Below are 41,850 nucleotides of genomic sequence, written 5' to 3'. Positions count from 1 at the left end.
GGCCCGGCCCGGGGGGGGGGGGGCGCGGGGGGGGGGGGGGGGGGGCGCGCGGGGGGGGGGGGGGGCGGGCCCCCCCCCCCCCACCACGAGCACGCCGACGACGGCGGCGACGGCCACCGCGACGGCGGCGAGGGTGCCGAGCAGCAACCGCATCCGGCCGCCGCCGGCCGGGGGCGCGAGGCTGCGGGTCACGACGGGCCCGCTGCGGCGCGCACCTTGGCCCGCAGCGTCGCGGGGTCGTCGGGGCTGCCGCCCCGGCCCGCGATCCAGTCGTAGACCTCCTGCCGCTCGGCGTGGCACATCAGTCCCACCACGTCGCCCGGGTGCGCCTGCTCGACGAGCGCGGCCAGGGTCGCCACCTCGGTGTCGTACGCCGGCACCCGGCTCACGCCGACCCGGGCTGCCCCGCCGCGCACCAGTGCCTCGAGCTCCTCGGTGGAGCGACCGCGGAGGTAACGCTCCTTGTGCCCCAGCACCAGCAGGTCGGCGTCGCGCGCCGCGACCTCGGACATCGCGACGATCAGCTCGTCGGTGCGGTCGCCCACGACCCCGAGACCGAGCAGCAGCCGCCCGCCGGGGCGGCGCACGCCGGCCATGATCTCCAGCAGCGCCTCGAGACCCGCCTCGTTGTGGGCGAGGTCGACCACGACGGTGACCTCGCCGACGCTGAACACGTTCATCCGGCCGGGGTTGTGCTCGGCGTCGGGCTTGAAGTCGCGCAGGCCGGCGCGGACCACCTCCGGATCGAGACCGATCGCCAGCGCCGCCGAGGCGGCGGCGAGGGTGTTCTCGACGTTGAAGCGCGACAGCCCGGCCAGGGTCATCGGCACGTCGACCAGCTCGACCAACGGCAGCGGGTCGGCGCCGCCGTCGAGCACGGTGACCCAGCCGTCGATCACGGTGGTCGCGCGCCCGCCGTGGGTGAGCACCTCGCGCACGCCGGGCGACTCGGGGTCGCGGCTGAACACCCACGGTCGCGCCTTCAGCGTGGTGCGCATCGCCAGCACCCGCGGATCGTCGCCGTTGAGCACCGCCCAGCCGCCGGCGCGCGTGATCCGGGGCACCACGCCCTTGACCTCGGCGAGCTGGTCGACGGTGTCGATGCCGTGCAGGCCGAGGTGGTCGGCCGAGACGTTGGTGACCACCGAGACATCGTTGCGGGTGAGCCCGATGCCCCTGAGGAGGATGCCGCCCCGAGCGGTCTCGGTGACCGCGAGCTCGACCTCCGGGTGCGCCAGCACCCGGCCGGCGCCGCTGGGACCGGAGTAGTCGCCCGCCTCGACCAGTCGTCCGTCGACGTAGATGCCGTCGGTGTTGCTCCAGCCGACCAGCAGCCCGCCGGTCCGGGCGACGTGCGCGATCATCCGCGAGGTGGTGGTCTTGCCGTTGGTGCCGGTCACGGCGACGACCGGGATGCGCGGCGTGATCGTCCGGGGACCCGGCCCCGGCTCGCTCACTCGCACCCGCGTCCCGGCGGTCGCGATCGCCGCGTCGAGATCGTCGTCCGGGCCGGTGGCTGCCGCGTCGAGCACCGCGGCCACCCCGCGGCCCAGCTCCTCGGCGCGCAGCCGGTGCCGCCAGGGGTAGGCCGCGACGACCTGGCCCGGCTCCGGTCCGCTGCGCACCCGGACGGCGAGGCGCGTCGTGCCGGCCGATCGCGCGACGGCGCGCACCACCCGCTCGACCAAGCGCAGCACGAACCGCTCGCGGAACCCGCTGCCCGGCTCCCCCGGTCGGGCCGAGGTGAGCCCGACCGCGGCGGCCAGCGCCCTCGCCTCGGCCACCGGGGCCGTCAGCAGGTCGCCGACGTCGAGGGTGAGCTTGACGGCGGCGCGCGGGAAGTACAGGTTGGGGCCCTCGAGGACCCGCAGCTCCACGAGCGCGCCCGACGTCACCCGGGAGACGCTACCGACTCGGGGTCGGGCTCAGGCACCCATGGCGTGGAAACCGCCGTCGACGTGCACGATCTCACCGGTCGTCGCCGGGAACAGGTCCGAGAGCAGGGCGCAGACAGCCTTCGCGGTGGGCTCGTGGTCGGCGTTGTCCCAGCCGAGCGGCGCCCGCGTGGTCCACATGTCCTCCAGGTCGGAGAACCCGGGGATCGCCTTGGCCGCCAGCGTGCGCAGCGGCCCGGCCGAGACCAGGTTGACCCGGATGCCGTGCGGGCCGAGGTCGCGGGCGAGGTAGCGCGAGGACGACTCCAGCGCCGCCTTGGCCACCCCCATCCAGTCGTACGCCGGCCACGCGACCGTGGCGTCGAAGGTCAGCCCCACCACCGAGCCGCCCGGGCCCATCAGCGGGCGGCAGGCCTCGGTGAGCGAGGTCAGCGAGTACGCCGAGACCTGCACCGCCTGGGCCACGTCGGGCCAGGGACCCTCGAGGAACCGGCCGCCGAGCAAGGTCTCGGGGTTGCCGTAGGCGATCGAGTGGACCACGCCGTCCAGCCCGCCCCCCTCACCCAGGTGCTCGCGCACCTGGTCGGCGAGGCCGGCCAGGTGGTCGTCGTCGGTGACGTCGAGCTCGAGCACCGGCGGCTCCTGCGGCAGCCGCTTCGCGATCCGGCGGGTGATGCCGAGCGCCCGGCCGAAGTTGGAGATCAGCACGGTCGCGCCCTGCTCCTGGGCGTACTTCGCCACGGCGAAGCCGATCGAGGAGTCCATGGTCACGCCTGCGACCAGGATCCGCTTGCCGTCGAGGATGCCTGTCATGTCCGAGTCCTCTCAGTGACCCATGCCGAGTCCGCCGTCGACGGGGATCACCGCGCCGGTCACGTACGCCGCGCCGTCGCCGGCGAGCCAGGTGACCGCCGAGGCGACCTCGTCGGGCGTGGCGTAGCGCCCCAGCGGCACCTGCGCCTTGATCGCCGTGCGCTGCTCGTCGGTGAGCACGCCGGTCATGTCGGTCTCCACGAAGCCCGGGGCGACGACGTTCGCGGTGATGCCGCGCGAGCCGTACTCGCGGGCGATCGACCGCGCCATGCCGACCAGCCCGGACTTCGACGCCGCGTAGTTGACCTGGCCGGCCGAGCCGAGCAGCCCCACCACGGAGGAGACGAAGACGATCCGGCCGCGGCGCAGCCGCATCATCTTCGCCACCGCGCGGCGGGCGAGCCGGAACGAGCCGGTGAGGTTGGTGTCGAGCACGCCCTGCCAGTCGTCGTCGCTCATCCGGACCAGCAGCGTGTCGTGGGTGATGCCGGCGTTGGCGACCAGCACCTCGACCGGGCCGTGCGCCTCCTCGACGGTCGCGAACGCCGCCTCGATCGCCTCGGGGTCGGTCACGTCGCAGCGGACGTCGAGGGTGCCGTCGGGGGCGCCGCCGTTGCGGGTGGTCACCGCCACCTGGTCGCCGGCGGCGACGAACGCCTCCGCGATGGCGCGGCCGATGCCGCGGTTGCCTCCGGTCACGAGGACCGAGCGGCCGGTCTCGGGTGTCTGGTCGGTCACCCGGGCGACGCTAGTGATTACTGCCGCGTAGACCCAACCGGGCGCCCGCGGTGCGGGTCACTCGTCGTCCTCGAGGCGGAAGCCGACCTTCATGCCGACCTGGAAGTGCTCGACGGTGCCGTCCTTGACGTGGCCGCGCACCTGGGTGACCTCGAACCAGTCGAGGTGGCGCAGGGTCCTGCCCGCCCGCTCGACGCCGTTGCGGATGGCTGCGTCGATGCCCTCCGGGGACGTGCCGACGATCTCGGTGACGCGGTAGGTGCGGTTGGACATCGGTCCTCCTGGAGTGGTGGGAGACACAGACTAGTGCCGCCCCCCGCCCCGTACGCTGGAGGCATGGCCACCCGGGCGAGGCAGGACGAGGCAGTGCGCATCACCACCGTCGCCGCCAGCCGCAACGCCGACATCGCCCAGCGCCAGAAGCGCTACCTCCTCTCGATGAGCCTGCGCTCGGCGTGCTTCATCGGCGCGGTGATCGTCGGCCCCGGGCTGCTGTGCTGGTTCCTCATCGCCGGGGCGCTGGTGCTGCCCTACGTCGCCGTCGTGATGGCGAACGCCGCCGCCACGCGCACCGACGACCGGCTCGACCTCGTCTCCCCCGGCGACCTCCACCCGCAGCTCGGGGCGGGTCCGGACCGCGGTCCGGACCGGCGTTGACTTCCCCGACCGGCGTGCGAGACTTTCCCGGCAGCCGAGGCCCCGGCCCCGGTCGCAGCGTGGTGCCGGACAGCTGTCCCCGTGGTTGCCCGGCACCACCCACGCTCCCCTCCCTCGCCGTTCGGAGCCCCCGGTGACCGCGGACCACGCCGAGCCCGAGGGCCCCGCCACCTGCTCGGCCAAGGGCTGCCAGCAGCCGGCCACCTGGCAGCTGCTCTGGAACAACCCCCGGCTGCACACGCCCGACCGCCGCAAGGTGTGGCTGGCGTGCGACGACCACCGCGAGTCGCTCTCCGACTTCCTCGGCGCCCGGTCGTTCCTCACGGACGTCGTCCCCCCCCCCTCCTGACCCCCGCGGAGTCGTCGTTACTCGTGCCGAGTAACGACGACTCGGCGCAGCGTGGTCAGCCCCCGATGGCGGACATCGGGCGGTCGGGCTGGAGGAAGGTGGGGTCGTCGATGCCGTGGCCGGGGAGCTTGCCGGCCATCGCGGTGACCCACCGGGCGGCGAGCTCGGCGTCGCTGGCGCCCGAGCGGAGCGCCGCGCGGAGGTCGGACTCCTCGCGGGCGAAGAGGCAGTTGCGCACCTGGCCGTCGGCGGTGAGCCGCACCCGGTCGCAGTCGCCGCAGAACGGCCGGCTGACCGAGGCGATGATGCCGACCGTGCCGGGGCCGCCGTCGACGGTGAACAGCTCGGCCGGGGCGCTGCCGCGCGGCTCCACCGCAGGCGTGAGCGTGTACGCCGCCTCGAGCGCGGCCTGGATCTGGTCGGCGGTGACCATCGCGCCGCGGTCCCAGCCGTGCTGGGCGTCGAGCGGCATCTGCTCGATGAAGCGCAGCTCGTAGCCGCGGTCGAGGCACCAGCGCAGCAGCTCGGGCGCCTGGTCGTCGTTGACGCCGCGCATCAGCACGGCGTTGACCTTGACCGGCCCCAGCCCCGCGGCGCGAGCCGCCTCGAGGCCGGCCACCACGTCGTCGAGCCGGGCCCGGCGGGTGATCGCCGCGAACGTCTCGGGGCGCACGGTGTCGAGGCTGACGTTGACCCGGTCGAGGCCCGCGGCGGCGAGGGCCGCGGCGGTGCGGGCCAGGCCGAGCGCGTTGGTGGTGAGCGAGACCTCGGGCGCGGGCGCCAGCCGCTTGACCCGGGCCACGATGTCGACCAGGCCGCGGCGCAGCAGCGGCTCGCCGCCGGTGAAGCGCACCTCGCGGACGCCGAGCCGCTCGACCGCGACGCCGACCAGGCGCACCACCTCGTCGTCGGTGAGCACCTCCTCGCCGGGCAGCCAGTCGAGGCCCTCGGCGGGCATGCAGTAGGTGCAGCGCAGGTTGCAGCGGTCGGTGAGCGAGACCCGGAGGTCGGTGGCCACCCGGCCGTACCTGTCCGCCAACGGCTGCATGGGGACCACTCTACGAGGGGGTGCCGCCCCGGCGGATAGCGTGAGACCCGTGGCATCCAACCGCGTCGCCCTGGTCCGCCGGTGGGGCCTGTTCGCGATCGCGGTGGCGCTGCTCGCGACGGGCGCCTGGTGGCTGGGCCAGTGGCAGTTCGACCGGCTCGAGGACCGCAAGGCCGACAACGCCGTGGTCCGCGCCAACGAGGACCGGCCACCCGCCCCGGTCGGCGACGTGCTCACCGTCGGCGGCGAGGTCGCCGACGACGCCGAGTGGAGGCTGGTCTCGGCCACCGGCAGCTACGACGCCGAGCGCACCGTGGTGGTCCGCTACCGCACCCGCGACGGCGCCTCGGGGGTCGACGTGGTGGTGCCGCTGGTGACCGCCGACGGCACAGCGCTGCTGGTCGACCGGGGCTGGGTCGAGACCGATCCGCGCGGCACCGAGCGCGACGACGTGCCGCCCCCGCCGAGCGGCGAGGTCGAGGTCGTCGGCTGGGTGCGCGCCGATGGCTCGGGCGACAGCACCGCTGTCGACGACCTGTCCACGCGGGCGGTCGACAGCGACCGGATCGGTGAGGCCGTCGGCCTGCCGGTGTACGGCGGCTGGGTGGAGCTGAAGTCGGAGGACGGCGAGCCGGCCGAGGGGCTCGAGCCCGTCGAGCTGCCCGAGCTCGACAACGGCCCGCACTTCTTCTACGGCCTGCAGTGGTGGTTCTTCGGCGTGCTGGCCGTCTTCGGCTTCCTCTACCTGCTCTGGGACGAGTGGCGGCACGGGCCGCGCTCCGACCGGCCGCGCCGCCGCTCCCCCGCGCGCGACCGCACGGGGGCCGGGTCGGCGTAGCGGGCCCGGGTCGGCGCGTGTGAGTCAGCCGGTGGTCGGCGCGGTCAGGTCGTCGAGGTCGTCGAGGAACTGGGTGCGGTGCAGGTCGGCGTAGAGGCCGCCCTGCGCGAGCAGCTCGGAGTGGGTGCCGGACTGGACGATCCGGCCGCCGTCGACGACGAGGATCTGGTCGGCGTTGCGCACGGTGGAGAGCCGGTGGGCGATCACCAGCGAGGTGCGCCCCTGCAGCGCCGCGTCGAGCGCGAACTGCACCGCCGCCTCCGACTCGCTGTCGAGGTGGGCGGTCGCCTCGTCGAGCACCACGACCGACGGCGCCTTGAGCAGCAGCCGGGCGATGGCCAGCCGCTGCCGCTCGCCGCCGGAGAGCCGGTAGCCGCGGTCGCCCACCACCGTGTCGAGCCCGTCGGGGAGGCTGCGCACCAGGTCGGCGACCTGGGCCGCCTCGAGCGCCGCCCAGATCTGCTGGTCGTCGGCGCCGCGACGGGCGTAGAGCAGGTTGGCCCGGATCGTGTCGTGGAACATGTGCGCGTCCTGGGTGACGTAGCCGACGACGTCCTCGAGCGACTGGAGCGTCACGTCGCGCACGTCGTGGCCGTCGATGCGCACCGCGCCCTCGCGCACGTCGTAGAGCCGGGCGACCAGGTGGGTGATCGTGGTCTTGCCGGCTCCCGAGGGACCGACCAGGGCCACCATCTGGCCGGGCTCGGCGGTGAAGGAGATGTCGGAGAGCACCAGCCCGTGGTCGGACGACGGCGCGCGCGCCACCGTCTCGAGCGAGGCCAGCGAGACGTCGTCGGCGCGGGGGTAGCCGAACGAGACCCGGTCGAACTCCAGCCGGCCGGCCGAGGGTGGCAGCGCGACGGCGTCGGGTCGCTCCGCGATCAGCGAGGGCAGGTCGAGCACCTCGAAGACCCGGTCGAAGCTGACCAGCGCGGTCATCACGTCGACCCGGATGTTGGACAGCCCCTGCAGCGGCCCGAGCAGCCGCAGCAGCAGGGTGGCCAGCGCGCCCAGGGTGCCGATGGTCAGGCCGCCGTCGAGGGCGAGGTGCCCGCCGACGCCCCAGACCAGTGCGGTCGCGAGCGCGGGCACCGCCATCATCGCGGTGCCGAAGATCCGGGTGGTCAACGAGATCCGCACACCCAGGTCGCGGACCCGCGCGGCCTTCACCGCGAACTGGGCGTCCTCCTCGTCGCGGCGGCCGAAGAGCTTAAGCAGCATCGCGCCGCCGACGTTGAACCGCTCGGTCATGGTGTTGCCGAGGTCGGCGTTGCCGTCCATCTGGTCGCGGGTCAGCCCCTGCAGCCGCTTGCCGACCCAGCGCGAGGCGAGCAGCAGCAGCGGGAAGGTGCCGAGGCAGAGCAGGGTCACCTCCCAGCTCAGGGCGAGCATGGTGATGCCGACGACCAGGACCGCGATCGTGTTGGAGACGCTCTCGCCGAGGGTCGAGGTGAACGCGCGCTGCGCGCCGATGACGTCGTTGTTGAGCCGCGAGACCAGCGCCCCGGTCTGGGTGCGGGTGAAGAACGCCAGCGACTGACGCTGCACGTGGGCGAAGACGCGGGTGCGCAGGTCGAAGATCAGGCCCTCGCCGATCCGCGAGGAGAGCCAGCCGCCGAGGATCGACAGCACGCCGCTGACCACGGTGGCGCCGACCATGGCCAGGGCCAGCACCGTGATCAGGCCGCCGTCGCCGCCGAGGATGCCGTCGTCGATGATCCGCTGCACCAGCAGCGGGGTCACCACGACCATGCCGGAGTTGAGCACTGTGACGGCCAGGAAGACCGCGATCAGGCGGCGGTGGGGGCCGGCGAAGCCGAGGACCCGGCGCAGGATCCGCCGGTCGAGGCGCGCGTCGACCACGCTGCGGTCGGAGCGGATGCTCCGCCACGCCGACTGGGCGCCGTACATCCCCGACACTGCTGGCCTCCTCGTCTCCGTCGTGGGTGGGTCAGCCGCCCAGCACCGCCGCCACCTCGCGGAAGCGGCGCACCTGCGCCTCCCGCTCCAGGCGACGCTGCTCGTCGTCGCTGCGTCCCGCCGCGCCCCTGAGCAGCGCCGTGATCTCGCGCACCGCCCCCGGGAGCGGCGCGGTCAGCGCGGCCACGAGGTCGGCCACCGCGCCCGGGAGCGCGTCGACCGGCACGGAGGCCAGCGCCAGCCCGATCTCCACGGCCTCGGCGGCGCCCACCGGGCGTGCCGTGGCGCAGATCTCGAGCGCCCGCATCGGGCCAACGCACTCGACCAGCGGCTTTGTTCCGGTCAGGTCGGGCACCAGGCCCAGCGCCGCCTCCTTCATGCAGAACGACGCGTCGTCGGCCACCACCCGCAGGTCGCAGGCGAGCGCGAGCTGGAAGCCGGCACCGACGGCGTGGCCGTGAACCTGGGCCACGGAGACCCAGCGCGGGTCGCGCAGCCAGGTGAAGCCCCGCTGGTAGTCGTCGATCGTGGCGGCCATCTCGTCGTCGCTCCTGGCGAACAGGTCGGCCACGGACTCCACCCCCGCGGGAGCGGTGCCCGGGCTCATCAGGGTGCGGTCGAGCCCGGCCGAGAACGACGCGCCGCTGCCGCGGACCACCACCACCCGGGTCTCGTCGCCGAGCCCCGCCCCCACGGCGGCGAGTGCCCGCCACATGGCCGGGGTCTGCGCGTTGCGGACCTCCGGCCGGTCGAGGGTGACGGTGGTGACCGGGCCGTCGGAGGTGACCTGCAGGCCGGCGGCGGCCAGGGCGTCGGGAGTCATGCCGCGAGTCTAGGAAGCGGCGGCGACACCCGAGCCACCGGCGCGACCGGTCAGGCCAGCGACACCAGGTCGGCGTAGTCGTCGTTCCAGAGGTCCTCGTCGCCGTCGGGCAGCAGCAGCACCCGGTCGGGCTCGAGGGCCCGTACGGCGCCCTCGTCGTGGGTGACGAGCACGATCGCGCCCTCGTAGGTGCGGATCGCGGCCAGCACCTCCTCGCGGGAAGCGGGATCGAGGTTGTTGGTGGGCTCGTCGAGCAGCAGCACGTTGGCGCTCGAGACCACCAGGCTGGCCAGGGCCAGCCGGGTCTTCTCGCCGCCGGAGAGCACCTTGGCGGGCTTGTGGGCGTCCTCGCCCGAGAACAGGAACGAGCCGAGCACCGCGCGGGCCTCGGTGTCGGTGAGCTGGGGCGCGGCGGCCTGCATGTTCTCCAGCACCGTGCGGTCGACGTCGAGGGTCTCGTGCTCCTGGGCGTAGTAGCCGATCTTGAGCCCGTGGCCCGGGACCACCTTGCCGGTGTCGGAGCGGTCGACGCCGGCCAGGATCCGCAGCAGCGTGGTCTTGCCCGCACCGTTGAGCCCGAGGATGACCACCCGCGAGCCCTTGTCGATCGCCAGGTCGACGTCGGTGAAGACCTCCAACGAACCGTAGGACTTCGACAGCTCGGCCGCGGTCAGCGGGGTACGGCCGCACGGCGCCGGGGCCGGGAACTTGATCCGGGCCACCTTGTCGGCCTGCCGCTCGGCCTCGACGCCGGCCATCATCTTCTCCGCGCGCTTGAGCATCGACTGCGCCGCCGAGGCCTTGCTGGCCTTGGCCCGCATCCGGTTGGCCTGGTCGGTGAGCGTCTTGGCCTTCGACTCGGCGTTCTGCCGCTCCCGCTTGCGACGCCGCTCGTCGGTCTCGCGCTGGGTGAGGTAGGCCCGCCAGCCCATGTTGTAGACGTCGATCACCGTGCGGTTGGCGTCGAGGTGGAGCACCTTGTTGACGGTGGTCTCGAGCAGGTCGTTGTCGTGGCTGATCACGATCAGCCCGCCAGGGTAGGACTTGAGGAAGTCGCGCAGCCACACGATGGAGTCGGCATCGAGGTGGTTGGTGGGCTCGTCGAGCAGCAGGGTGTCGGCTGCCGAGAACAGGATCCGGGCCAGCTCGACCCGGCGGCGCTGGCCGCCCGAGAGGGTCCGCAGCGGCTGGCCGAGGATCCGCTCGGCGATGCCGAGGCTGGCCGCGATCGTCGCGGCCTCCGACTCGGCCGCGTAGCCGCCGCCGGCGTGCAGCTCGGCGTCGGCGCGGGTGTAGCGGCGCATCGCCCGCTCGGCGACCGCCGGGTCGTCGCTGCCCATCTCGGCCTCGGCGCTGCGCAGCCGGCGTACGACGTCGTCGAGGCCGCGCGCGGACAGGATGCGTTCGCGCGCCAACATGTCCGGGTCGCCGGTGCGGGGATCCTGCGGGAGGTAGCCGACCTCGCCGGTGGTCGTGACCGCGCCGGCGGCCGGCAGCGCCTCGCCCGCGAGGATCTTCGTGAGCGTGGTCTTGCCGGCGCCGTTGCGACCGACGAGCCCGACCTTGTCGCCGGGCGCCACGCGGAAGCTGACGTTCTCCATGAGCAGTCTCGCCCCGGCCCGGACTTCCAGCTGGGAGGCGGTGATCATGACTGGGACTAGTGTATTGGCGGCGGCGCGGGTACCGACGCCCCGGTAGCCCCCCAGGTGACGGGAGTCTCGATGCGCTTCAACCCCAAGGCCCGGATCGACACCGGCCGCACCCGCGACGCCGGCCGCGGCTCGAGCGGCGGCGGGCTCGGCCGGGGGTTGCCGATCCCGAGCGGCATCGGGGGGCGGGGCGGCATCGGTAGCGTCGTGATCATCCTGCTCTTCCTCGTGCTCACCCAGTGCACGGGCGTGGGCGGCAACCTGCTCGGCAGCGACGACGGCGGCGGGTCGGTCGGCTCCGACGGCGCCGACCGCTACGCCGAGTGCCGCAGTGGCGCCGACGCCAACGAGAGCGCCGACTGCGCCCGCAAGGCGGTCGAGGTGTCGTTGCGGAGCTTCTGGAGCGCCACCCTCCCGCAGCAGTCCGGCACCGACTTCACGCCCACCGACGTCGTCACCTTCAGCAACGGCGTGCAGACCCGGGGCTGCGGGAGCGCGAGCTCGGCGGTGGGGCCGTTCTACTGCCCGGCCGACCGAACGATCTACCTCGACTCGACGTTCTTCGACGACGTCCTGGAGGGCCAGCTCGGCGGGCAGGGCGGCGACTTCGTCGAGCCCTACGTGCTCGCCCACGAGTACGGCCACCACGTCCAGAACCTGCTCGGGACCATGGGCAAGGTCCGCACCCAGCAGGGCCCGGAGAGCGACGCGGTGCGCCTCGAGCTCCAGGCCGACTGCTACGCCGGCATGTGGACCAAGGGGGCGGTCGACTCCACCGACGACTCCGGCACCCGCATCTTCGAGTCGATCGACGACGGCGACATCAGCGAGGCGCTCGACGCCGCCAAGACCGTCGGCGACGACCGCATCCAGGAGGCGTCCGGCGGCCGCGTCGACCCCGACGGCTGGACCCACGGCTCCTCGGCGCAGCGGATGCGCTGGTTCCGGATCGGGCTCGAGGGCGGCACCCTGCGCGACTGCGACACCTTCGCCGCCCGCGACCTGGGCTGACGGCTCAGGAGCGCTCGAGCAGCGCCTCGAGCTGGGGGAACTGGCGCTGCAGCGCGCGCAGGTGAGGTGCCACCGCGGGGTGGCGGTACTTGCCGGCCAGCGCGCCCTCGCCACCGGCGACCCGCGACAGTGCCCACTCCGCGCGGCTGAGCGCGGTGAGCACGGCCGTCACCCGGGCGCCCAGCGCCGCCTCCTCGGGCGTCGCCAGCCCCTCGGGCAGGCCGAGGACGTAGGCCTCGAGCAGCGGCTCGAACTCCTCGCGGGCCTGGAGCGCGAGCAGCCCCAGGTCGCCGCCGACCGGCCCCCGGCCCAGGGTGGCCCAGTCGACGGCGACCACCTCGTCGCCGTCGCGGCCCGGCAGGTTGCCCGGCACCGGGTCGCCGTGCTGGAGTACCTGCGGCAACCCGTCGAGCTCGCCGAGCATCCGCTCCCGCCGCTGCCAGAGGTGGTCCGCGACGTCGGCGACGGTCGTCCGGGCCAGCGTCCGCCACCCGCCCTGGCGCTCGGTGCGCCGCAGCCGGTCGCGCAGCTGGTCGCGGGCCAGCCAGTCGGCCGGCTCGAGCCGGGCGCCGGCGAAGCGGGCGAGCGCGTGGGCGCGGAACAGGCCGCTGGTCGCGGCGTCCTCGACCCAGTCCTCGGTGAGGGTGACGCCCTCGTCGTCCTCGTCGACCGCGGTCAGCCGCGGCGCCCGCAGGCCCGGGGTGTCGAGCACCAGCCCGGCCGTCACCACGTCGGCGGCGCGGCGCCAGTAGGCGAAGTGGTGCGGGTCGCGCAGCTCGGCGGGGTCGTGCTCGGCGGGGCGGGCGAGTCGCTTGACCACGACCGGCCGGCCGCCGAGGACGGTGCGCCAGACGCCCAACGTGGAGGGTCCGGCACCGCCTGGGAGGGGGTGCCAGGCCGGATCCGGCTGCCACATGCTCCGGACGCTAGCCGATCGCCGGCCCCCGCGGGCGCCCCCACGCGGCTGACCCCGACGCCGTGCGGGAGTGACCGGACCCGCACGGCGCGGTAGTCACGGACGTTCGGCACCCGAACCGCCCGCAACCACCTGCCGTTCGCCCGTGACTACCCCGCACGGGCGCCCGAGGTCACCGGCGCGGTGCCGGGGGCCGGGGCGGCAGCCGGTGCAGTCGTACGTCGGAGAGCCGGCCGTCGGCTGCCGTCGCGGTCAGCCAGGTGTGGTGGGGCTGGCGCCGGCGGTCGGTGGGCGAGCCGGGGTTGAGCAGCCGCAGCGGCCGGCCGTCGGCGGTGGTCGTGGTGGTGTCCCAGGGGATGTGGCTGTGCCCGAAGACCAGCACGTCGACGTCGGGGTACGTCGCCGCGCACCGCTCCTCGCGGCCCCGGGCCGGCCCGGTCTCGTGCACCACGGCGAGCCGCACCCCGCCGAGCGTCGCCCGGGCCACCTCGGGGAGCCGCGCGCGCAGGCCGGGGCCGTCGTTGTTGCCCCAGCAGGCGACGAGCCGCCGGCTGCGCTCCTCCAGCTCGTCGAGCAGCGGCTCCTCCACCCAGTCGCCGGCATGGACGACGACGTCGGCGCGGTCGACCTCGGCCCACAGCGGCTCGGGCAGGTCGCGGGCCCGCTTGGGCAGGTGGGTGTCCGACATCAGCAGCAGGCGCACGGCTCACCGTTCCCCGGCGTTGACGACCTCGATCCGTGCCGCGCAGGCGTCGGAGACCGCGCCCTCGAGCACCGCGCGCCGCGGGTCGGGCACCGGCAGCCAGGGCTCGACGACCTCGACGTGCCGCAGTCGGGGGTCGGCCAGCACCTCCTCGACCGCGGGCCGGTCGCCGCCGGCGACCACCACCCGGACGTCGCCCAGGATCCGCACGGCGTGCTCGGCGGCCGCCTCGTAGGCCTGCCGGGCCTGGTTGTCGCGGCGCCGGGCGAAGCGCTGCTGCGACTGCCCGCCGGCCTTGGTGCGCCCCTGCACGTGGCGCTGCCCCACCTTCGACTCCCCCATCCGGTCGCCGGCCAGCCGGGCGACCGCGAAGCCGCCTTTGCGCACCAGCAGCACGCCCCAGGCGGCCGGCGCGACCACCGCGTCGGCCAGCGCCGCGGGGTCCGCGGGGCCGTCGTACGACGCCGCGAACGGCAGCCGGGCCGCGAACGTCGACCCGTCGGCACCGGCGCCGGTCAGGGCGCCGTCGGCGACGGCGAGGTCGACGCCGCCGTGCCGGGTCGAGAAGTTGTCGACCCACCGCACCAGCCGGGCGGCGGGCACCAGCACCGCGGTCACGACTCAGTCGCGGGTGTGGAGCACCCGGAAGCGCTCCAGAACGACCAGCATGTCCTCGCGGAACCCGCCGGTCGCCGTCTCGGCGAAGAACTGCTCGTGGCGCCGGCGCCAGTCGCCCAGCGACCCGTCGCCCTCGCCCTCGGCGGCGGCGTGGTCGTCGCTGACCTCGGCGAAGGGCAGCACCTCGACCTCGGTCGTCACCACCAGGGCGCGCGGGCTGCCCCGGCCGTCGAGGACGATGCCGAGGGTGCCCGGCTCGGGCAGCGGCTCCCCCGCCGCGGCGTAGTCGTCGTGCGCGCTCGCGGTGGCGGTCTTGGCGCCGGTCTCGACCAGCGTGGCCAGCTCGTCGGCCTGCTCGGGCGTGCTGCCCAGGCTCCAGGCGGGCGGCATCACCGAGGCGATGGCGGTCGGGCCGAGGTACCCGGGCAGGTTCGACAGGCGCGCCGAGCGGCTGGCCAGCGCCCAGAACGCCTCGACCTCGCCGCTCACCTCGGGGGGCGGGCCGTCGGGACCACCGGTGCTGCTGGGACCGTCGAGCGGCGCGTCGGAGGACATGGGCCCGACGCTAGCCCACCGGCACCAGCGAGGCGCGAGCGCTCAGACGTTGAAGCCGAGCGCCCGCAGCTGCTCGCGGCCGTCGGGGGTGATCTTGTCCGGGCCCCACGGCGGCATCCAGACCCAGTTGATCGCCACGTCGGCGGCCAGGCCCTCGAGCGCGGAGTTGGTCTGGTCCTGGATCACGTCGGTGAGCGGGCAGGCCGCCGAGGTGAGCGTCATGTCGAGCACGACGTTGGACTTCTCGTCCACGTGGACGCCGTAGACCAGGCCGAGGTCGACGACGTTGATGCCCAGCTCGGGGTCGACGACGTCCTTCATCGCCTCGGTGATGTCGTCGACGGTCGCGGTGGCGGTGGCGCCCGACGGCGCCGCGGGGGCTGCGGCCTCGGGGACCTCGGGCAGGTCGCCGTGGTCGACGGTGGGGTGGGTCTCAGCCATGGGTGGCCTCCTCGGTCGGGGTGCCGGCGGTGGTGCCGGCGCGGGCGGTCGCGTCCTTCCACGCCATCCAGGACAGGAGGGCGCACTTGACGCGGGCCGGGAACTTGGCGACGCCGGCGAACGCGATGCCGTCCTCCAGCACCTCCTCGTCCGGCTCGACGGTGCCCTTGCCCTGCATCAGGGTCAGGAACTCCTGGTGCACCGCGAGCGCCTCGTCGAGGGGCTTGCCGATCACCAGGTCGGTGAGCACCGAGGCCGAGGCCTGGGAGATGGAGCAGCCCACCGCGTCGTAGGAGACGTCCTCGACGACGGTGGTCCCCTCGCTCTCGGCCAGGTGGACCCGCAGGGTCACCTCGTCGCCGCACGTCGGGTTGACGTGGTGGACCTCGGCCTCGAACGGGTCGCGCAGGCCCTGGTGGTGGGGGTTCTTGTAGTGGTCCAGGATGATCTCCTGGTACAGCGCGTCGAGCTCGGTGGACATGCGCTCACCCCAGCTTGAAGTAGGAACGGGTGTAGTGCAGCGCCTCGACCAGCGCGTCGATCTCGCCCGGCGTCGTGTAGAGGTACGACGACATCCGGGTCGAGCTCTGCACGCCGAAGCGGGCGTGCGCCGGCTTGGCGCAGTGGTGGCCGGCGCGGACGGCGACGCCGCGGGAGTCGAGCACCTGGGCGACGTCGTGGGGGTGCACGCCGTCGATCTCGAACGAGATCGCTCCCCCGCGCTCGGCGGCCACCGTGGGGCCCAGGACGGTCAGGCCGGGCACGGTGGCCAGCCCCTCCAGGGCGTAGGCGGTGATCGCCTGCTCGTGCGCGTGCACGGCGTCCATGCCGAGGTGACCGAGGTACTCCAGCGCGGCACCGAGGCCGACGGCCTCCACGATCGGCGGGGTGCCGGCCTCGAACTTGTGCGGGATGCCGGCGTAGGTCGAGCCCTCCATCCGGACGGTCTCGATCATCTCGCCGCCCCCCAGGAACGGCGGCAGCTGGTCGAGCACCTCGCGCCGCCCCCAGAGCACCCCGATGCCGGTGGGCCCGACGCACTTGTGGCCGGTGAACGCCAGCAGGTCGGCACCGCTCGCCGCGACGTCGACGGGCAGCTGGGGCACCGCCTGGGAGGCGTCGACCACCACGATCGCGCCCACCTCGTGGGCGCGGGCGGCGATCCGGGCCACCGGGTTGACCGTTCCGAGCATGTTGGAGACCCAGGTCAGCGAGACGACCTTGGTGCGCTCGTTGACCAGCTCGTCGAGGTTCGTGAGGTCGAGGTGGCCGTCGTCGGTCAGCCCGAACCAGCGCAGCGTCGCGCCCTTGCGCTCGGTGAGCAGCTGCCACGGCACGATGTTGGAGTGGTGCTCCATCTCGGTGATCACCACCTCGTCGCCGGGGCCGACGGCGAGGTCGCCGGTCGCCCAGGCGAGGGTGTTGGCCACCAGGTTGAGCGCCTCGGAGGCGTTCTTGGTGAAGATCACCTCGTCGCGGCTCGGCGCGTTGAGGAACGCCGCCACGGTGTCCCGGGCGTTCTCGAACGCCTCGGTCGACTCCGCGCCGAGCTGGTGCATGGCGCGGGCGATGTTGGCGTTGTGGCGCTCGAGGTGGTCGACCATCGTGTCGATGACCACCTGCGGCTTCTGGGAGGTGTTCGCGCTGTCGAGGTAGACCAGCGGTACGCCACCGGCGAGCGTGCGCTCGAGGATGGGGAAGTCCTTGCGGACCACCTCCAGCTCGGGGAGCAGGCCGTCCATGCGGTCTCCTAGCGGTGGGGTCGGGTCGGGTCGGGCGGGGGCGTCAGGCCCGGGCCGCGGCCGCCTTGACGTACTTGTCGTAGCCCTCGGCCTCGAGCTGGTCGGCCAGCTCGGGACCGCCCTGCTCGGCGACCCGGCCGTCGACGAAGACGTGGACGTAGTCGGGCTGGATGTAGCGCAGGATCCGCGTGTAGTGCGTGATCAGCAGGACGCCCTTGCCCTCCTGGGCGCGGAACCGGTTGACGCCCTCCGACACGATCTTGAGCGCGTCGATGTCGAGGCCGGAGTCGGTCTCGTCGAGGATCGCGACCTTCGGGTCGAGCAGCTCGAGCTGCGCGATCTCGTGGCGCTTCTTCTCGCCGCCGGAGAAGCCCTCGTTGACCGAGCGCTGGGCGAAGGTCGGGTCGAGGTTCAGGTTGCCCAGCACGCCGTTGACGTCCTTGACCCAGGTACGCAGCTTCGGGGCCTCGCCGTCGATGGCGGTCTTGGCGGTGCGCAGGAAGTTCGCGACCGAGACGCCCGGCACCTCCACGGGGTACTGCATCGCGAGGAACAGGCCGGCGCGGGCGCGCTCGTCGACCGACATGGCCAGCACGTCCTCGCCGCCGAGGGTCACGCTGCCGCCGGTGACGGTGTACTTGGGGTGACCGGCGACCGAGTAGGCCAGGGTCGACTTGCCCGAGCCGTTGGGGCCCATGATCGCGTGGGTCTCGCCGTCCTTGATGGTCAGCGTGACGCCCTTGAGGATCTCCTTGGGCCCGTCCTCGGTGTCGACGGACACCTGCAGGTCCTGGATGACGAGCTCGCTCATGAAGGGGTGACTCCGTTCAGGGTGGTGGTGGTGTCGACGTAGACAGCGGCTCCGTCGGCGTCGTCGCGGACCTCCACGGGGAAGGTCGCGACCGGTTCGGTGGCCGGGAGGCCGGTGGGCTTGCCGGTGCGGAGGTCGAAGCGCGAGCCGTGCAGCCAGCACTCGACCGTGCAGTCGGCGACCTCGCCCTCCGACAGCGCGACCGCCGCGTGGGAGCAGAGGTCCTGGATGGCGAACAGCTCCTCGCCGTCGCGGGCGACCGCGACCTCGAGGTCGCCGAGCGAGACGCCGAGCGCCTCGTCGGCGGGCACGTCGGCGACCAGGCAGGCGCGCACGAACGTCATGCGTCGACGTCCCGGAGCACGTTCTTGGCCAGCTCGGCCTCGACCGTCGCGAGCAGCCGCTCCTCGATCGAGGGGATGCCGACCTTGCGGATCAGGTCGTTGAAGAACCCGTGCACGACCAGGCGCCGGGACTCCTTCTCCGAGACGCCGCGCGAGCGCAGGTAGAACAGCTGCTCGTCGTCGAAGCGGGCGGTGGCCGAGGCGTGCCCGGCACCCTCGATCTCGCCGGTCTCGATCTCGAGGTTCGGCACCGAGTCGGCCTGGCAGCCGTCGGAGAGGACCAGGTTGCGGTTCTCCTCGTAGGTCTCGATGCCCTCGGCCACCTTGCGGATCAGCACGTTGCCGATCCACACGGTGTGGGCGCCCTCGCCCTGCAGCGCGCCCTTGTAGAGGACGTTGCTGCGGGTGCGCGGCGCGTTGTGGTCGGCGAAGAGCCGGTGCTCGAGGTGCTGGCCCTCGTCGGCGAAGTACAGGCCGAGCAGCTCGGCCTCGCCGCCCGGGGCGGCGTACTCGACGTTGGCGTGCAGCCGCACCAGGTCACCGCCGAAGGAGATCGCGGTGTGCCGCACCGAGGCGTCGCGACCGACCCGGATGGCGTCGCGGCCCAGGTGCACCGCGTCGTCGTCCCAGTCCTGCAGGGTGAGCACGTTGACCGAGGCGCCGTCGCCGACGAGCACGGTGGTGATCGCGGAGTAGCGCGCCGAGCCGGTGTGGTTGATGACGACCGTCGCGCGGGCGTGCGCGCCGATCCGCACCACGAGCCGGCCCCACACCAGGTCGTCGGCCGACTCGCCGTGCAGGTGCAGCACGACCGGCTCGTCGAGCTCCAGGTCGGCCGGCACGTCGAGCAGGCGCGCACCACCGGCGTGGGCGACCGCGAGGGCCGAGGGACGGTCGTTGGGTCCGAGCTCGCCGAGCCCGACGGCCTCGTCGCCGGTGACTTCGGTCAGGGTCACGCCCCCCGGCAGCTCGGTCTCCCAGCGCAGCGAGGCCGCGGACGGCTCGCCGTCGAGGAGGCCGCGCAGCCTCTTGAGCGGGGTGAACCGCCAGACCTCCTCGCGCCCGGTGGGCACGGGGTGGTCGGTGAGGTCGTAGGACGGCGGCGGGTTGAGGTGGCTCTGCACCCCGTCCTGCTCGAGGCTCGCCGCCACGCTCTCGCGGGCGGTGTCGGTCACAGTCACTTGTCTGTTCTCTCTACGTGGGTCGGTGCTGCGTCGTTCCTCGGGGCGGGGGCCGGCGTCAGCCGACCGCGCCCTCCATCTGCAGCTCGATCAGGCGGTTGAGCTCGAGGGCGTACTCCATCGGGAGCTCCTTGGCGATCGGCTCCACGAAGCCGCGGACGATCATCGCCATCGCCTCGTCCTCCTCCATGCCTCGCGACATGAGGTAGAAGAGCTGGTCGTCGGAGACCTTCGAGACGCTCGCCTCGTGACCCATCGAGACGTCGTCCTCGCGGATGTCGACGTAGGGGTAGGTGTCGCTGCGGCTGATCTGGTCGACCAGCAGCGCGTCGCACAGCACGTTGGACTTCGAGCCGTAGGCGCCCTCGTTGACCTGGACCAGGCCGCGGTAGGACGTCCGGCCGCCGCCGCGGGCCACCGACTTGCTCAGGATCGAGCTCGACGTGTGGGGGGCGGCGTGCACCATCTTGGCGCCGGCGTCCTGGTGCTGGCCCTCGCCGGCGAACGCGATCGAGAGCGTCTCGCCCTTGGCGTGCTCGCCCATGAGGTAGACGGCGGGGTACTTCATCGTCACCTTGGAGCCGATGTTGCCGTCGACCCACTCCATCGTCGCGCCGGCCTCGCAGGTCGCGCGCTTGGTGACGAGGTTGTAGACGTTGTTGGACCAGTTCTGGATCGTCGTGTAGCGGCAGCGGCCGCCCTTCTTGACGATGATCTCCACGACCGCGGAGTGCAGCGAGTCGGAGGAGTAGATCGGCGCCGTGCAGCCCTCGACGTAGTGCACGTAGGCGTCCTCGTCGACGATGATCAGCGTCCGCTCGAACTGGCCCATGTTCTCGGTGTTGATCCGGAAGTAGGCCTGCAGCGGGATGTCGACGTGCACGCCCTTCGGCACGTAGATGAACGAGCCGCCCGACCAGACCGAGGTGTTGAGCGCGGCGAACTTGTTGTCGCCGACCGGGATCACCGTGCCGAAGTACTCCTGGAAGAGCTCGGGGTGCTCCTTGAGCGCGGTGTCGGTGTCGAGGAAGAGCACGCCCTGCTGCTCGAGGTCCTCGCGGATCGAGTGGTAGACGACCTCGGACTCGTACTGCGCGGCGACGCCGGCGACCAGGCGCTGCTTCTCCGCCTCGGGGATGCCGAGCTTGTCGTAGGTGTTCTTGATGTCCTCGGGCAGCTCCTCCCAGGAGGTGGCCTGCTTCTCCGAGGAGCGCACGAAGTACTTGATGTTGTCGAAGTCGATGCCGCCGAGGTCGGAGCCCCAGGTCGGCATCGGCTTGCGGTGGAACAGCTTGAGGCCCTTGAGGCGGAGGTCGAGCATCCACTGCGGCTCGTTCTTCTTCGCCGAGATGTCGCGCACCACGGCCTCGTCGAGCCCGCGCTGGGCCGTCGCTCCGGCGACGTCGGGGTCGCTCCAGCCGAAGTCGTAGCGACCGATGCCCTGCAGCTCGGGGTTGAGCTCTTCGATCGAGGTCATGTGGTGACCCGCTCCTTCTCGTTGGTGGTGCTGGTCTCGGGTGAGCCGGGAATGCTGGGGATGCACGTCGTGCAGACCCCGTCGCCGTGGGCGATGGTGGCCAGCCGCTGCACGTGGCGGCCGAGGACGCGACCGATGGCCTCGGTCTCGGCCTCGCACAGCTGGGGGAACTCGTGGGCCACGTGGGAGACCGGGCAGTGCTGCTGGCACAGCTGCTCCCCCACGTGCTGCCCGTTGATCGGGAGCAGGTCGCGCACCCCGGCCGCGTAGCCCTCGTCGGTGAAGACGCGGGCCAGGACCTCGGCGGGGCTGAGGTCGGGGTGCTCCGCGAGGACCATCCCGAACCTCTCCTCGATGAACGCCACCCGACGGTTCGCGAATTCCCGCACCGCGGCCTCGCCCCCGGTCTCGGCCAGGAACCGCAGCGCCTGCACGGCGAGGTCGTCGTACTGCTGCTCGAAGCCCTCGCGGCCGTGCTCGGTGAGCGCGAACTCCTTGGCCGGCCGGCCGCGACCGCGCGCACCGCGGCTGCGCGGCTCGCGGGCCACGACGGCACCCTCCTCGACCAGCTGGTCGAGGTGGCGCCGGACGGCGGCCGGGGTCAGCGCCAGGCGCTCGGCGAGAGCCGCCGCGGTGGAGGGCCCGTTGACGAGGATGGCCCGCGCGACGCGCTGTCGCGTGGGTCCGTCGTCGCTGCTCGCGACGCCCTCGATGAATTCCACAACACCAGTGTGCCGATATTGGTGTGACGGCTTCAAGTAAGCCCAGCCTTACTGAGGTGGCCCTTACCAGGCCTGCGCCGGTACGCCGTCGTCGCGGCGCCAACCCCTCGGCCGGCCGCCGTCCCCCCGACCCTAGACTGAGGCGGTGCCCGAGCCGTCCCCGACCGCGTTGGCGGTGGAGGGGCTGGTGATGCGGTACGGCGAGCGCACCGCCCTCGACGGCCTCTCCCTCGCGGTCGCCCGGCACACCATCACCGCGGTGCTCGGCCCCAACGGCGCCGGCAAGACGACGCTGCTGGAGACCTGCGAGGGCTACCGTCGCCCCCAGGCCGGCTCGGTGCGGGTGCTGGGCCTGGACCCGGTGCGGGAGCGGCAGGCGCTGCTCCCCCGGATCGGCGTGATGCTTCAGGGCGGGCAGGCCTGGAGCGGCGTGCGTGCGATGGAGATGCTGCGCCACGTCGCCTCCCTACACGCCCACCCCCTTGACGTCGACGAGCTCGGCGACCGGCTGGGCCTGGGCGACTGCGGGCGCACGCCCTACCGGCGCCTCTCCGGCGGTCAGCAGCAGCGGCTGGGGCTGGCGATGGCCCTGGTGGGCCGGCCCGAGCTGGTCTTCGTCGACGAGCCGACCGCCGGGCTCGACCCGGCGATCCGGCGCACCACCTGGGAGCTGCTCGAGCAGCTGCGCACCGACGGGGCCACCGTCGTGCTCACCACGCACTACATGGAGGAGGCCGAGCGCCTCGCCGACCACGTGCACGTGATCGACCACGGCCGGCTGCTCGCCTCGGGCTCGCCCCTGGAGCTGACCCGCGGCGGCAGCGTCTCGACGATCCGGGTCGTGGTGACCCGGCCGTTCCCGCCGGGGGCGCCCGAGTCGCTGCGCGCGGCGCTGGGCGACGGCACCGAGGTCACCCTGCTCGACGAGCTCAGCCTGGTCGTCACCGGCCCGGCCGACGCGTCCACGCTGGCCCGGGTCTCGCGCTGGTGCGAGCACAACGACGTGGTCCCGGAGTCGCTCTCCCTGGGCCGGCGCACTCTCGAGGACGTCTTCCTCACCCTCACCGGCCGGGAGCTCGTGCCGTGACCCTCGACCTCTCCCCCCGTCCCGCCGCGGCGCCGCTGCCCCGCCAGGTGCTGGCCCACGCCGGCATGGAGGCGCGGCTGATGCTGCGCAACGGCGAGCAGCTGCTCATCGCGGTCGTCATCCCGGTCATCGTGCTGGTCGGGGGCGTGCGCGGCGCCGACCGGCTCGGCCTCGACTACGACCACCCGGTCGTCGACGTGTTCGTCCCGGGCGTGCTGGCGCTGGCGGTGATGTCGACGGCGTTCACGTCGCTGGCGATCGCGACCGGCTTCGAGCGCCGCTACGGCGTCATCAAGTGGCTGGGTGCCTCCCCGCTGCCGCGCACCGGGCTGCTCGCCGGCAAGGTGGGTGCGCTGGTGCTGGTCGAGACGCTCCAGGTGGTCGTGGTGGTCGGCGTCGGGCTGGCCCTCGGCTGGGACCCTGCCGGCGGCTGGGCGGGCGCGCTGCTGGCCGTCGTGCTCGGCACCGCGGCGTTCTCCTCGCTCGGGCTGCTCGTCGCCGGCGTGCTCCGCGCAGAGGCCACCCTCGCGGTGGCCAACCTCGTCTACCTCCTGCTGCTCGCCGGCGGTGCCGTGGTGCTGCCGGCCTCGGCGTACGGCGGGTTCGGCGACCTGGTCCGGTGGCTGCCCTCGGGCGCGCTGGGCGAGGCGATGCGCGACGCCCTGGTCGACGGGACCGTCGGCTGGACCCACCTGCTGGTGCTGGCCGGCTGGGCCGTCGTCGGCGCCGCCCTGACCGCGAGGACGTTCCGGTGGGAGTGAGGGAGCGGGTGCTGGTGCGGGTCGGGCTCGCCGGCAGGTGGGTGCGGGCGCTGGCCTGGGCCACGCTGGTCGCCAACAGCGTGCTGGTGGTGACCGGCGGCGCGGTGCGGCTGACCGCCTCCGGCCTGGGGTGCCCCACCTGGCCGCGCTGCACCGAGGGCTCCTACACCCCGCACGGCGAGCTCGACCTCCACGCCGCCATCGAGTTCGGCAACCGGATGCTGACCTTCGTGCTGGTGGCGATCGCGATCGCGACGTTCGTCTCGGCCTGGGGCACCCGGCGCCGCGACCTGCGGGGCATGGCGACGGTGCTCGCGCTCGGCATCCCCGCCCAGGCCGTGATCGGCGGGATCACGGTGCTGACCGACCTCAACCCGTGGGTGGTCTCGCTCCACCTGCTGTGCTCGCTGGCGATCATCGGGCTGTCGGTGCGGTTCCTTCTCTCGGTGGACGCACCGCTGCCGGCGCCGCGCAGCGGCCCGCTGGCGGTGCTGGCCTGGCTCACCTTCGCCACCGCCTGGGTGGTGCTCTACGTCGGCACCGTGGTGACCGGCTCGGGCCCCCACGCCGGCGACCTCGACGCCAAGCGCAACGGCCTCGACCCCCTGCAGTGGAGCCAGCTGCACGCCGACGTGGTGTTCCTGCTGGTCGGCCTGACCGTGGGCCTGCTGCTCGCGGTGCAGGCCGCGGGCCGTCCCGACGCGCGCCGGGTGGTCGTGGTGCTGCTCGCGATCGAGCTCGGGCAGGGCGCGATCGGCTTCGTGCAGTACTTCACCGACCTGCCCGAGGTGCTCGTCGGCTTCCACATGCTCGGCGCCGCGCTGGTCTCGGCGTCGGTGACCTGGGTGCTGCTGCGCGTACGCCGCCCGGCCGTCGACGCCACCCGGCCCGTCGCGGCCGGCGCGACCCAGACCGGCGCGGCTCACACCAGCGAGGCGTAGATCCCCTCGAGGTCGGCGGCCACCCGGCTCTGCAGGTAGCGCCGCACCTCCACCGACGCCCGGGCCGCGAGCCGGGCGCGCAGGTCCGGCTCGGCGACCATCCGGGCCATCGCCGCGCCGGTCGCCGCGGCGTCCCCGGGAGGGACGACGAGGGCGGACTCGCCGTCGACGACCATGTCGGCGATGCCGCCCATGTGGGTGGTCACCAGCGGCGCGCCGACCGCCATCGCCTCCAGCACCGTGGTGGGGCACGGGTCGGGCCACTTGCTCGGCAGCAGCGCGGCCAGCGCGTGCTGGAAGCCCGAGAGCACCCGCTCGTGGTCCCACTTGTCGTGCCGGGTCACGCCCGGGGGCAGGCCGGTGAGGTCCATCGACTCGCGGCCGACCAGCACCAGCTCGGGACGGGTCGCGGGGTCGAGCCGCTGCCAGCCACCCAGGATGGCGCCGACCCCCTTCTGGTCGCTGACGTCGCCGGCGAAGAACAGGTAGTCGCCGGCGGGCAGCGCGGGGTCGCGAGGCAGGGCGTCGAGCTCGGTGAGGGCGTCGGGCACGAAGTTCGGCACCACCTGCCAGCGCACGCCCTGCTCGTCGAGGCGGTTGGCCTCGCCGACGAACCGGCTGACTGGCGTGAAGACGTCGACCGCCCGGTTGCGCACCGGCCGGCCGCCGCGGACCGCCGCCTGGATCACCGGCCCGCGGCCGGCGCCGTACCAGTCGGTGGTGCAGGTGAAGCACTTGCGCGGCGCCGGACCCGAGCACGGCTCGTCCTCGAACATCAGCCGCTTGGTCGGGCACACGTGGCTGTAGTCGTGGAGCGACTGCACCAGCGGCAGGGCGCGGGCGGCGCGCAGCGGCAGGTAGGAGTTCACGATCCAGTTGTGGGCGTGGACGACGTCGGGCCGGAGCCGGTCGACCAGCGCCTTGAGGCCGCGGGTGACCACCGGGTCGGGCACGGGCAGCGCCAGCGGGCGGTCGGCCGTGGGGTAGAGCGCGGGCACCCGCTGGCCGATGTTGCCCAGCGCGTGCACGGTGACGCCGGGGTCCTGCTGCGGCGGGCCGGCGGCGGTGTCGAGGCACGCGACGTGGACGTCGTGGCCGCGCGCGGCGAGCTCGCAGGAGAGGTTGCGCACGTGGCGCTCCTCGCCGCCGACGACCGGCGGGTAGAACTGCGCCAGCATCAGGACCCTCATCCGGCCCGTCCCGCCGCCGCGGTGCGGCCCATCCGGGAGCCGAGTCCCAGGCGGCCGCGCAGGTAGCCGACCGAGGTCCAGGCCAGCGCGGTGACGATGCCGGCCGCCCCGCGCCAGCCGGCGGCGCGGCCGCGCAGGCCGCGGGCGAGCTCGCGGCGGACGCCGGCAGTCAGCACCCGCCGCACGTAGTCGCGCTCGGTCGACGTCGCGTCGCCGGCTCCTACGAGCCGGGCCATGGCCGCCTTCGAGAGGCCCTCGCCCATCGAGCGGCTGCGGAGGTAGGCCCAGGTGGTGCGCGGCTCGGTGACGTGGTGGTGCACCACCGCGGCCGGCTCGAAGACCACCCGTGCCCCCGGCACCCGCTGGGTGAGCCGGATGCACAGCTCGGTCTCCTCGCAGCCCAGCGGGATCGTGCCGACCCGGCCGGCGGTCTCGTCGAAGCCGCCGACCTCCGCGAAGACCGAGGTGCGGAACGACATGTTGCAGCCCATCAGGTTGCGCACGTCGGAGCGGCGGGTGGGCTGCCCGACGTAGGTGCAGCCGATGACCCAGTCGAGCTCGGGCGCGAGCTGATCGGGTCGCCCCCGCCCCGCCGGCCAGACCGGGCTGGCTGAGCCGCCCACCGCCTGCACCCGCGGGTCGTCGTACGCCGCCAGGAGCAGCTCGAGCCACCGCGGCTCGGGGGTGGCATCGTCGTCAAGGAAGACCGTGACCTCGCCGCGGGCCAGGGCCACGGCGGTGTTGCGGGCGCCGGACAGACCCTTGGTGAGCGTGTTGGGCACCACCCGGACGCCGGTGAGCTCACGCTCGCAGCGAGCCTGGAGCGCGGGGTTGTGGTCGATGACCACCAGCACCTCCAGCGGCGCGACCGTCTGGGACCGGACGCCGGCGAGGCCCGAGACGATGTCGTCCCAGCGGTCCTCGGTGTAGGCGCAGACGACGACGGTGGCGGTGGGGCGGGCCTCAGGCCGTCGCGGCGCGGGACTCACCCGGTGCCCTCCGGCTCTCGCCGTCGCGCTGGCGGCGCACGAGCGTCACGGTCATCCGGAACCTGCGGCACTCGCAGGCCGCGCAGTCGGTGCCGCGGCGGTAGTGCTGGTGCGCCTCGGACGCGTGGCCGCAGCGGCACGTCGAGAGCGACAGGGAGCGGTGGAACAGCACCGCTCCAGTCTGGCAGAGCGGGCCGGGCCGGTGGGCCGGTTCCCGTGGAATCCGTCGCCCCGTCCGTGGCCCCGTCCCTCGCCCCGTCCGTTGCCTGGTCCGGGGCTCGGCGGCGATCACCGAGCAGGATGGAGCGCCCGGTCGCGCTCCGTGGTCCAGCGCCGCAGCGCCCCGTAGGTGAGGTTCGGCCGCAGCTCCTCGTCGAGCAGCGTCCACGAGGCCGGGTCCCAGCGCGTCGGGTGGAGGTAGTACCAGGAGAAGCCCACGACGTACGGCGAGCAGGTGACGGCGTCGAGCGCCTGGCCGACGTACTCGGCGCGCAGGTCGTCGGCCACGGGCGCCGACCCGTCCTCGCCGGTGGTGCTGTAGCCGAACTGGCTGACGTACATGTCGAGGCCGGCGTCGCCGTTGTCCTTCATCACCTCGCGCAGCCCGCGGAAGCCGGTGAAGTTCTCGTCGACGAGCCCCGAGCCCGGCTCGTCGTAGACGCGGGCCTCGTCGACCTCCTCCGGCGGTGCCCCGCCCGAGAACGGCTGCACGCCCAGCAGGTCGAACGGCGAGACGTCGGAGCCGGTCTCGTGGAGCGCGTCGTAGAGCCGCTCCAGGTAGCCGATGTCGTTGCCGATCAGGCCGCCCGCGATCACATGGGCGTCCGGGGCGACCTCCTGGACAACCTCCCACGACACCTGGAGCAGCGCGGCGAAGGCGGCCGGGTCGGGCCCGGTGGTCCAGAACTTGCGGTCGTCGGGACCGGGCCAGACCTCGACGTAGTCCACCGGCCCGGCGTGCCGCAGCGTGGCCCGCACCAGGTCGGCCCAGGCCGCGAGCTCCGGTGCCGAGAGCGGCGGGTGGTAGCGCTCGCCCGTCGGCCGGTCGAGGGCCCAGTCGGGCATGCCGACCAGCGAGAGGCGGACGCCGAGGCCGGCCCCGCGGGCGGCGTCGAGGAACCGGTCCAGGCCGGTGAAGTCGTCGGGGCCGCCCTCGGTCGGCCGCACGACGCGGAACGACACCGAGGTCGAGACCACCGTGGCGCCGGCCTCGGCGGCCGAGGCGACGAGTCGCTCGACCTCGGCCTGCGGCCGTAGCGGGGCGGCGGGGTCGCCGGTGGCCGGCTGCACGCCGAGGTCGAGCGCCGGCCCCGGGCGGTCGGCCGAGACCCGGCAGCTGACGGTGCTGGTGCTCGGCCGCTCCTCACCCGCGGGCGGGCCGGCGCGACCGGCGACCACCACGCCGACCCCGACCACCACGACGACGAGGGCGGCGGCCCCGACGACCTGGGGGGTGGCGCGGCCGCCGTCGTCGCGGCGCAGCAACGCCAGCGTGGGGCGCCGCCAGGTCAGGCCGCCGAACGCCTGGCGCAGCCACGGGATCGCGGCGACCGCCTCCAGGGCCATCGCGGCCAGCCAGCCGAGGCAGAGCCCGACGGCGCCGCCCAGCACCGCGCCGGTGACGGCGCCGGCGAGCTCGAAGACCAACGCGCCGACGGCGAGCCGGGTGGCCAGCCGGAACCGCCGCTGCGAGCGCCACAGCGCGACCAGGTGGTCCTTGAAGACCATCCACAGACCGGCGGGGGCGAGGAGGGCGAGGATCACCCACGACTCGGTGGCGTAGCGGCCGCCGAAGATCAGCAGCACCGGCTCCCCCAGCCCCCAGGCGCCCACGCACAGCAGCGCGCTCAGCAGCAGCGAGGCCGGGATCGTGGTCTCCATCGTGGTGCGGAACTCCTCGGTGGAGACGTTCGCACCGTGCGCGAAGAGCGCGGTGGCCAGCAGGTAGGGCGGCAGGAAGACGAACGTCGCCATCTGCCAGGCGATCGCGAACGCGGCGTTGTCGACCGAGAGCAGGGCCAGGCCGGCGACCACCGGCATCATCTGCGAGGCCGCGGCGAGCGAGAGCGTGAGGGCGTGGTTGCGCAGCGCCGGCCCGACGTACGCCGCGACGTCGGCGCGCACGCCCGGCCCGCCCGAGGCGCCCCGCGGCATCCGCAACCGCCACAGCGCGAACGGCACCGAGGCCACCATCGGCAGCACCCAGCACATCTGCAGCACGTGGGCGTCGGTGAGCCCCAGCCCGAGCAGCAGCGCGGTCACCGGGAAGCGCAGGCTCGAGGCCAGCAGGTTGCGCCAGACCTGCACGCTGGAGCGCTTGAGGCCGAGGGCGGAGTCGTCGGCCACGATCGACCAGGCCGCGGCCGCGGCGCCGAGCACGAACGTCGACGCCCCCACCGGGTCGCCCAGCGCCTCGCGGAGGTTGCTGGTCAGCAGCGGCGCGACCGCCACCACGATGCCCGACAGCACCACCGCCGACACGGTGACCACGGCCAGCGAGCGGAGCACCAGGCGCCGCTGGCGGCGCGGGTCGTGGCGGGGCAGCTCGGCGATCATCAGGGTGCCGAGGCCGAGCACGGTGACCATGCCCAGCAGCGTCTGCGCGCTGATGGCGGCGGCGGCGACGCCGACCTCGTGGGCGTCGACCAGGCGAGCCACCAGGATCCAGAAGACCAGGCCGAGCACGGCGCCGGCCACCTGCGCGGTCAGCAGCGAGCGGAACGGCGAGAACACCCCGGACTCGCGACGGACGCGTGCGTCGGTGCCCCCGGTCACGAGCCGGCCCCCGCGTCCTCGGCGCCCACGGCGCCGACCAGCGGCGGCGGGAGCGGGGCGGGCTCGAGCAGGCCCCGGTAGGCGGTCACGACGGCCACCGCCACCGCGGTCGCCCCGATCGCGCCGATCACCACCGCCCAGAGGACGGTCGCGCCAGAGGTCACCGTGCGCGGCGAGGGCCGGGCCGGCGGGGTGAGGCCCACGACCAGCCCCAGGACGAGCACCGCCACGGCCACGCCGAGCGGGGCCGGGAAGCCGGTCGCGACGCCGAGCACGCCCACGACCATGGTGATCGGCAGCACCACCGCGAGCCGCCACAGGTCCCGCGCCCGGAACCGTCGCGGGTCCAGGAGCTTCCCGCGCAGCCCGAGGCCGAGCAGCAGCAGCGCCCCGGAGACGACCACCTGCCAGGGCCGCCACTCCCCCGGCAGCCCCGGCGGCTGGCGGTCGGCGTAGGTCTGCGGCACGCCGCGCAGGGGGCGGACGTCGTAGACGCGCACCGGGCCGTCGAGGGCGAGCTCGATGCCGGGGTGGCCGTCGAACTTGCGCAGCTGCTGCTCGTCGAGACGCATGGCGTCGGGGCCGTAGTCGTTGCTGCCCTCGAAGTAGGAGCCCGAGCGCACCGCCTGACCGAGGATCCGCTCGTCGACGACGACGAAGTCGATCTCGTTGTCCTCGATGAGCGCGAGCTGCTCCTCGCCGAGGGTCCGCGAGATGAACAGCGGCGTGACGTTGGCCAGGCCGGCGGGTTGGGTGACCGGCACGACGTCGGCGAAGTTGGGCAGGAACCGGCTCATCGTGGTGTCGGCGGCGACGTGGGAGTCGGTCGGCAGGTAACGCCCCGCCCACTCGGCCACCGCCACGGTCCGGCTGTCGATCGAGCGCTGCTCGGCGCCGGCGAGGTAGGGACCCGGCACCCGCTGCCAGTCCGGGCCGCTGCCGAGGATGGTGCTGCCGAGCACAAGCACCAGGGCGCCCGGCACGACCAGCACGCCGAGCCGGTGGATCCGCGGGGCCAGCCAGGCGGCGGCGACCACCGCCATCGCCATCGTCACGAACGTCGACGCGCGGTCGCTGATCTCGCCGGCGGTCGCCGAGAAGCGGGCCAGCTGGAGAGCGGGGTAGAGCACCGCCACCAGCAGCGGCAGGTAGCGACCCGCGGTGCGGCCGATGGTGCCGCCACGCCAGGCACGCCAGCCGGCGGGCAGGATCATCGCGCACCAGACCAGGATCGAGGCCGCCATCACCGCGACCTCCCAGGTCGGCGCCGCAGATCCGTCCGTCGCCACGCCCACCTGGCGGGCGCCGTTGCCGTCGAGTGCCTGGAGCAGCTCAGTGGTGGCGGAGTCGAAGATCGGTCCGAGGTAGCTGACCAGCAGCGGCGCGATCAGCGCGGTCCAGGCCGCGGCGACCACCGTGGCGATCTCAGCCGTGACGAGCGTCAGCCGGAACCGGCGCCGCTCCTTGCCGACCCAGAAGAGCAGGGCCAGGCCCCACAGGGTCGCGAGCGTGATCCACGACGTGAGGTGGTGGGTGATCGCCAGCGCCCCCAGGCACACCTGGGCGGCCAGCAGCGGCCTCCAGGGCCGGTCCTCGGGGGAGTCGAAGCCCCGGATCAGCAGGTAGAGGGCCGCCATCAGCATCGCGATGGCGACGGTCTGGTAGGAGAACTGCGCGTTGAAGAAGTAGAACTGCGCGCTGCCGGCGTAGAGCACCACCGCCGCGGCGCCGACCCGGGTGGAGCGACCCAGCCGGCTGGCGAGCAGGAACAGCGCGAGCACGAAGACCAGGCGCGCCACCAGCACCACGAACACCTGGCAGGCGAAGAGCGGCAGCCCGGTCAACCAGTGCACGCCGGCCGTGGCCAGCTCGAGGCCGGGGTAGTGCGGCGAGACCGGCAGCATGCTGTTGGGGGCGAAGAACCCGCCGTCGCCCAGCATCGTGACCAGCGTCGTCACGTGGAGGTTCTCGTCGAACCGGGTCGAGAGCACCGGGTTGCTGAGCAGCCACGAGGCGTACATCAGCACCACGAACGCGATCGAGCCACCGAGGCGCTGGTGGTCGGTGCGGGTCGGCGCGAGCAGCAGGGCCGCGAACGGCGCCACCAGCACCACGAACCCGACGTACCAGAGCACGATCGGCCAGCGGTCGACCTGCTGCCAGCCCAGGGCGTAGCCGACGACCTGGACGAAGAGGCCGACGACCCCGACCAGCGACGCCGTCGCGACCGGCCAGCGGCTCACCGCGCCGGGCAGCGCCGGGACCCGGGGTGGCGGCTCCGCGACGGCGACGGGGCCGCGCGGGGCGTCGAAGTTGCTGGCCATCGGACGGTGCGGCTCTCCCGGCGTGGTCGGACCCGTGGGGGGAGCACCCCTCGGGACGTCAGGCGACGTCCGCGCCCTTCCGCGTGGCGGCCATGATCGCGTCGTAAGTCTGGGCCACACCGGTCACGCACGTCTCCCAAGTGGGCAAATCCTCGCGGGCGGGCAGCACCGGGTCGGACATCTGGCGGGCGATCGCCGCCGCGGTGTCCCGGGGCGAGGCGTCCGCCTCGACGCCCACCGCCCAGCCCAGGTCGGCCAGCTCGATGAGCCCCGAGGTCCGGCTCACCACGACCGGACGGCCGGCGGTGAGCGCCTCCATCACCGCGACCGGGTGGGCCTCGTAGTCGCTGAGCAGGGTCATCACGCCGGCCCGGGCGATGCTCTCCCCCATCGCTGCGCGGTCGACGGGCGGCACGAACCGGACGGTCACCCGGTCGGCGACGCCCAGCCGCTCGGCGAGCGCCAGTAGCTCGGCCTCGTAGGGCCCGGCGCCCAGCACCTCGACCCGCGCCTCGGGCACGGTCTCGAGAAGGTGGGGCAGCGCCTCGACCAGGCGGTGGTGGCCCTTGTAGCGCTCCAGCCGCCCCACGCTGACGACCAGGCCGGGCTCGGGCACGACGCCCGGTGGCACCTCGGGCAGCGAGCCGCCGTTGCGGACGACGGTGACGCGGCCGGGCTCGCCGAGCACCTCGTCGAAGCGGCGGGCCTCGTAGACCGAGACGCCGATCAGGGTGTGCGCGCGGCGCAGCAGCGGGGCCAGCACCCGCCACTGGGTGCCGCGCGCCCGCTCGCGGAAGGCGCTGGAGCTGCCGCCGGTGTGGAAGGTGAGCAGGAACGGCACCCGGCGCAGGATCGCGGCGAGCATCGCCAGCGGCGGCACCAGCGTGTGGACGCCCTGCACGTGGACGACGTCGTAGCGGGCGCGCAGCGCGGCCAGGAACAGCCCCGGGCTGAGGTACCAGTCGCGCGACCGGGGCCAGGCGCGGAACCGGCGCACCAGGTAGCCGTCGACGCGCTCGCGGCGCGGCAGCCGGCCCGACGTGTCGGTGGTGAGCACCTCGAGGTCGTAGCCGCGGGCGGCCAGCCGACCGGCCACCTCGGCAACGTGGTTCTCGATGCCGCCGATCTCGGGCTGGCACCGGGTGGAGATCATCCCGATGCGGGGCGTGCGCGGCATGGCGGTCATCGTGCCAGAGCGGCAGCGCCCGCGACCTCGGTTCGCCGCGACCCGGGCGCGGGACGTGACGAGCGCCTCAACGCTGGATCAGCGGGTCGACCGCGACCGCGACGAACAGCAGCGAGAGGTAGAGGTTGGACATGTGGAACAGCCGCATCGGCTGGATCGCGACGAGGTCCTCGGTGCCGGCGGCCCGTCCCCACATCCGGTGCGCCTCGACGAGGAAGACGGCCCCCAGCACGACGGCCGCCACGGGGTAGAACGGGCCGGTCCCGGCCACGGGCCACAGCAGCAGCGAGACCGCGACCATCACCCAGCTGTAGAGCACGACCCGGCGGCCCACCTCGCGAGCCGGCACCACCACGGGGAGCATCGGAACGTCGACGTTGGCGTAGTCCTCGCGGTAGCGCAGCGCCAGCGCCCAGGTGTGGGGCGGCGTCCAGAAGAACACCACGGCGAACAGCACGACCGGCACCCACGACAGCTCGCCGGTGACGGCGGTCCAGCCGATGAGGGCCGGGAAGCAGCCGGCGAGCCCGCCCCAGACGATGTTCTGGGTGGTGCGCCGCTTGAGCAGCATGGTGTAGCCGAAGACGTAGAACGCGTTGGCCGTCACCGACAGCGCGGCCGAGAGGGGGTTCACCCAGAGCAGGAGGATCGCGGTGGAGGCGACGCCGAGCACGAAGCCGAAGACCAGCGCGGCCCGCGGCGACACGATGTGGCGCGGCAGCGCCCGCCGCCGGGTGCGGCGCATCTGCTCGTCGATGTCCCGGTCGTAGACGCAGTTGAAGACCGAGGCCGAGCCGGCCGAGAGCGCGCCGCCCACCACCGTGGCCAGCACCAGGCCGAGGCCGGGCACCCCGCGCTCGGCGAAGAACATCACCGGCACGGTGGTGAGGAGCAGCAGCTCGATGACCCGCGGCTTGGTGAGCCCGACGTACGCCGAGACCACGTCGCGGACCGTCGCCGGGGCCGCATCGGGGCTGGTGAGGCCCGGACGCGACTGGCCGACGTAGGTCACGGAATCCTCAGCGGGGTTCGGGGAGTGGAGCAAGCGTGAGTCTACTGCCCGGGATGAGTAGGCTCGGCACTGCCCGTGAACTCCCACGTCACGCCCGGAAGGAACCCCGTGACCACTGCTCCTGCGCTCGACTGGACCGAACTCGACCAGAAGGCGGTGGACACCGCGCGCGTGCTCGCGATGGACGCGGTGCAGAAGGTGGGCAACGGTCATCCCGGCACCGCGATGAGCCTGGCGCCCGCGGCGTACCTGCTCTTCCAGAAGGTGATGCGTCACGACCCGGCCGATCCCGAGTGGATCGCCCGCGACCGCTTCGTGCTCTCCTGCGGCCACTCCAGCATCACCCTCTACACGCAGCTCTTCCTGGGTGGCTTCGGGCTCGAGCTCGAGGACCTGCAGGCCCTGCGCACCTGGGGCTCCAAGACCCCCGGCCACCCCGAGCTCCACCACACCCCTGGCGTCGAGGTGACCACCGGCCCGCTCGGCCAGGGCGTCGCCAACGCCGTCGGCATGGCCATGTCGGGCCGCCGCCTGCACGGCCTGCTCGACCCGGACGCTGCGGAGGGCGAGGGGCTCTTCGACCACCACGTCTACGTCATCTGCTCCGACGGTGACCTCGAGGAGGGCGTGAGCGGCGAGGCCAGCTCCATCGCCGGCACCCAGGAGCTCGGCAACATCACGATGATCTACGACCGCAACCGGATCTCGATCGAGGGCAACACCGACGTCGCCTTCACCGAGGACGTCGCCAAGCGCTACGAGGCCTACGGCTGGCACGTGCAGGTCGTCGACTGGACCAACGGCGGCACCGAGTACGTCGAGGACGTCGCGGAGCTGCACGCCGCGATCGGGGCGGCCCGCGAGGTCACCGACCAGCCGTCGCTGATCGTCCTCGACACGATCATCGCCTGGCCGGCGCCCAACGCCCAGGGCACCGAGGCCGCCCACGGCAGCGCGCTCGGCGCCGAGGAGGTCGCGGCTACCAAGAAGGTGCTGGGCTGGGACCCCGACAAGACCTTCGAGGTCCCGCAGGACGTGATCGAGCACACCCGCGCTCTGCGCGAGCGCGGCGCCGCGGTGGCCAAGGAGTGGGACGAACGCTACGCCGCGTGGGAGTCGGCCCACCCGGACCGGGCGGCGCTGCTGCGCCGGCTGCGGGCCCGCGAGCTCCCGGAGGGCCTCGCCGAGGCGCTGCCCACCTTCGAGGCGAGCGAGAAGGGGGTGGCCACCCGCAAGGCGTCCGGCGAGGTGCTCAACGCGATCGCGCCGGTCATGCCCGAGCTCTGGGGCGGCTCGGCCGACCTGGCCGGCTCCAACAACACCACGATCGAGTCCGCGCCGTCGTTCATCCCCACGAGCCGCGAGACCGAGGAGTGGAAGGCCGACCCCTACCAGGGCCGGGTGCTCCACTTCGGCATCCGCGAGCACGGCATGGGCGCGATCATGAACGGCATCGCGGCCGACGCGCTCACCCGCGTCTACGGCGGCACCTTCCTGACCTTCTCCGACTACATGCGGGGTGCGGTCCGGGTGGCGGCACTCAGCCAGCTGCCCGTCACCTACGTGTGGACCCACGACTCCATCGGCCTGGGCGAGGACGGCCCGACCCACCAGCCGATCGAGCACCTCGCGGCGCTGCGCGCGATGCCCGGGCTCGACGTCGTCCGTCCGGCCGACGCCAACGAGACGGCGGCGTGCTGGCAGACGATCCTGTCCCACAGCGACCGCCCGGCCGCGCTGGCGCTGACCCGGCAGAACGTGCCGGTCTTCCCGCGCGGCACCGACGGCTTCGCCGACACCAGCCACGTCCACCGCGGCGGCTACGTCCTGGTCGACGCCGACAGCAGCACTCCCGACGTCGTCCTCATGGGCACCGGGTCGGAGGTCCAGCTGGCCGTCGAGGCCAGGAAGCTGCTGGCGGCCGACGGCATCTCCGCCCGCGTCGTCTCGCTCCCCTGCCTGGAGTGGTTCGAGCAGCAGGACGCCGCCTACCGCGACACGGTGATCCCGCCGATCGTCAAGGCGCGGGTCTCGGTCGAGGCCGGCGTCAAGCAGGGCTGGCGCGAGTACGTCGGCGACCACGGCCGGATCGTCTCGATCGACCGCTACGGCGCCTCGGCGGCGTACGCCCGCATCTACGAGGAGCTCGGCGTCACGGCCGCGGCCGTGGCCTCCGCCGCCCGCGACAGCATCGCCTCGGTGTCCGGCTGAGATCCAGCCCACCGGGTACATCCCCCACAACCCCTGACCACGGGAGAGGAACCACCATGAGTGACCGTCTGAAGGCACTGTCCGACGCAGGCGTGTCGATCTGGCTCGACGACCTGTCGCGCGAGCGCATCGAGACCGGCAACCTGGCCGACCTGGTCGCGGAGAAGTCGGTGGTCGGCGTGACCACCAACCCGACGATCTTCGCCTCCGCCATCGCCAACGGCGAGCGCTACGACGAGCAGGTCGCCCAGCTGGTCGACAAGGGCGAACCGGTCGACCGGGTCATCTTCGAGCTCACCACCGAGGACGTCCGCAACGCCTGCGACGTGCTGCGCCCCGTGGCCGACGCGACGCCGTACGACGGCCGGGTCTCGATCGAGGTCGAGCCCGACCTCGCCAACGACACCGAGGGCACGCTGGCCTCGGCCCGGGCCCTGTGGGCCGCCGTCGACCGGCCCAACGTGTTGATCAAGATCCCCGCCACCAAGGAGGGTCTGCCCGCGATCACCGCCGCCACCGCCGAGGGCATCAGCGTCAACGTCACGCTGATCTTCGGCGAGGAGCGCTACCGCGAGGTCATGGACGCCTACCTCACCGGCCTCGAGCAGGCCCGCGAGGCCGGCCGCGACCTCTCCGGCATCAACTCGGTGGCGTCGTTCTTCGTCTCCCGCGTCGACAGCGAGGTCGACAGCCGCCTGGAGGCCGTCGGCTCCGAGGTCGCCCTGGCCCTGCGCGGCAAGGCCGCGGTCGCCAACGCGCTGGTCGCCTACGGCGCCTTCGAGGAGGTCTTCGGCTCCGAGCGCTGGCGCGACCTCGAGGCCGCCGGCGCCAACCGGCAGCGGCCGCTGTGGGCCTCGACCGGCGTCAAGAACCCCGACTACGACGACACCATGTACGTCCGCGACCTGGTGGTCCCCGAGACCGTCAACACCATGCCCGAGAAGACCCTCGAGGCGTTCGCCGACCACGGCGAGGTGCTCGGCGACCTGGTGACCGGCAAGGCCGGCGAGGGCCGCGCGCTGCTGGAGCGCCTCGGTGAGGTGGGCGTCGACTTCCCCGACGTGCTGGTGGCCCTCGAGACCGAGGGCGTCGACAAGTTCAAGAAGTCCTGGACCGAGCTCGTCGAGACCGTGCAGGGCCAGATGGAGAAGGCGAAGGCGTGACCGCAGCGCCGGTCGACCCCACAGCGACGCCGGCCTGGGAGCGGCTGACCGCGCTCGAGGACGGCTTCGCGCCGGACCTGCGGGCGTGGTTCGCCGACGACCCCGAGCGGCCCGGGCGCCTCACGTTTCCGGCCGCCGACCTCCTCGTCGACCTCTCCAAGTCGCTGGTCGACGACGAGGTGCTGGCGGCCCTGCTCGCCCTCGCCGACGAGGTGGGGGTGGCGGAGCGTCGCGACGCGATGCTGCGCGGCGAGCGGATCAACGTCACCGAGGACCGCGCGGTGCTCCACACAGCACTGCGCCGGCCGGCCGGTGCCGCCCTCGAGGTCGACGGCCACGACGTGGTCGCCGACGTCCACGAGGTGCTCCAGCGGGTCTACGCCTTCGCCGACCAGGTGCGCGACGGCACCTGGACCGGTGCCACCGGCGAGCGGATCCGCTCCGTGGTCAACATCGGCATCGGCGGGTCCGACCTGGGCCCGGTGATGGCCTACGAGGCCCTGGCGCCGTACCGCCAGGACGGGCTGGAGTGCCGGTTCCTCAGCAACATCGACCCGACGGACGCGGCCACCACCCTCGCCGGGCTCGACCCCGCGGCCACGCTGTTCATCGTCTCGAGCAAGACCTTCGGGACGCTCGAGACGCTGACCAACGCGCGGCTGTGCCGGCAGTGGCTCCTCGACGGCCTCGGCCACGAGGCGGGCAGCGACGCCGCGGTCGACGCCGTGGCCAAGCACTTCGTGGCCGTCTCGACGGCGCTCGACAAGGTCGCGGAGTTCGGCATCGACCCGGCGAACGCCTTCGGGTTCTGGGACTGGGTCGGCGGCCGCTACTCGCTCGACTCCGCGATCGGCACCTCGCTGGCGATCGCGGTCGGGCCGGAGCGGTTCGCGGAGCTGCTGGCCGGCTTCCACGCGATGGACGAGCACTTCCGCACCGCCGAGCCGGCGCGCAACGTGCCGCTGCTGATGGGGCTGCTCAACGTCTGGTACACCAACTTCCTCGGCGCCGAGACCCACGCGGTGCTGCCCTACTCCCAGCTGCTGCACCGGTTCCCGGCGTACCTCCAGCAGCTGACGATGGAGTCCAACGGCAAGGGCGTGCGCTGGGACGGGTCGCCGGCCACCACCGAGACGGGTGAGGTGTTCTGGGGCGAGCCGGGCACCAACGGGCAGCACGCGTTCTACCAGCTGATCCACCAGGGCACCCGGCTGGTGCCGGCCGACTTCATCGCGTTCGCCAACCCGGCGTACCCCCTCACCGACGACCACGACGGGCACCGCACCGACGTCCACGAGCTGTTCCTGGCCAACTTCCTGGCGCAGACCCGGGCGCTGGCGTTCGGCAGGACCGCCGAGGAGGTGCGCGCCGAGGGCACCGACGAGGCCGTCGTGCCCGCCCGGGTGTTCACCGGCAACCGCCCCACCGCCTCGATCATGGCTCCCGCGCTGACGCCGTCGGTGCTGGGCCAGCTGGTCGCGCTCTACGAGCACATCACCTTCGTGCAGGGCGTGGTGTGGGGCATCGACAGCTTCGACCAGTGGGGCGTCGAGCTCGGCAAGCAGCTGGCCAAGGAGGTCGGCCCGGCGCTCTCCGGCGACGCGGACGCCCTGGCCGAGCAGGACGGCTCGACCCGCGCCCTGATCGCCTACTACCAGGAGCACCGGCGCCGATGACCCCTCCTCCTCCGTCGCCCCGGCGGGCGAACCCGCTGCGCGACCCGCAGGACCGCCGACTGCCGCGGATCGCCGGGCCCTGCGGCCTGGTGCTCTTCGGCGTCACCGGCGACCTGTCGCGCAAGAAGGTGATGCCGGCGATCTACGACCTGGCCAACCGCGGGCTGCTGCCGCCCGGGTTCAGCCTGGTCGGGTTCGCACGCCGCGACTGGGCCGACCAGGACTTCGCCCAGATCGTGCACGACTCCGTGAAGGAGCACGCCCGCACCGAGTTCCGCGAGGAGGTCTGGAAGCAGCTGGCCGAGGGGTTCCGGTTCGTGCCGGGCGACTTCGACGACGACGCGGCGTTCGACCAGCTGCGGCGCACCATCCACGAGCTCGACGAGGTGCGGGGCACCGACGGCAACCACGCGTTCTACCTCGCGATCCCGCCGGGGTTCTTCGGCACCGTGGCCAAGCAGCTCAAGGAGCACGGCCTCACCGACACCGACGGTGACTCGTGGCGGCGGGTGGTGATCGAGAAGCCGTTCGGCCACGACCTCGCGTCGGCCCGCGAGCTCAACGCCGAGCTCGACGGGGTGTTCCCGCCCGAGACGATCTTCCGGATCGACCACTACCTCGGCAAGGAGACGGTGCAGAACATCCTGGCGACCCGGTTCGCCAACAACATGTTCGAGCCGCTCTGGAACTCCAACTACGTCGACCACGTGCAGATCACGATGGCCGAGGACGTCGGCATCGGCGGGCGGGCCGGCTACTACGACGGCATCGGCGCGGCCCGCGACGTGATCCAGAACCACCTGCTCCAGCTGATGGCGCTGGTCGCGATGGAGGAGCCCACGTCGTTCGAGCCCGAGGCGCTGCGGCTGGAGAAGCAGAAGCTGCTCGCGAGCGTGACGCTGCCCCGTCGCCTCGACCTGACCACCGCGCGCGGCCAGTACCTCGCCGGCTGGTCCGGCGGCGAGAAGGTCCGCGGCTTCCTCGAGGAGGAGGGCATCCGCCGGACGTCGACCACCGAGACGTACGCCGCGGTGACCCTGCACGTGGAGAACCGCCGCTGGGCCGGGGTGCCGTTCTACCTGCGCACCGGCAAGCGGCTGGGCCGGCGCGTCACCGAGGTCGCCGTGGTGTTCAAGCGGGCGCCGCACCAGCCGTTCAGCGAGACGGCGGTCGAGGAGCTCACCCACAACGTGCTGGTGATCCGGGTGCAGCCCGACGAGGGGATGACGCTGCGGTTCGGCTCCAAGGTGCCCGGCACCGCGATGGAGATCCGCGACGTCAACATGGACTTCGCCTACGGCGGGTCGTTCACCGAGTCCTCGCCCGAGGCCTACGAGCGGCTGATCCTCGACGTGCTGCTCGGCGACCCGCCCCTGTTCCCGCGGCACGAGGAGGTCGAGCTGTCGTGGCAGATCCTCGACCCCGTGCTGGAGCACTGGGAGCGCAAGGGCAAGCCGGAGCCCTACGCCTCGGGCACCTGGGGCCCGGCGTCGGCCGACGCGATGCTGGCCCGTGACGGACGCACCTGGAGGCGGCCATGACCATGGTCGAGCTGCTCGACACCACCTCCTCGGCGATCGCGGCCGAGTTCGTCCGGTCGCGCACCCGCGCCGGCAGCCCGGCCATGGGCATGGTGATGACGTTGGTGATCGTCGTCGACGAGGACGACGCCGAGTCCGCGATGACCGCCGCGCGGCAGGCCTCCGCCGAGCACCCCGCCCGGGTGCTGGGTGTGATCCTCGGCGACGGCCGGGGTGCCCCGGTCGTCAACGCCCAGGTCGGCACCGGGTCGGGGTGGACCGGCGAGACCGCGCTCATCCGGCTCCGGGGCGAGGTCACCAAGCACCCCGAGTCGGTGGTGCTGCCGCTGCTGCTGCCCGACTCCCCCGTCGCCGTCTGGTGGCCCACCGACGCGCCGGCGGACCCGGCCCGCGACCCGCTCGGGGCTCTGGCCCAGCGCCGGATCACCGACTCGGCCAACGTGAGCAGGAAGAAGTCGACCGCACTGCGGTCGCAGTGCGCGGCGTACACGCGCGGCAACACCGACCTGGCCTGGACCCGGCTCACCCCGTGGCGCGCGCTGCTCGCCTCGGCTCTCGACCAGCACCCGGTCAAGGTGTCGGGCGCCACCGTCGCCGCCGAGCGGCACAACCCGAGCGCCGACCTGCTCGCCGCCTGGCTCGAGGACCGGCTGCGGGTCGACGTCACCCGGACGACCACCGAGGGGCCGGGCGTCACCGAGGTGGTGCTCGAGACCAAGGACGGCCCGATCCGGATCGCACGGCCCGACGGCGTGCTGGCGACGTACTCCTCCCCGAGCCACCCGGACCGTCCGATCGCGCTGCGGCGCCGGGAGGTCTCAGAGCTGCTCGCCGAGGAGCTGCGTCGCCTCGACGAGGACGACGTCTACGCCGCCACCGCCCGGCGGCTCGCCAAGCCGAGGAGGCGCCGATGACCAGCCTAGCCACCCCCGAGCCCCGGATCGAGGTCCACGACGACGCCGACGAGCTGGCCACTGCCGTCGCCGGCGCGCTGCTGGCCCGGCTCGTCGACGCCCAGGCCGACGGCGGCACCGCCCAGGTGGTGCTGACCGGCGGCACGATCGCCGACCTGATCCACCGCGAGGTCGCCCGGCTCGCGCCGGGCTCGGCCGTCGACTGGTCTCGCGTGGTGGTGTGGTGGGGCGACGAGCGGTTCGTCGCCCCCGACTCCCCCGACCGCAACGCCGGCCAGGCCCGCGCCGCGTTCCTCGACGCGGTGGGCGCCCAGGCCCACGAGATGCCCTCCACCGACGACGCCCGATCGGCCGACGTGGGTGCGGCGTCGTACGCCGAACGGCTGCGCGAGCTCGGCGCCGGCGAGTTCGACGTCGTGATGCTCGGGGTCGGCCCCGACGGCCACGTCGCGTCGCTCTTCCCCGGCCAACCCACCCTCGACGTCGAGGACCGGATCGCCGTCGGCGTCACCGACTCCCCCAAGCCGCCGCCGGAGCGGATCTCGCTGACCCTGCCGGCCCTCAACCGGGCCCGCGCCGTGTGGTTCCTGGTCAGCGGCGAGGGCAAGGCCGAGGCCGTCGCCCGCGCCCTCGACCCCGCCACCGACCTCCACGACATCCCCGCCGCGGGCGTCTCCGGCTCCCAGGAGACCCTCTGGTTCCTCGACCGCCCCGCCGCCTCCCGCCTCTGACCCCTCCCCGTCCCCGGGGGGGGGGGGGGGGGGGGGGGGGGGGGGCGGGGGGGGTGGGGGGGGGGGCGGGGGGGCGCGGGGGGGGGGGGAGGGGGGGG

40 protein-coding genes are annotated in these 41,850 nt (G+C 73.6%); 13 read left to right on the top strand and 27 right to left on the bottom strand.

What is annotated here, in order from left to right:
• Window positions 1-188: 188 nt before the first annotated feature.
• Genes JT721_RS06970 through JT721_RS06955 form a run of 4 tightly spaced genes read right to left on the bottom strand, consistent with a single transcriptional unit; the run spans window position 189 to window position 3,719 of the window.
• Window positions 189-1,895: a Mur ligase family protein gene (locus tag JT721_RS06970; protein ID WP_205472230.1), complete on the bottom strand. Its 1,707-nt coding sequence runs from the start codon at window positions 1,893-1,895 to the stop codon at window positions 189-191.
• Window positions 1,896-1,925: 30 nt separating this feature from the next.
• Window positions 1,926-2,708 (bottom strand): enoyl-ACP reductase FabI, encoded by a 783-nt coding sequence (gene fabI, locus JT721_RS06965; RefSeq protein ID WP_205472229.1) that lies wholly within the window; start codon window positions 2,706-2,708, stop codon window positions 1,926-1,928.
• 12 nt (window positions 2,709-2,720) lie between these two features.
• Window positions 2,721-3,446: a 3-oxoacyl-ACP reductase FabG gene (gene fabG / locus JT721_RS06960; protein ID WP_205472228.1), complete on the bottom strand. Its 726-nt coding sequence runs from the start codon at window positions 3,444-3,446 to the stop codon at window positions 2,721-2,723.
• Between the two features lie 57 nt (window positions 3,447-3,503).
• Window positions 3,504-3,719, bottom strand: a complete 216-nt coding sequence (locus JT721_RS06955) for a dodecin (protein ID WP_205472227.1) — start codon at window positions 3,717-3,719, stop codon at window positions 3,504-3,506.
• 63 nt (window positions 3,720-3,782) lie between these two features.
• On the opposite strand from JT721_RS06955, the gene JT721_RS06950 reads away from it, so the two are divergent.
• Both JT721_RS06950 and JT721_RS06945 read left to right on the top strand, forming a co-directional pair.
• Window positions 3,783-4,103, top strand: a complete 321-nt coding sequence (locus tag JT721_RS06950) for a DUF3099 domain-containing protein (protein WP_205472226.1) — start codon at window positions 3,783-3,785, stop codon at window positions 4,101-4,103.
• A 133-nt stretch (window positions 4,104-4,236) separates the two neighbouring features.
• Window positions 4,237-4,452: an acetone carboxylase gene (locus JT721_RS06945; RefSeq protein ID WP_205472225.1), complete on the top strand. Its 216-nt coding sequence runs from the start codon at window positions 4,237-4,239 to the stop codon at window positions 4,450-4,452.
• Between the two features lie 55 nt (window positions 4,453-4,507).
• Here JT721_RS06945 and moaA read toward each other — a convergent pair whose 3' ends face one another.
• Window positions 4,508-5,500, bottom strand: a complete 993-nt coding sequence (gene moaA, locus JT721_RS06940; protein WP_205472224.1) for a GTP 3',8-cyclase MoaA — start codon at window positions 5,498-5,500, stop codon at window positions 4,508-4,510.
• 49 nt (window positions 5,501-5,549) lie between these two features.
• Between moaA and JT721_RS06935 the strand changes: the two genes are divergently transcribed.
• Complete coding sequence (locus JT721_RS06935; protein ID WP_307827929.1) at window positions 5,550-6,338, top strand: SURF1 family protein; 789 nt, start codon at window positions 5,550-5,552, stop codon at window positions 6,336-6,338.
• A gap of 24 nt (window positions 6,339-6,362) precedes the next feature.
• On the opposite strand, the gene JT721_RS06930 is transcribed toward JT721_RS06935, so the two are convergent.
• The 3 genes from JT721_RS06930 to JT721_RS06920 are packed head-to-tail and all read right to left on the bottom strand — an operon-like array spanning window position 6,363 to window position 10,730.
• The gene (locus JT721_RS06930; protein ID WP_205472236.1) at window positions 6,363-8,249 is read right to left on the bottom strand and encodes an ABC transporter ATP-binding protein; all 1,887 of its coding nucleotides are present in this window, start codon (window positions 8,247-8,249) and stop codon (window positions 6,363-6,365) included.
• A 40-nt stretch (window positions 8,250-8,289) separates the two neighbouring features.
• The gene (locus JT721_RS06925) at window positions 8,290-9,081 is read right to left on the bottom strand and encodes an enoyl-CoA hydratase/isomerase family protein (protein WP_205472223.1); all 792 of its coding nucleotides are present in this window, start codon (window positions 9,079-9,081) and stop codon (window positions 8,290-8,292) included.
• Between the two features lie 50 nt (window positions 9,082-9,131).
• A complete protein-coding gene (locus tag JT721_RS06920) occupies window positions 9,132-10,730 on the bottom strand; it encodes an ABC-F family ATP-binding cassette domain-containing protein (protein ID WP_205472222.1) in 1,599 nt (532 codons plus the stop codon).
• 72 nt (window positions 10,731-10,802) lie between these two features.
• On the opposite strand from JT721_RS06920, the gene JT721_RS06915 reads away from it, so the two are divergent.
• On the top strand, window positions 10,803-11,741 hold the full coding sequence (locus JT721_RS06915; protein WP_205472221.1) for a neutral zinc metallopeptidase: 939 nt from the start codon (window positions 10,803-10,805) through the stop codon (window positions 11,739-11,741).
• Window positions 11,742-11,745: 4 nt separating this feature from the next.
• On the opposite strand, the gene JT721_RS06910 is transcribed toward JT721_RS06915, so the two are convergent.
• The 12 genes from JT721_RS06910 to JT721_RS06855 all read right to left on the bottom strand — a co-directional run bounded on the left by JT721_RS06910 (window position 11,746) and on the right by JT721_RS06855 (window position 21,251).
• Window positions 11,746-12,657 carry a phosphotransferase gene (locus JT721_RS06910; protein ID WP_205472220.1) on the bottom strand — a complete coding sequence of 304 codons (912 nt, stop codon included), beginning with the start codon at window positions 12,655-12,657 and terminating at the stop codon, window positions 11,746-11,748.
• 172 nt (window positions 12,658-12,829) lie between these two features.
• Window positions 12,830-13,360 (bottom strand): metallophosphoesterase, encoded by a 531-nt coding sequence (locus tag JT721_RS06905; protein WP_205472219.1) that lies wholly within the window; start codon window positions 13,358-13,360, stop codon window positions 12,830-12,832.
• 3 nt (window positions 13,361-13,363) lie between these two features.
• Window positions 13,364-13,978: an acVLRF1 family peptidyl-tRNA hydrolase gene (locus JT721_RS06900; RefSeq protein ID WP_205472218.1), complete on the bottom strand. Its 615-nt coding sequence runs from the start codon at window positions 13,976-13,978 to the stop codon at window positions 13,364-13,366.
• Between the two features lie 3 nt (window positions 13,979-13,981).
• A complete protein-coding gene (locus JT721_RS06895; protein ID WP_205472217.1) occupies window positions 13,982-14,533 on the bottom strand; it encodes an ASCH domain-containing protein in 552 nt (183 codons plus the stop codon).
• Between the two features lie 42 nt (window positions 14,534-14,575).
• Window positions 14,576-14,974, bottom strand: coding sequence for a metal-sulfur cluster assembly factor (locus JT721_RS06890; RefSeq protein WP_205472216.1), 399 nt, complete (start codon window positions 14,972-14,974; stop codon window positions 14,576-14,578).
• The gene (gene sufU, locus JT721_RS06885) at window positions 14,967-15,455 is read right to left on the bottom strand and encodes a Fe-S cluster assembly sulfur transfer protein SufU (RefSeq protein ID WP_205472215.1); all 489 of its coding nucleotides are present in this window, start codon (window positions 15,453-15,455) and stop codon (window positions 14,967-14,969) included. The genes JT721_RS06890 and sufU overlap by 8 nt, the downstream gene beginning before the upstream one ends.
• Before the next feature lie 4 nt (window positions 15,456-15,459).
• Window positions 15,460-16,716 (bottom strand): cysteine desulfurase, encoded by a 1,257-nt coding sequence (locus JT721_RS06880; RefSeq protein WP_205472214.1) that lies wholly within the window; start codon window positions 16,714-16,716, stop codon window positions 15,460-15,462.
• Between the two features lie 43 nt (window positions 16,717-16,759).
• Window positions 16,760-17,527: a Fe-S cluster assembly ATPase SufC gene (sufC, locus tag JT721_RS06875; RefSeq protein WP_205472213.1), complete on the bottom strand. Its 768-nt coding sequence runs from the start codon at window positions 17,525-17,527 to the stop codon at window positions 16,760-16,762.
• Window positions 17,524-17,871: a non-heme iron oxygenase ferredoxin subunit gene (locus JT721_RS06870; protein WP_205472212.1), complete on the bottom strand. Its 348-nt coding sequence runs from the start codon at window positions 17,869-17,871 to the stop codon at window positions 17,524-17,526. The genes sufC and JT721_RS06870 overlap by 4 nt, the downstream gene beginning before the upstream one ends.
• Window positions 17,868-19,046 carry a Fe-S cluster assembly protein SufD gene (gene sufD / locus JT721_RS06865; RefSeq protein WP_307827928.1) on the bottom strand — a complete coding sequence of 393 codons (1,179 nt, stop codon included), beginning with the start codon at window positions 19,044-19,046 and terminating at the stop codon, window positions 17,868-17,870. The genes JT721_RS06870 and sufD overlap by 4 nt, the downstream gene beginning before the upstream one ends.
• A gap of 64 nt (window positions 19,047-19,110) precedes the next feature.
• A complete protein-coding gene (sufB, locus tag JT721_RS06860) occupies window positions 19,111-20,529 on the bottom strand; it encodes a Fe-S cluster assembly protein SufB (RefSeq protein ID WP_205472210.1) in 1,419 nt (472 codons plus the stop codon).
• Entirely contained in the window at window positions 20,526-21,251 is a 726-nt protein-coding gene (locus JT721_RS06855) for a helix-turn-helix domain-containing protein (RefSeq protein ID WP_307827927.1), read from the bottom strand. Before JT721_RS06855 ends, sufB begins: the two co-directional genes overlap by 4 nt.
• A gap of 145 nt (window positions 21,252-21,396) precedes the next feature.
• Here JT721_RS06855 and JT721_RS06850 point away from each other — a divergent pair, with 145 nt between their 5' ends.
• Genes JT721_RS06850 through JT721_RS06840 form a run of 3 tightly spaced genes read left to right on the top strand, consistent with a single transcriptional unit; the run spans window position 21,397 to window position 24,040 of the window.
• Window positions 21,397-22,338 carry an ABC transporter ATP-binding protein gene (locus tag JT721_RS06850; RefSeq protein ID WP_307827926.1) on the top strand — a complete coding sequence of 314 codons (942 nt, stop codon included), beginning with the start codon at window positions 21,397-21,399 and terminating at the stop codon, window positions 22,336-22,338.
• A complete protein-coding gene (locus tag JT721_RS06845) occupies window positions 22,335-23,099 on the top strand; it encodes an ABC transporter permease (protein WP_307827925.1) in 765 nt (254 codons plus the stop codon). The genes JT721_RS06850 and JT721_RS06845 overlap by 4 nt, the downstream gene beginning before the upstream one ends.
• Complete coding sequence (locus JT721_RS06840; protein WP_307827924.1) at window positions 23,090-24,040, top strand: COX15/CtaA family protein; 951 nt, start codon at window positions 23,090-23,092, stop codon at window positions 24,038-24,040. Before JT721_RS06845 ends, JT721_RS06840 begins: the two co-directional genes overlap by 10 nt.
• Here the strand turns inward: JT721_RS06840 and JT721_RS06835 are convergent.
• The 7 genes from JT721_RS06835 to JT721_RS06805 all read right to left on the bottom strand — a co-directional run bounded on the left by JT721_RS06835 (window position 24,022) and on the right by JT721_RS06805 (window position 33,516).
• Window positions 24,022-25,218, bottom strand: coding sequence for a glycosyltransferase family 4 protein (locus JT721_RS06835; protein ID WP_205472209.1), 1,197 nt, complete (start codon window positions 25,216-25,218; stop codon window positions 24,022-24,024). The two genes, JT721_RS06840 and JT721_RS06835, sit on opposite strands and share 19 nt — an antisense overlap.
• Before the next feature lie 8 nt (window positions 25,219-25,226).
• A complete protein-coding gene (locus JT721_RS06830; RefSeq protein ID WP_205472208.1) occupies window positions 25,227-26,219 on the bottom strand; it encodes a glycosyltransferase family 2 protein in 993 nt (330 codons plus the stop codon).
• The gene (locus tag JT721_RS06825; protein WP_205472207.1) at window positions 26,194-26,391 is read right to left on the bottom strand and encodes a hypothetical protein; all 198 of its coding nucleotides are present in this window, start codon (window positions 26,389-26,391) and stop codon (window positions 26,194-26,196) included. The genes JT721_RS06830 and JT721_RS06825 overlap by 26 nt, the downstream gene beginning before the upstream one ends.
• A gap of 116 nt (window positions 26,392-26,507) precedes the next feature.
• Entirely contained in the window at window positions 26,508-28,994 is a 2,487-nt protein-coding gene (locus tag JT721_RS06820) for a lipopolysaccharide biosynthesis protein (RefSeq protein ID WP_205472206.1), read from the bottom strand.
• Window positions 28,991-31,318 (bottom strand): hypothetical protein, encoded by a 2,328-nt coding sequence (locus JT721_RS06815; RefSeq protein ID WP_205472205.1) that lies wholly within the window; start codon window positions 31,316-31,318, stop codon window positions 28,991-28,993. Before JT721_RS06815 ends, JT721_RS06820 begins: the two co-directional genes overlap by 4 nt.
• Window positions 31,319-31,376: 58 nt before the next feature.
• Window positions 31,377-32,495 carry a glycosyltransferase family 4 protein gene (locus JT721_RS06810; RefSeq protein WP_205472204.1) on the bottom strand — a complete coding sequence of 373 codons (1,119 nt, stop codon included), beginning with the start codon at window positions 32,493-32,495 and terminating at the stop codon, window positions 31,377-31,379.
• 76 nt (window positions 32,496-32,571) lie between these two features.
• Window positions 32,572-33,516, bottom strand: coding sequence for a heme o synthase (locus tag JT721_RS06805; protein ID WP_205472203.1), 945 nt, complete (start codon window positions 33,514-33,516; stop codon window positions 32,572-32,574).
• A gap of 108 nt (window positions 33,517-33,624) precedes the next feature.
• Between JT721_RS06805 and tkt the strand changes: the two genes are divergently transcribed.
• From tkt to pgl, 6 genes are read left to right on the top strand one after another with little or no spacing between them, the layout of a single operon-like run.
• Window positions 33,625-35,727: a transketolase gene (gene tkt / locus JT721_RS06800; protein WP_205472202.1), complete on the top strand. Its 2,103-nt coding sequence runs from the start codon at window positions 33,625-33,627 to the stop codon at window positions 35,725-35,727.
• 56 nt (window positions 35,728-35,783) lie between these two features.
• Window positions 35,784-36,890, top strand: coding sequence for a transaldolase (gene tal / locus JT721_RS06795; RefSeq protein WP_205472201.1), 1,107 nt, complete (start codon window positions 35,784-35,786; stop codon window positions 36,888-36,890).
• Window positions 36,887-38,566, top strand: a complete 1,680-nt coding sequence (gene pgi / locus JT721_RS06790; protein WP_205472200.1) for a glucose-6-phosphate isomerase — start codon at window positions 36,887-36,889, stop codon at window positions 38,564-38,566. The genes tal and pgi overlap by 4 nt, the downstream gene beginning before the upstream one ends.
• A complete protein-coding gene (gene zwf, locus JT721_RS06785) occupies window positions 38,563-40,107 on the top strand; it encodes a glucose-6-phosphate dehydrogenase (RefSeq protein ID WP_205472199.1) in 1,545 nt (514 codons plus the stop codon). The genes pgi and zwf overlap by 4 nt, the downstream gene beginning before the upstream one ends.
• Entirely contained in the window at window positions 40,104-41,021 is a 918-nt protein-coding gene (locus tag JT721_RS06780) for a glucose-6-phosphate dehydrogenase assembly protein OpcA (protein ID WP_240340293.1), read from the top strand. The genes zwf and JT721_RS06780 overlap by 4 nt, the downstream gene beginning before the upstream one ends.
• Window positions 41,018-41,752, top strand: coding sequence for a 6-phosphogluconolactonase (gene pgl, locus JT721_RS06775; RefSeq protein ID WP_205472198.1), 735 nt, complete (start codon window positions 41,018-41,020; stop codon window positions 41,750-41,752). The genes JT721_RS06780 and pgl overlap by 4 nt, the downstream gene beginning before the upstream one ends.
• Window positions 41,753-41,850: the final 98 nt, after the last annotated feature.

This window comes from Nocardioides sp. SYSU D00038 (assembly GCF_016924665.1).
GTDB lineage: Bacteria > Actinomycetota > Actinomycetes > Propionibacteriales > Nocardioidaceae > Nocardioides.
This window is presented reverse-complemented; position numbering and strand designations above follow the sequence as displayed.

What these genes read in the sequence shown, in the direction of transcription:
- zwf (WP_205472199.1), top strand. Translation starts at nt 38,563, where the DNA reads ATGACCCCTCCTCCTCCGTCGCCCCGGCGGGCGAACCCGCTGCGCGAC.
- JT721_RS06870 (WP_205472212.1), bottom strand. Translation starts at nt 17,871, where the DNA reads ATGACGTTCGTGCGCGCCTGCCTGGTCGCCGACGTGCCCGCCGACGAG.
- JT721_RS06955 (WP_205472227.1), bottom strand. Translation starts at nt 3,719, where the DNA reads ATGTCCAACCGCACCTACCGCGTCACCGAGATCGTCGGCACGTCCCCG.
- JT721_RS06950 (WP_205472226.1), top strand. Translation starts at nt 3,783, where the DNA reads ATGGCCACCCGGGCGAGGCAGGACGAGGCAGTGCGCATCACCACCGTC.
- JT721_RS06815 (WP_205472205.1), bottom strand. Translation starts at nt 31,318, where the DNA reads ATGGCCAGCAACTTCGACGCCCCGCGCGGCCCCGTCGCCGTCGCGGAG.
- JT721_RS06890 (WP_205472216.1), bottom strand. Translation starts at nt 14,974, where the DNA reads ATGGCTGAGACCCACCCCACCGTCGACCACGGCGACCTGCCCGAGGTC.
- JT721_RS06930 (WP_205472236.1), bottom strand. Translation starts at nt 8,249, where the DNA reads ATGTACGGCGCCCAGTCGGCGTGGCGGAGCATCCGCTCCGACCGCAGC.
- sufU (WP_205472215.1), bottom strand. Translation starts at nt 15,455, where the DNA reads ATGTCCACCGAGCTCGACGCGCTGTACCAGGAGATCATCCTGGACCAC.
- JT721_RS06920 (WP_205472222.1), bottom strand. Translation starts at nt 10,730, where the DNA reads ATGATCACCGCCTCCCAGCTGGAAGTCCGGGCCGGGGCGAGACTGCTC.
- JT721_RS06835 (WP_205472209.1), bottom strand. Translation starts at nt 25,218, where the DNA reads ATGCTGGCGCAGTTCTACCCGCCGGTCGTCGGCGGCGAGGAGCGCCAC.
- pgl (WP_205472198.1), top strand. Translation starts at nt 41,018, where the DNA reads ATGACCAGCCTAGCCACCCCCGAGCCCCGGATCGAGGTCCACGACGAC.
- JT721_RS06780 (WP_240340293.1), top strand. Translation starts at nt 40,104, where the DNA reads ATGACCATGGTCGAGCTGCTCGACACCACCTCCTCGGCGATCGCGGCC.
- JT721_RS06880 (WP_205472214.1), bottom strand. Translation starts at nt 16,716, where the DNA reads ATGGACGGCCTGCTCCCCGAGCTGGAGGTGGTCCGCAAGGACTTCCCC.
- JT721_RS06810 (WP_205472204.1), bottom strand. Translation starts at nt 32,495, where the DNA reads ATGCCGCGCACGCCCCGCATCGGGATGATCTCCACCCGGTGCCAGCCC.
- JT721_RS06915 (WP_205472221.1), top strand. Translation starts at nt 10,803, where the DNA reads ATGCGCTTCAACCCCAAGGCCCGGATCGACACCGGCCGCACCCGCGAC.
- JT721_RS06910 (WP_205472220.1), bottom strand. Translation starts at nt 12,657, where the DNA reads ATGTGGCAGCCGGATCCGGCCTGGCACCCCCTCCCAGGCGGTGCCGGA.
- fabI (WP_205472229.1), bottom strand. Translation starts at nt 2,708, where the DNA reads ATGACAGGCATCCTCGACGGCAAGCGGATCCTGGTCGCAGGCGTGACC.
- moaA (WP_205472224.1), bottom strand. Translation starts at nt 5,500, where the DNA reads ATGCAGCCGTTGGCGGACAGGTACGGCCGGGTGGCCACCGACCTCCGG.
- sufC (WP_205472213.1), bottom strand. Translation starts at nt 17,527, where the DNA reads ATGAGCGAGCTCGTCATCCAGGACCTGCAGGTGTCCGTCGACACCGAG.
- sufB (WP_205472210.1), bottom strand. Translation starts at nt 20,529, where the DNA reads ATGACCTCGATCGAAGAGCTCAACCCCGAGCTGCAGGGCATCGGTCGC.
- tal (WP_205472201.1), top strand. Translation starts at nt 35,784, where the DNA reads ATGAGTGACCGTCTGAAGGCACTGTCCGACGCAGGCGTGTCGATCTGG.
- JT721_RS06895 (WP_205472217.1), bottom strand. Translation starts at nt 14,533, where the DNA reads ATGTCCTCCGACGCGCCGCTCGACGGTCCCAGCAGCACCGGTGGTCCC.
- JT721_RS06925 (WP_205472223.1), bottom strand. Translation starts at nt 9,081, where the DNA reads ATGACTCCCGACGCCCTGGCCGCCGCCGGCCTGCAGGTCACCTCCGAC.